44 protein-coding genes and 1 riboswitch (2 of these 45 cut by a window edge) are annotated in these 57,671 nt (G+C 65.6%); of the genes, 22 read left to right on the top strand and 22 right to left on the bottom strand.

What is annotated here, in order from left to right; all coding sequences use genetic code 11:
- Nucleotides 1–574, bottom strand: partial view of an adenosylmethionine--8-amino-7-oxononanoate transaminase gene (locus EET10_RS12895; RefSeq protein ID WP_063468605.1) — the 5' portion only. Its footprint begins 734 nt before the window's first position; 574 of the gene's 1,308 nt are visible here — the first part of the coding sequence; the start codon lies at nt 572–574; its stop codon lies beyond the left edge, outside the window.
- 84 nt (nt 575–658) lie between these two features.
- Between EET10_RS12895 and EET10_RS12890 the strand changes: the two genes are divergently transcribed.
- From EET10_RS12890 to treZ, 6 genes are all read left to right on the top strand, one after another.
- Nucleotides 659–1,075 carry a hypothetical protein gene (locus tag EET10_RS12890; protein ID WP_176586652.1) on the top strand — a complete coding sequence of 139 codons (417 nt, stop codon included), beginning with the start codon at nt 659–661 and terminating at the stop codon, nt 1,073–1,075.
- A gap of 334 nt (nt 1,076–1,409) precedes the next feature.
- Nucleotides 1,410–2,234: an NlpC/P60 family peptidoglycan-binding protein RipD gene (gene ripD, locus EET10_RS12885; protein ID WP_063468578.1), complete on the top strand. Its 825-nt coding sequence runs from the start codon at nt 1,410–1,412 to the stop codon at nt 2,232–2,234.
- 86 nt (nt 2,235–2,320) lie between these two features.
- Nucleotides 2,321–4,477: an acyltransferase family protein gene (locus EET10_RS12880; RefSeq protein ID WP_122502198.1), complete on the top strand. Its 2,157-nt coding sequence runs from the start codon at nt 2,321–2,323 to the stop codon at nt 4,475–4,477.
- An 89-nt stretch (nt 4,478–4,566) separates the two neighbouring features.
- Nucleotides 4,567–6,750 (top strand): glycogen debranching protein GlgX, encoded by a 2,184-nt coding sequence (gene glgX, locus EET10_RS12875; RefSeq protein WP_099188331.1) that lies wholly within the window; start codon nt 4,567–4,569, stop codon nt 6,748–6,750.
- Between the two features lie 3 nt (nt 6,751–6,753).
- Complete coding sequence (gene treY / locus EET10_RS12870; protein WP_122502197.1) at nt 6,754–9,063, top strand: malto-oligosyltrehalose synthase; 2,310 nt, start codon at nt 6,754–6,756, stop codon at nt 9,061–9,063.
- Nucleotides 9,056–10,780, top strand: a complete 1,725-nt coding sequence (treZ, locus tag EET10_RS12865) for a malto-oligosyltrehalose trehalohydrolase (RefSeq protein WP_063468574.1) — start codon at nt 9,056–9,058, stop codon at nt 10,778–10,780. The genes treY and treZ overlap by 8 nt, the downstream gene beginning before the upstream one ends.
- A gap of 75 nt (nt 10,781–10,855) precedes the next feature.
- Here treZ and EET10_RS12860 read toward each other — a convergent pair whose 3' ends face one another.
- Nucleotides 10,856–12,181 (bottom strand): aminotransferase class I/II-fold pyridoxal phosphate-dependent enzyme, encoded by a 1,326-nt coding sequence (locus tag EET10_RS12860; protein ID WP_122502783.1) that lies wholly within the window; start codon nt 12,179–12,181, stop codon nt 10,856–10,858.
- 48 nt (nt 12,182–12,229) lie between these two features.
- Between EET10_RS12860 and EET10_RS12855 the strand changes: the two genes are divergently transcribed.
- Nucleotides 12,230–12,889 (top strand): pyridoxamine 5'-phosphate oxidase family protein, encoded by a 660-nt coding sequence (locus EET10_RS12855; RefSeq protein WP_036400927.1) that lies wholly within the window; start codon nt 12,230–12,232, stop codon nt 12,887–12,889.
- 13 nt (nt 12,890–12,902) lie between these two features.
- Here the strand turns inward: EET10_RS12855 and EET10_RS12850 are convergent, their stop codons facing one another.
- The 3 genes from EET10_RS12850 to EET10_RS12840 form a co-directional block, all read right to left on the bottom strand.
- Complete coding sequence (locus EET10_RS12850) at nt 12,903–13,823, bottom strand: phosphatase PAP2 family protein (RefSeq protein ID WP_063468604.1); 921 nt, start codon at nt 13,821–13,823, stop codon at nt 12,903–12,905.
- A gap of 98 nt (nt 13,824–13,921) precedes the next feature.
- Entirely contained in the window at nt 13,922–15,214 is a 1,293-nt protein-coding gene (gene ilvA, locus EET10_RS12845; RefSeq protein ID WP_063468573.1) for a threonine ammonia-lyase, read from the bottom strand.
- Between the two features lie 33 nt (nt 15,215–15,247).
- A complete protein-coding gene (locus EET10_RS12840) occupies nt 15,248–15,685 on the bottom strand; it encodes a nitroreductase family deazaflavin-dependent oxidoreductase (RefSeq protein WP_036400930.1) in 438 nt (145 codons plus the stop codon).
- Between the two features lie 133 nt (nt 15,686–15,818).
- On the opposite strand from EET10_RS12840, the gene EET10_RS12835 reads away from it, so the two are divergent.
- On the top strand, nt 15,819–16,049 hold the full coding sequence (locus tag EET10_RS12835) for a hypothetical protein (protein WP_036400932.1): 231 nt from the start codon (nt 15,819–15,821) through the stop codon (nt 16,047–16,049).
- 6 nt (nt 16,050–16,055) lie between these two features.
- Here the strand turns inward: EET10_RS12835 and EET10_RS12830 are convergent, their stop codons facing one another.
- Nucleotides 16,056–17,939: a lysophospholipid acyltransferase gene (locus tag EET10_RS12830; RefSeq protein WP_099188329.1), complete on the bottom strand. Its 1,884-nt coding sequence runs from the start codon at nt 17,937–17,939 to the stop codon at nt 16,056–16,058.
- Entirely contained in the window at nt 17,936–19,780 is a 1,845-nt protein-coding gene (gene fadD11 / locus EET10_RS12825) for a fatty acid--CoA ligase FadD11 (RefSeq protein ID WP_122502196.1), read from the bottom strand. Before fadD11 ends, EET10_RS12830 begins: the two co-directional genes overlap by 4 nt.
- A 296-nt stretch (nt 19,781–20,076) precedes the next feature.
- Between fadD11 and EET10_RS12820 the strand changes: the two genes are divergently transcribed.
- Entirely contained in the window at nt 20,077–22,506 is a 2,430-nt protein-coding gene (locus tag EET10_RS12820) for a methyltransferase domain-containing protein (protein ID WP_136624732.1), read from the top strand.
- Between the two features lie 4 nt (nt 22,507–22,510).
- Here EET10_RS12820 and dnaE read toward each other — a convergent pair whose 3' ends face one another.
- Nucleotides 22,511–26,062: a DNA polymerase III subunit alpha gene (gene dnaE, locus EET10_RS12815; protein WP_099188323.1), complete on the bottom strand. Its 3,552-nt coding sequence runs from the start codon at nt 26,060–26,062 to the stop codon at nt 22,511–22,513.
- Between the two features lie 67 nt (nt 26,063–26,129).
- Nucleotides 26,130–26,561: a type II toxin-antitoxin system Rv0910 family toxin gene (locus EET10_RS12810; RefSeq protein ID WP_063468567.1), complete on the bottom strand. Its 432-nt coding sequence runs from the start codon at nt 26,559–26,561 to the stop codon at nt 26,130–26,132.
- A 426-nt stretch (nt 26,562–26,987) separates the two neighbouring features.
- Between EET10_RS12810 and istA the strand changes: the two genes are divergently transcribed.
- Both istA and istB read left to right on the top strand, forming a co-directional pair.
- Nucleotides 26,988–28,508: an IS21 family transposase gene (gene istA, locus EET10_RS12805; protein ID WP_122501925.1), complete on the top strand. Its 1,521-nt coding sequence runs from the start codon at nt 26,988–26,990 to the stop codon at nt 28,506–28,508.
- Entirely contained in the window at nt 28,505–29,317 is an 813-nt protein-coding gene (istB, locus tag EET10_RS12800; RefSeq protein ID WP_122501800.1) for an IS21-like element helper ATPase IstB, read from the top strand. Before istA ends, istB begins: the two co-directional genes overlap by 4 nt.
- Nucleotides 29,318–29,856: 539 nt before the next feature.
- Here the strand turns inward: istB and EET10_RS12795 are convergent.
- Together EET10_RS12795 and EET10_RS12790 are read right to left on the bottom strand one after the other, a co-directional pair.
- A complete protein-coding gene (locus tag EET10_RS12795) occupies nt 29,857–30,660 on the bottom strand; it encodes an SDR family NAD(P)-dependent oxidoreductase (protein ID WP_036395363.1) in 804 nt (267 codons plus the stop codon).
- Nucleotides 30,661–30,664: 4 nt separating this feature from the next.
- Nucleotides 30,665–31,681 (bottom strand): SDR family NAD(P)-dependent oxidoreductase, encoded by a 1,017-nt coding sequence (locus EET10_RS12790; RefSeq protein WP_122502194.1) that lies wholly within the window; start codon nt 31,679–31,681, stop codon nt 30,665–30,667.
- A 227-nt stretch (nt 31,682–31,908) separates the two neighbouring features.
- Between EET10_RS12790 and EET10_RS12785 the strand changes: the two genes are divergently transcribed.
- Complete coding sequence (locus EET10_RS12785) at nt 31,909–32,319, top strand: group I truncated hemoglobin (protein WP_036395366.1); 411 nt, start codon at nt 31,909–31,911, stop codon at nt 32,317–32,319.
- Between the two features lie 99 nt (nt 32,320–32,418).
- Here EET10_RS12785 and EET10_RS32290 read toward each other — a convergent pair whose 3' ends face one another.
- The 3 genes from EET10_RS32290 to lspA are packed head-to-tail and all read right to left on the bottom strand — an operon-like array spanning nt 32,419 to nt 34,435.
- Nucleotides 32,419–32,877 carry a hypothetical protein gene (locus tag EET10_RS32290; RefSeq protein WP_036395367.1) on the bottom strand — a complete coding sequence of 153 codons (459 nt, stop codon included), beginning with the start codon at nt 32,875–32,877 and terminating at the stop codon, nt 32,419–32,421.
- Nucleotides 32,874–33,800: an RluA family pseudouridine synthase gene (locus EET10_RS12775; protein WP_122502193.1), complete on the bottom strand. Its 927-nt coding sequence runs from the start codon at nt 33,798–33,800 to the stop codon at nt 32,874–32,876. Before EET10_RS12775 ends, EET10_RS32290 begins: the two co-directional genes overlap by 4 nt.
- Complete coding sequence (gene lspA, locus EET10_RS12770; RefSeq protein ID WP_036395370.1) at nt 33,800–34,435, bottom strand: signal peptidase II; 636 nt, start codon at nt 34,433–34,435, stop codon at nt 33,800–33,802. The genes EET10_RS12775 and lspA overlap by 1 nt, the downstream gene beginning before the upstream one ends.
- 42 nt (nt 34,436–34,477) lie before the next feature.
- Here lspA and EET10_RS12765 point away from each other — a divergent pair, with 42 nt between their 5' ends.
- Entirely contained in the window at nt 34,478–35,449 is a 972-nt protein-coding gene (locus tag EET10_RS12765) for an asparaginase (RefSeq protein WP_244601936.1), read from the top strand.
- Here the strand turns inward: EET10_RS12765 and EET10_RS12760 are convergent.
- Nucleotides 35,414–36,826, bottom strand: a complete 1,413-nt coding sequence (locus EET10_RS12760; RefSeq protein WP_483237946.1) for a DNA polymerase IV — start codon at nt 36,824–36,826, stop codon at nt 35,414–35,416. The genes EET10_RS12765 and EET10_RS12760 overlap by 36 nt on opposite strands.
- Before the next feature lie 56 nt (nt 36,827–36,882).
- On the opposite strand from EET10_RS12760, the gene EET10_RS12755 reads away from it, so the two are divergent.
- Together EET10_RS12755 and EET10_RS12750 are read left to right on the top strand one after the other, a co-directional pair.
- Entirely contained in the window at nt 36,883–37,455 is a 573-nt protein-coding gene (locus tag EET10_RS12755; RefSeq protein WP_036395372.1) for a class I SAM-dependent methyltransferase, read from the top strand.
- A gap of 92 nt (nt 37,456–37,547) precedes the next feature.
- A complete protein-coding gene (locus EET10_RS12750) occupies nt 37,548–39,836 on the top strand; it encodes an arylsulfatase (RefSeq protein WP_122502192.1) in 2,289 nt (762 codons plus the stop codon).
- Here EET10_RS12750 and ileS read toward each other — a convergent pair.
- The gene (gene ileS / locus EET10_RS12745) at nt 39,833–43,036 is read right to left on the bottom strand and encodes an isoleucine--tRNA ligase (RefSeq protein ID WP_036395374.1); all 3,204 of its coding nucleotides are present in this window, start codon (nt 43,034–43,036) and stop codon (nt 39,833–39,835) included. The genes EET10_RS12750 and ileS overlap by 4 nt on opposite strands.
- Nucleotides 43,037–43,741: 705 nt before the next feature.
- Between ileS and EET10_RS12735 the strand changes: the two genes are divergently transcribed.
- The 5 genes from EET10_RS12735 (at nt 43,742) to EET10_RS12715 (ending at nt 49,575) form a co-directional block, all read left to right on the top strand.
- Nucleotides 43,742–45,250 (top strand): condensation domain-containing protein, encoded by a 1,509-nt coding sequence (locus tag EET10_RS12735; protein WP_036395376.1) that lies wholly within the window; start codon nt 43,742–43,744, stop codon nt 45,248–45,250.
- A 42-nt stretch (nt 45,251–45,292) separates the two neighbouring features.
- The gene (locus EET10_RS12730; protein WP_244601932.1) at nt 45,293–46,648 is read left to right on the top strand and encodes a hypothetical protein; all 1,356 of its coding nucleotides are present in this window, start codon (nt 45,293–45,295) and stop codon (nt 46,646–46,648) included.
- Nucleotides 46,649–46,706: 58 nt separating this feature from the next.
- Nucleotides 46,707–47,975 (top strand): glycosyltransferase, encoded by a 1,269-nt coding sequence (locus tag EET10_RS12725; protein ID WP_036395378.1) that lies wholly within the window; start codon nt 46,707–46,709, stop codon nt 47,973–47,975.
- A gap of 157 nt (nt 47,976–48,132) precedes the next feature.
- Nucleotides 48,133–48,843, top strand: a complete 711-nt coding sequence (locus tag EET10_RS12720; protein WP_244601931.1) for a GAP family protein — start codon at nt 48,133–48,135, stop codon at nt 48,841–48,843.
- Nucleotides 48,844–48,873: 30 nt separating this feature from the next.
- Entirely contained in the window at nt 48,874–49,575 is a 702-nt protein-coding gene (locus EET10_RS12715; RefSeq protein WP_051490354.1) for a class I SAM-dependent methyltransferase, read from the top strand.
- A gap of 31 nt (nt 49,576–49,606) precedes the next feature.
- Here EET10_RS12715 and EET10_RS12710 read toward each other — a convergent pair whose 3' ends face one another.
- The 5 genes from EET10_RS12710 to EET10_RS12690 form a co-directional block, all read right to left on the bottom strand.
- Nucleotides 49,607–50,377 carry a glycosyltransferase family protein gene (locus tag EET10_RS12710; protein WP_036395414.1) on the bottom strand — a complete coding sequence of 257 codons (771 nt, stop codon included), beginning with the start codon at nt 50,375–50,377 and terminating at the stop codon, nt 49,607–49,609.
- Nucleotides 50,378–50,584: 207 nt separating this feature from the next.
- Nucleotides 50,585–51,472 carry a glycosyltransferase family 2 protein gene (locus EET10_RS12705; RefSeq protein ID WP_036395380.1) on the bottom strand — a complete coding sequence of 296 codons (888 nt, stop codon included), beginning with the start codon at nt 51,470–51,472 and terminating at the stop codon, nt 50,585–50,587.
- Nucleotides 51,473–51,724: 252 nt separating this feature from the next.
- Nucleotides 51,725–51,973: an Rv1535 family protein gene (locus EET10_RS12700; RefSeq protein WP_036395381.1), complete on the bottom strand. Its 249-nt coding sequence runs from the start codon at nt 51,971–51,973 to the stop codon at nt 51,725–51,727.
- 283 nt (nt 51,974–52,256) lie between these two features.
- Nucleotides 52,257–52,426: riboswitch (M-box (ykoK) riboswitch) on the bottom strand.
- Between the two features lie 132 nt (nt 52,427–52,558).
- A complete protein-coding gene (locus EET10_RS12695; RefSeq protein ID WP_051490355.1) occupies nt 52,559–53,251 on the bottom strand; it encodes a TetR/AcrR family transcriptional regulator in 693 nt (230 codons plus the stop codon).
- Nucleotides 53,248–54,375 (bottom strand): NAD(P)H-dependent flavin oxidoreductase, encoded by a 1,128-nt coding sequence (locus tag EET10_RS12690; protein WP_036395383.1) that lies wholly within the window; start codon nt 54,373–54,375, stop codon nt 53,248–53,250. Before EET10_RS12690 ends, EET10_RS12695 begins: the two co-directional genes overlap by 4 nt.
- A 59-nt stretch (nt 54,376–54,434) precedes the next feature.
- Here EET10_RS12690 and EET10_RS12685 point away from each other — a divergent pair, with 59 nt between their 5' ends.
- The gene (locus tag EET10_RS12685) at nt 54,435–54,869 is read left to right on the top strand and encodes a PaaI family thioesterase (protein WP_036395385.1); all 435 of its coding nucleotides are present in this window, start codon (nt 54,435–54,437) and stop codon (nt 54,867–54,869) included.
- A gap of 27 nt (nt 54,870–54,896) precedes the next feature.
- Here the strand turns inward: EET10_RS12685 and EET10_RS12680 are convergent, their stop codons facing one another.
- Nucleotides 54,897–55,460 carry a carboxymuconolactone decarboxylase family protein gene (locus tag EET10_RS12680; protein WP_099188319.1) on the bottom strand — a complete coding sequence of 188 codons (564 nt, stop codon included), beginning with the start codon at nt 55,458–55,460 and terminating at the stop codon, nt 54,897–54,899.
- A gap of 679 nt (nt 55,461–56,139) precedes the next feature.
- Here EET10_RS12680 and pks2 point away from each other — a divergent pair.
- Nucleotides 56,140–57,671, top strand: the beginning of a protein-coding gene (pks2, locus tag EET10_RS12675; RefSeq protein WP_174719688.1) for a sulfolipid-1 biosynthesis phthioceranic/hydroxyphthioceranic acid synthase. Its footprint extends 4,756 nt past the window's final position; the window shows 1,532 of its 6,288 coding nt (coding positions 1–1,532); it begins with the start codon at nt 56,140–56,142; the stop codon falls past the right edge of the window.

Raw genomic sequence — 57,671 nt, 5'->3', positions numbered from 1 at the left:
CCTGCGGAGCGAACACCTGCCGGGCCAAGATGTCGGTCCACAGCGAATGCATGCCGCCGTCGGGATCGCAAATGCTCATCGGCGTGAACGTGTCGCCGTGATAGCCGCCTCGCCAGGTCATCAGCCGGTGCTTGGCGGGCCGGCCGCGGCTGCGCCAATACTGCAGCGCCATCTTCACCGCCACCTCTACCGCCACGGAGCCCGAGTCGCTGAAGAAGACGGTGTCCAGGCCGGGCGGAGTCAGCTCGACCAGCAGCCGGCCCAGCCGGGCCGCCGGCTCATGCGTCAGGCCGCCGAACATCACGTGGTTCATCGTGGCCAGCTGAGTGGTTAATGCCGCGTCCAGAACGCGATGGCCGTGCCCGTGAATCGCGGTCCACCAGGAGCTCATCGCGTCGAGTGCCCGGATCGGGCGACCGTCGCGGATCAACGTGAGCCAGGCGCCATGTGCGGCGACCGCCACTACGGGCGGGACCGCCTCGGCGCCGATGGTGCTGTACGGGTGCCAGAGGTGGGCGGCGTCGATCGCGCTGATCTGCTCGGGCGTCAACCCGGGCGTTACCGCGGCAGCCATGGAGACCGAGAGTAATGCAGACGCCGCACGGCCCATCGCGGTCGCGGGTCGCGCAAACACCGGTCATCCGGGAGCATGCATGGCATGGCCGCGCCCGATCCCGAAGACCGTCCGAGCTCCGCTACCGCCGACCCTCAGGCTCCGCGCGTGCTCAAGCTGCGGATAGTCCCGTGGGATGTGGTCAGTACCGTCGCGGTGTCGGCGCTGCTGCTGTACCTGGTCACCGCAACCAGTTGGCCGTCGCGGCTGTTCGCTTTCACCGACAACGTGTGTCTAACCGAGGATTGCCCGCCCGTGCCGTACGGCGCCAACTACTACATCTATCCGGTGATGTGGGGCGGTATCGGCGCCGCCATTGCCGCCGCCGTCATCGGCCCGTTCGTGTCGATGGTCAAGGGCTGGTACATGTCCTTCTGGCCGATCATCGCGGTCGGCGTCATCACCATCACGTCCGTACTCGGGTACGCGCTGGCCGGCTTCAGCGAACGTTTTTGGCACTGATCGCCGCATCTGATTGAACACCTGGCCGCAGCCTCTTTGAGACCGAAATCACAACTGCCCGCAGAAGATTGGGACCAGTGCAGTCACTGTCCGGTCACGTTAAGACAAAAAATTCCGGTAAACCCTGGCGATCGTCGGTTTCGGTTGTCAAAGTGACTGTAGTGACTGGTGTGAATTAAGTGGTTTCGGCCGAATGATTCACACTTCCGAGTGCATGCAGCGCCGTGAGGTCTCGACGTAGCGGCCACCGCGGCGGTCATGCAACGGCGGCGGACGCGCGAAGTCACCGCGCTGACGCAAGAAGGGCCCGGCAGGGTCCAGGAGGTTGATCCCCATGAAACGCATCTACGCCTTCGCCATTGGTCTGGCGATGATGGTCAGCCCGATGGCGGCCGTCCCGAGCCTCGCGGCCGCCGACCCAGGCCTGAGGTCGACGGATTACCAGCAGGCCACCGACGCCGTCATCGCCCGCGGTCTTTCGCAACGCGGGGTGCCATTCTCCTGGGCCGGCGGCGGTGTCACCGGCCCCACCCGCGGCAAAGGTTCCGGCATCTACACCGTCGGATTCGACGCGTCGGGTCTGATCCAATACGCCTACGCCGGCGCCGGGATCAAGCTCCCGCGTTCCTCCGGCGAGATGTACAAAGTGGGCCAGAAGGTCCTACCGCAGCAGGCACGCAAGGGCGACCTGATCTTCTACGGTCCCGAAGGCACCCAAAGTGTCGCCATGTATCTCGGCAACGGCCAGATGCTGGAGGTCGGCGACGTCGTTCAGGTGTCGCCGGTACGAAGCAGCGGCATGACCCCCTACCTGGTCCGGATCCTCGGTATCCAGACCGCGCCCGGGCAGCAGCTGCCGGCGCAGACACCACTGCCGCAGGCACCGGTACAGCAGACACCGCTGCCGCAGACACCGTTGCAGCAGGCGCCCGCGACCCAGGCACCACTGCAGCAGTTGCCCGCGCAACAGGCACCACTGCAACAGCTGCCGGCCCAACAGGCACCACTACAGCAGGCGCCGTTGCAGCAGGCGCCCGCAACCCAGGCACCGCTGCAGCAGCTGCCGGCACAGCAGGCACCACTGCAGCACATGCCGGCGCAGCAAGCGCCCGTGCAGCCGGCCCCGGCGCAGCCTGCGCCGGCCGGCACCCCCCGGTAAGCGTCTCGACCTCCCAGCAACCCGCCACCGGTCCCCGCTGCTCAGCGCGGGGCCGGTGGCGGGTTTCGGTAAATTAGCGGTCGATCATGCAGACCCTGGCACCGCCTCCTACACCGACCGCGATGGGGTCGCGGGCGGCGGGCTTTTATCGGCATGACCTCGACGGCTTGCGGGGTGTCGCGATAGCGCTGGTCGCCGCGTTCCACGTGTGGTTCGGCCGCGTTTCCGGCGGAGTGGACGTGTTCCTGGCGCTGTCCGGCTTCTTCTTTGGCGGCAAAGTACTGCGGGCGGCCCTTGATCCAGGCGCGAAGCTCTCGCCGGTCACCGAGGTGGTCCGGCTGATCCGCCGCCTGCTTCCGGCGCTGGTCGTCGTTCTCGCCGGCTGCGCGTTGCTCACCGTGCTGGTGCAGCCACAGACCCGCTGGGAGACGTTCGCCGACCAGAGCCTGGCCAGCCTGGGCTATTACCAGAACTGGGAATTGGCCAACTCGCAGTCGGACTACCTGCGCGCCGGCGAAGCCGTCAGCCCGCTGCAGCACATCTGGTCCATGTCAGTGCAGGGCCAGTTCTATGTGGCATTCCTGTTCCTGGTTGCCGCGTGTGCATATGTATTCAGGCGTCCGCTGGGCCCCCGCCTGCGAACGCTGTTCGTCGTGCTGCTCAGCGCGCTCACGATCGCGTCGTTCGGCTACGCGATCGCCGCGCACCAGGCCAACCAGGCCAACGCGTATTACGACAGCTTCGCGCGGGCGTGGGAGCTGCTCCTAGGGGTGCTCGTCGGCGCGTCGGTGCCCTACATCCGGTGGCCGATGTGGCTGCGGACCATCGCCGCCGCCGCGGCGCTGGCGGCGATCTTGTCGTGCGGCGCCCTGATCGACGGCGTCAAGGAGTTCCCCGGACCCTGGGCGCTGGTGCCCGTCGGGGCAGCGATGCTGATGATCATGGCCGGAGCCAACCGGCAAGCCCATCCCGGTACCAGCCATCGACTGCCGCTGCCGAACCGGGTGCTGGCGATCGGGCCGCTGGTGACCTTGGGGGCGATGGCCTACTCGCTATATCTATGGCATTGGCCGCTGCTCATCTTCTGGCTCTCCTACACCGGCCACCGGCAGGCGAACTTCGTCGAGGGCGCAGCGGTGCTCCTGGTGTCGGGCTTGCTGGCCTACCTGACGCTTCGCCACGTCGAGGACCCCCTGCGGTACCGGGCGTCCACCACCACCGCCGTCGCCGCCGCGAAAGCAACTCCCGCCGCGGTGCGCTGGCAGCTGCGATTGCGCCGGCCGACCATCGCGCTGGGCTCGATAGTGGTGCTGCTGGGCGTGACTTTGACCGCGACGTCGTTCAGCTGGCGTGAGCATGTCATCGTCGCCCGCGCCTCCGGCAAGGAACTCAGCGGACTCAGCGCCAACGACTATCCCGGTGCCCGAGCCCTGACCAACCATGCCCGGGTGCCCACCCTGCGGATGCGTCCCACCGTCCTGGAAGTCAAAGAGGACCTGCCGGCGTCCACCCGCGATGGCTGCATCAGCGACTTCGTCAATCCTGCGCTGGTCAACTGCACCTACGGCGACGGGGACGCGCCCCGTACCTTAGCGCTGGCCGGCGGGTCACATGCCGAACACTGGCTGCCGGCGCTGGACCTGCTCGGGCGTTTGCACCACTTCAAAGTGGTGACGTACCTCAAGATGGGCTGTCCGCTGTCCACCGAGGAAGTCCCGTTGATCATGGGCAACAACGCCGCGTACCCACAGTGTCGCGAGTGGGTGCAGGCGACCATGGAAAAACTTGTCGCCGATCGTCCCGATTACGTGTTCACCACGTCTACCCGGCCGTGGAACATCAGGCCCGGCGACGTGATGCCGGCCACCTACATCGGGATCTGGCAAACGTTGTCGGACAACAACATTCCTATCCTCGCCATTCGAGACACCCCGTGGATGGTCAAGGACGGCCAACCATTCAAGCCGGCGGACTGCCTGGCCAAGGGCGGCAATGGGCAATCCTGCGGGATCAAGCGGTCCGACCTGCTCTCCGACTACAACTCCACCCTGGATTTCGTGGCGCAGTTTCCGCTGCTGAAGCCCATCGACATGTCGGATGCGATATGCCGCCAGGATTTCTGCCGCGCGGTCGAGGGGAATGTGCTGATCTACCGCGACTCTCACCACCTGACCCCGACGTATATGCGAACCATGGCACCCGAGCTGGGGCGACAGATCGCGGCGATCACCGGCTGGTGGTGATGGGGCGCCGTCCCGATGCGGCGCGAAACAGCCGGACACGAGCTCGAATCACCAAACGGCGCCATACCGAACGCGGATAAGGTCAAGCCATGTCGCCGAACAACACCGAACGCTCAGGCGAAATTCGGCCCACACTGCCCACGGTGTGGCCGGGCACCCCGTATCCGCTGGGAGCCACCTATGACGGCGCCGGCACCAACTTTTCGGTGTTTTCCGAAATCGCCGAAGAAGTCCAACTGTGCCTGATCGCCGACGACGGCAGCGAGACGCGGATCTCCCTGGACGAGGTCGACGGATACGTCTGGCACGCCTATCTGCCGAACATCATCCCGGGCCAGCGCTATGGGTTTCGGGTCCACGGGCCATTCGATCCCTCGGCCGGCCATCGCTGTGATTCCAGCAAATTGCTGCTCGACCCGTACGGGAAAGCCTTCGACGGCGATTTCACCTTCGGGCAGGCGCTGTTCTCCTACGACATGAGCGCAGTGGATCCAGAAGCCGATTCGGCCGACCCAGGCATCCCGCCCATGGTTGATTCCCTGGGCTCCACCATGACCAGCGTCGTGATCAACCCGTTTTTCGACTGGGGCTACGACCGGGCACCGGTCACCCCGTATAACGAGACGGTCATCTACGAGGCTCATGTCAAGGGGATGACGCAAACTCACCCCGGCATCCCCGAGCAACTACGCGGCAGCTACGCCGGCCTGGCGCACCCGGTGATCATCGACCACCTCAAGTCGCTGAACGTCACCGCGATCGAACTGATGCCGGTACACCAGTTCCTGCACGACTCCCGGCTACTCGACTTGGGCTTACGAAACTACTGGGGCTACAACACGTTTGGCTTTTTCGCCCCACACAACCAATATGCGTCCAACCGGCAACCCGGCGGCGCGGTGGCCGAGTTCAAATCGATGGTGCGCAGCCTGCATGAAGCCGACATCGAGGTGATCCTGGACGTGGTGTACAACCACACTGCCGAAGGCAACCACCTGGGTCCCACGATCAACTTCCGCGGCATCGACAACGCCGCATACTACCGGCTCGTCGACACGGACCTGCGGCTGTACAAGGACTACACCGGTACCGGTAACAGCCTCAACGCCCGCCACCCACACGTGCTGCAACTGATCATGGACTCGCTGCGCTACTGGGTGCTCGAGATGCACGTCGACGGATTCCGCTTCGACCTGGCCGCGACCCTGGCCCGAGAGCTGCACGACGTGGACCGGTTGAGCGCATTCTTCGATCTGGTACAGCAGGATCCGGTGGTCAGCCAGGTCAAGTTGATCGCCGAGCCCTGGGACGTCGGTGAGGGCGGCTACCAGGTCGGCAATTTTCCCGGTTTGTGGACGGAGTGGAACGGGAAGTATCGGGATACTGTGCGTGACTATTGGCGGGGCGAACCCGCAACCCTGGGCGAGTTCGCCTCCCGGCTGACCGGGTCGTCGGACCTCTACGAGGCGACCGGCCGCCGCCCCAGCGCCAGCATCAACTTCGTCACCGCCCACGACGGCTTCACCCTCAACGACCTGGTGTCTTACAACGAGAAGCACAACCAGGCCAACGGCGAGGCCAACCGCGACGGCGAAAGCCACAACCGGTCGTGGAACTGCGGCGTCGAAGGACCCACCGACGACCCCGACATCACGGCGCTGCGCCGCCGCCAGATGCGCAACTTCTGGGCCACCCTGATGCTCAGCCAAGGCACACCGATGATCTTGCACGGCGACGAGATCGGGCGCACCCAGGACGGAAACAACAACGTCTACTGCCAGGACTCCGAATTGTCGTGGATGGACTGGACTTTGGTGGACAAGAACTCGGATCTGCTGACCTTCGCGCGCAAGGTGACCACGTTGCGCAAGAACCATCCGGTGTTTCGTCGGCGCCGGTTCTTCGAAGGCGAACCGATCCGAAGCGGCGACGAAGTGCGCGATATCGCCTGGTTGACGCCGGACGGCCGGGAAATGACACACGAGGACTGGGGCAAGAGCTTTCACCAGTGCGTGGCGGTGTTTCTCAACGGCGACGCGATCACTGCACCCAATGCCCGAGGTGAGCGCGTCGTCGACAATTCATTCCTGTTGTGCTTCAACGCTCACGGCGAACCGGAGGACTTCGTGATGCCCCATGGCAGCTACGCGCAGGAGTGGACCGTCGAACTCGACACCAACGACCCGACCGGTGACACCGATCAGGTCCTCAACGCCGGAGAGCAGTTCTCACTGCCCGCCCGTTCACTGCTCGTACTGCGTAAGACGTTGTGACACATGGCTTTGCCTATCCTGTCCAGCTACCGGCTGCAACTGCGTGGTGTCTCCAGCGGATTCGGGTTCACCTTCGCCGACGCCGAAAACCTGCTGGACTACTTCGACGACCTCGGGGTGTCGCATCTGTACCTGTCCCCGATCATGACAGCGGCCGCGGGGTCGAGCCACGGCTACGACGTCACCGACCCGACCGCGGTGTCTCCCGAGCTTGGCGGCGCAGAAGGACTGGCCAGGTTATCCGAGGCGGCCCGAGCCCGCGGCATCGGTCTGGTCGTCGACATCGTGCCCAACCATGTGGGCATCGACAAGCCCGAGCAGAACGCCTGGTGGTGGGACGTCTTGCGGCACGGCCGTTCGTCGGCCTACGCCAGCTACTTCGACATCGACTGGGACCTCGACGGGGACGGCCGAATTGTGCTGCCGATTCTGGGTTCCGACGACGACGTCGCCGACTTGAAAGTCGACGGGGACCTGTTGCGGTTGGGCGGCCTGGCGCTGCCCATCGCGCCCGGCACCGCGGCGGGCACCGGCCCGGAGGTACATGACCGCCAGCACTACCGGCTGGTGGGCTGGCGCACCGGGCGGTGCGGCTATCGCCGGTTCTTCTCGATCACCTCGCTGGCCGGGCTGCGGCAGGAAGACCGGGCGGTGTTCGACGCCACCCACGCCGAAGTCGCCCGATGGTGTGCCGAGGGCCTCGTCGACGGCGTGCGCATCGACCATCCCGACGGCCTATCGGATCCGTGTGGATACCTCTCGTGGTTACGCGAACTGCTCGGCCCCGACGCATGGATCGTGATCGAAAAGATCCTGGCCGTCGACGAGGCGCTGGAGCCGACACTGCCGGTGGCCGGCACCACTGGCTACGACGTATTGCGGGACCTCGGCGGAGTCTTCGTCGATCCCAGCGGAGCCCAGGAGCTCACCGCCCTGGTCGAGTCCGCGGGAGTGAATTATTCGGCGATGCCGGAGATGTTGGCCGCGCTGAAGATCCGTTCGGCCACCGACACCCTGGCAAGCGAGTTGCGCAGGCTGCGCCGCGCCATCGTGTCCGCCGCCGGCGCCGATGATCCGTTGCTGTCCGAGGCGGTGGCCGCGCTGCTCACCCATATCGGCGTCTACCGCTGCGACTACCCGGGCCTGGCCGCGGTAATGCCCACCGCCTTGGCCGAAACCCAGGAGGCGGCACCGGAATTGGGGCCCGCACTGCAGGTCGTCGCCGCAGCACTGGCCGGTGGCGGCGAACCGGCCACCCGGCTGCAGCAGCTCTGCGGCGCGGTGACCGCCAAGTCGGTCGAGGACTGCTACTTCTACCGCGACTCCCGGCTGGTTTCACTCAACGAGGTGGGCGGCGAACCGCACCGTTTCGGAGTGGGGGCAGCGGAGTTTCACCACAGCGCCGCCACCCGGGCCCGGATGTGGCCGCGCGCGATGACGACACTGACCACCCACGACACCAAACGCGGTGAGGACGTGCGCGCCCGGATCGGGGTGCTCTCACAGGTTCCGTCGCTGTGGGCCGAGTTCGTTGCCCGTTGGGAGATCCAGGCCCCCTCCCCCGATCCGGCCACCGGACAATTCCTGTGGCAGAACATCTTCGGGGTGTGGCCCGTCAGTGGTGAGGTGACCGGCGAGCTACGCGACCGGCTGCACAACTACGCCGAGAAGGCCATCCGGGAAGCGGCCTGGCACAGCTCGTGGAACGATCCGGACATCGATTTCGAGGACGCGATACACCGCTGGCTAAATACCGTGCTCGATGGTCCGGTGGCCGAGCAGCTGACCGGGCTGGTGGCTCGGCTGCACCCGCATGCCGCAAGCGACGCGCTGGGTCAGAAGCTGCTCGCGCTGACCGTACCCGGGATACCCGATATCTACCAGGGCACCGAGCTGTGGGACGACAGCCTGGTCGACCCCGACAACCGCCGGCCCGTCGATTACGCCGTCCGCCGTAGCGCATTGAAAGCGTTGGCGCACCCTAAAATCCGGGTCATCACCACCGCACTTCGGCTACGGCGCTCCCGTCCGGACAGCTTCCTGTATGGCGGCTACGTTCCGGTGCTGGCCAACGGCGACGCCAGTGACCATGTAGTGGCGTTTCGCCGGGGCCGGGAAGGCCAGGACATCATTGTCGCGGTGACCCGCTGGACCGTGCGGCTGGAGGAAACCGGCTGGGGTAACACCGTGGTGCCGCTGCCCGACGGGTCCTGGACCGACACGCTTTCCGGTGCCACAGCAAGCGGGCCGACGTCGGCCGCCGAACTGTTCGCGGACCTGCCCGTGGTCCTGCTGGAGCGCAACCGTGACTGAATTTCGCGTCTGGGCACCCAAACCTGAGCTGGTACGCCTTGACGTCGACGGCCGGGTGCACGCGATGACTCGTTCGGATGACGGGTGGTGGCACGCGGACGTGGACACGGCACCGCACGCGCGCTACGGATATCTGCTCGACGAGGACCTCACGGTGCTGCCCGATCCCCGATCACCGCGGCAACCCGACGGGGTGCACGCGCGCTCGCAATTATGGAGCCCAGCCGATGCAACCTGGACCGACGGCGCTTGGCCGGGCCGTTCAATCGAAGGCGCGGTGATCTATGAACTGCACCTGGGCACCTTCACTGGCGCCGGCACGTTCGACTCCGCCATCGAAAAGCTGAACTATCTGGTCGATCTCGGGATCGATTTCGTCGAGCTGATGCCGGTCAACTCCTTTGCCGGCACCCACGGCTGGGGATACGACGGCGTGCTGTGGTACAGCGTGCACGAACCCTACGGCGGACCCGACGGGCTGGTCCGATTCGTCGACGCCTGTCACGCACGCGGTCTGGGAGTCTTGATCGACGCGGTGTTCAACCACCTCGGCCCGTCGGGGAATTACCTGCCGCGGTTCGGGCCCTACCTCTCGTCGGCGAGCAACCCATGGGGGGAGGGCATCAACATCGCCGACGCCGACTCCGACGAGGTGCGCCGCTACATCATCGGGTGTGCGCTGCGCTGGATGCGCGACTTTCACGCCGACGGGCTGCGGCTGGACGCGGTGCACGCGCTGGTGGACACCACCGCCATGGATATCCTCGAAGAGCTGGCCAGCGAAACCGATTGGCTGTCAACGCAGCTGGGGCGTCCGCTGTCGCTGATCGCCGAAAGCGACCGCAATGATCCGCGGGTGATCACTCCGCGCGACCGTGGCGGCTACGGGTTGACCGCGCAATGGTCCGACGACATCCATCACGCCATCCACACCGCGGTGTCCGGCGAGCGTCAAGGGTATTATGCGGATTTCGGCTCGCTGGCCACGCTGGCACACACCCTGCGGCACGGTTACTTTCACGCGGCCACCTATTCGTCGTTCCGGCGCCGCCGCCACGGCTGGCCGCTGGATACCGCGACCATCCCGGCTACCAGGTTGCTCGCCTATACATGTACCCATGACCAGGTCGGCAACCGTGCCCTCGGAGACCGCCCGTCGCAAAACCTGACGGGTGGCCAGCTTGCGATCAAGGCCGCACTGGCCCTCGGATCGCCTTATACAGCATTGCTTTTCATGGGCGAGGAGTGGGCGGCTTCGACGCCGTTTCAATTTTTCAGCTCGCATCCCGAACCGGAGCTGGCCCGGGCCACCGCCGAGGGACGCAAGGCCGAATTCGCCGAGCACGGCTGGGACGCCGAGGACATCCCCGACCCCCAAGACCCGCAGACGTTTCGGCGCTCCAAGCTGAAGTGGGATGAGGTCCATGCCGGCGAACACGCGCTCGTGCATCGCTTTTATCGCGATCTGATCGCGTTGCGGCGAAACGACCCCGATATGGCCGATCCCTGGCTGGAGCACCTGATCGTCGACTACGACGAAGACGGGCGTTGGATCATCGTGCGTCGCGGCCGGTTGCGCGTCGCCTGCAACCTGGGCGCCGAACCGGTGCCGGTGCCCGTCACCGGCCAAGTGGTGCTGGCTTGGGGTGAGCCGGCGGTCGATGCCGATCACACTGCGCTGGAAGGTCATTCGGTCGCCATTCTCCGCTGCGGATAAGGGCGCGAGCAGTCGCAGAATCGCACTGTTGTGGCCACAACAGTGCGATTCTGCGACTGCTCGCCACCCGGTAGCTCACACACTGCGATGGCCGGTGACGTGCATCGCCTCGGCAATCGAGTCGGCAAGGGGGTCGATCTCGGCCACGGTCAGATCGGCAATGGTGATGCGCATTCCGGGTGGGGTCGCAATCCGGAAGCGCGATCCCGGCGCCGCCGCCCAGCCGGTGTTGAGCAGCCGGGTGATCACCACCGTCTCATCGGGCACCGGAATCCACACGTTCAGCCCGGATCGGCCGTGTGCAACGACACCGCGGTCGGCCAGAGCAGCGCACAACCGCATGCGGGTATCGCCGTAACGCCGTTCGGCCTTGCGGACCAGGCGTGTGGCCGAGTCGTCCGACCACAGCGTGACGGTCAGATCCTGCAACAGGTGACTCACCCAGCCCGGCCCGAGCCGCAGCCGCCCCTGCACCCGTTCGACCGTCCGCCGGTCTCCGGCAACGATCGCCAAGCGCAGGTCGGGGCCATAGGCCTTCGATGCAGAACGCACGAAAGCCCAGTGGCCGGTAGAGCCGGCCAGGGTGTGCAACGGCACCCCCGCGATGCCGGCGCAGTGGTCGTCCTCGACGAGCAACACGTCGTCGGATCGGCCCGCCAACAGATTGCTCAGCGCGGCCGCACGATCGGCGGACAACGCCGCCCCGGTCGGGTTCTGCGCACGGGTGGTGACTACCAGGGCCCGCACACCGCGGCCCAGTGCCCGGGCAAGGTCGGCAACCAGCGGCCCGTCGTCGTCGACTCCTACCGGCTCCGCGTTAAGCCTCAGTGCCGCAAGCAAATCGAGCAGATTGGCCCAGCCCGGGTCCTCGACAGCCACCCGGTCACCAGGTCGCAGATGTGCGGTCAGCGCCCGCTCAATCCCGTCGAGCGCGCCGCTGGTCACCGCGAGGTGATGGGCCGGTACGCCATCCGTGGCCAGCGCGCTGCGAGCGTGGTGGACCAACTCGTCCGACATCGCCGGCTGTCCGTAGAGGACGGGCGGTCCGGGACGGGTCCGCAGTCGTGCGGCGGCGATGGGCAGCAAAGCGGGGTCCGGGTTTCCGGTAGACAAGTCTCGGGCGCCTTCGGGGACATCGAGGCCGAGTGCGGAGCGGGGTGTCGTGGCCGGGCGGTTCCGCACCCGGGTACCGCGCCGCCCCGCGGTCTCGACGGCCCCGCGATCACGAAGGATGCGGTAGGCGGCGGCCACCGTATTGGGATTCACGCCGAGTTGGCCCGCGACATCGCGGATCGGCGGCAGGGTGTCGCCGGGCGTGAGACTGCCCTGGGAGATGGCTTGTTCGACACTGGTGGCTATGGATTCGGCACCCGTCCCCGTTATCCTATATTGTGCTGGCACAGTCATAATTATGTACTAGTATGTACAAGTAGGGAAGCGGTGGATCATATGGCCCGTGGATACCAACCAACTCCTGGCACTACCCCCTCTCGCTACCGCGAGCGTGCACGTTACGACAGCGAGACCGTCCACCGCATCCTGGACGAGGCGTTGTTCTGCCATCTCGGCTATGTCCGCGACGGCAGGCCGGTGGTCTTGCCGACGATGCATGTTCGCCGCGGCGAGACGCTGTACTTTCACGGCTCCACCGGCAGCGGACCAATGCTTGGCGCCAAGCCAGCCGGCCTGCCGGTCTGCATCACCGCCACCGTCGTCGACGGGCTGGTGCTGGCTCGCTCGGCGATGCACCATTCCCTGAACTATCGCTCGGTGATCGTGATGGGCACCGCGCGTGTGGTTGACGACGACGCCGAGAAGTTGCCTGCCTTGCACGCGCTGCTCGATCACATCCGGCCGGGCCGCGCCGCCGACTGCCGGGCCCCCGACATCCGTGAGCTGGCCGCCACGGCGGTGCTCGCACTCCAACTCGTCGAGGTTTCGGCCAAGGTGCGCCATGGCGGGCCGGTCGACGACCCGGAAGATCGTGCGCTGCCACATTGGGCCGGGGTCATCCCGCTGACCGTGACCGCGGGGACACCGCAACCGGCTGACGATCTCGACCCTGCTACCCCGCTGCCGGACTACCTGACCGCCGAGCGCAGACGCTGAGATACCGCTGCGCTCACTGCATGCGGCCACTCGAACTCGGCTTGGCGGCGCTCGCACGCCAAGTGCTGTCCCACCAGGTCCCGACCAGCACGACGACGGCGCCCCAGGCCGTGCCCAAGAGCCAGCCGGCCAGCACATCGCTGATGTAGTGCACTCCCAGATAGATCCGTGAGAACCCGACCACGGCGGACCAGCCCATCGCCAATGTCCACACGATGATTCGCGCGGTCCACGAAATGATCAGCCAGCGGGTCACCAGCCACCCAGAGAGCAATGTGACCGCGGCGGTGCCCGCCGCGTGCCCGGAGGGAAAGGAGTATCCGCCTTCGGCGATCGTTGCGAAAGGCAGGGCGGGCCGATCCCGGACTACCAGCGCTTTCGCAACGAGAACCACCAGTGCAATACCACCACCACCGATCAGAACAAGTACCACCGGCAGCCACGACCTGCATCGACAAACGACGGCAGCGCAGGTCAGCGCGGTGAGCGCCGCCATCCCAACCGGACCGCCCGCAGCGGTGACCACCCGCAGCGTCGTGGTCAACCACAGGTCACGGTGGGCTGCCAGCCATTCGGCAGCCGGTTGGTCGATCCCTGCTATACCGTCACACTCGAGGACGTCATCGAGCACTTCGGTGAAACAGACCGCCAATGCCGTGACCACCGCAGCGCCGACGAGCAGCGCGACACCGGCGACCTCGGACACCGCCAGTCGGCGAGTCAGCGCGCCTCCCCCGGCACCGGCCCGCTCGCGTAGCCACGCCACCGCGCGGCCGATCACGGCGACGTTGCACGCCCGCGCCCAGAGTCTGCAGATCGGCGTCTCGTTCCGAGCGATCCACGCCGCCACGGCCACCAGTGCCGCCAGACACGCCACGGTCGCTGCGCTGACCAGACCGAAACCGGGCGTACCGGGTCCAGATGGCTGGCTCATGTTCTCACCCAACGTGCAAGGAAACGCAGCGGCGGTCCGGGCGTCGACCACGTTATCAAGCCATCGGCCCCGGCCGATGTGAGCCGTAAGGATCCTGGTTACAGCAAGTAGCGGTAGGCCGGCGACCCGGGCTCGAGGGCTTCGATGTGAAGGTCGGTAGCCCGCATCCGGGCTAACAGTCCGTCCAAGTCCGCGGCCGACCCGAGCTCGATACCTACCAGGGCTTCGCCGGTCTCCCGGTTGTTGCGCTTGACGTATTCGAACAACGTGATGTCGTCGGTGGGGCCGAGCACCCCGTCGAGGAACCGGCGCAGCGCACCAGGCTCCTGCGGGAAGTCCACCAGGAAATAGTGCTTGAGGCCCAGGTGAACCAGCGAGCGCTCCAGAACCTCGCCATAGCGCGACACGTCGTTGTTGCCACCCGAGATCAGACAGACCACGGTGGACCCGGGCTCGATGTCGGCTTCCAGCAAGCCGGCCACCGAGAGGGCGCCCGCCGGTTCGGCGATGATGCCCTCGTTCTGATAGAGATCGAGCATCGCGGTACACACCGCGCCCTCGTCGACAGTGGTGATCGACACCATGTCCCCGGCGGCTGCCAGCGCCGAATACGTCAGCGTCCCGGCCCGGCTGACCGCAGCGCCGTCGACGAACTGGTCCACGTGGTCCAACGTCACCGGCTCGCCCGCGGCCAGCGCGGCCATCATCGCGGCGGCCCCGGCCGGCTCGATACCCAGCACCGCGGTGGTGGTCGTTCGCTCCGCCAGGTACGTCGTAATGCCGGCGATGCAGCCGCCGCCGCCGACCGGCACCACCACCAGGTCGGGCTCTTGGACTATCGGGCCGAGCTCGGCAAGGATTTCGACGGCGATGGTGCCCTGGCCGGCAATGGTGCGCAGGTCGTCGTAGGGATGTACCAACGTGGCGCCGGTGCGGCGAACGTCTTCCAGCGCCGCCGCGGCAGCCAGGTCATAGGTCGCCCCGCCCACGATCAACTCGATGAACTCCCCGCCGTGGTAGCGGATTCGGTCTCGCTTTTGTTTGGGAGTTTTGGCCGGGACATAGACGCGGCCGTGCACCCGCAGTGCCCGGCAGGCGAAAGCGAAGCCCTGCGCGTGGTTACCCGCCGAGCAGCACACGACACCGGCGGCCAGCTCCTCATCGGTCAGTTGCACCAGCAGGTTGTAGGCCCCCCGCAGCTTGTAAGAGCGCACCACCTGCAGGTCTTCGCGTTTCAGATAGACCGTCGCACCGGTGATCGCCGACAACCTGTCACTCAGCTGCAACGGCGTCGGTGTGATGACCGGGGCGATCCGCTTCGCCGCACTATCGATGTCAGCCGCGGACAGCAGCGGTAAGCCGCTCGGGCTCGGGCTCAGTTCAGCGGACACCGATCAATGGTGCCATGCCACCCGCCGGGCGACTCAGCTCACCGGCGTCAGCACGAACACCGGTATCTGGCGGTCGGTCTTGTTCTGGTATTCGGCGTAGTCCGGCCAGGCTTGCACGGCCCTGTCCCACCACGTGGCTTTCTCGTCGCCGAATACCTCGCGGGCCTCGTAGTCGCGCGTGACGGTGCCGTCCTGAAGTTCGACCCGCGGGTTCTTCTTGACGTTGTGGTACCACACCGGGTGCTGCGGAGCCCCGCCCAGCGAGGCGACGATTGCGTACTCGCCGTCATGCTCCACTCGCATCAGCGGCGTCTTGCGCAGTTTGCCGGTTTTGGCCCCGACGGTGGTCAGCAGAACGACGGGTTTGCCCTTCAATTCTGTGCCTTCGGTTCCACCGGATTCCGAGTACTTGTCGGCCTGTTCACGCGACCAGTCGAGGGGGCTGGGCGCGTATTCACCTTCTAGCGGCATAACCACCACTCTAGAGAGGCATGCTCAAGCCGCCGTGCGGCGTCCGGGGCTCGCGAGGGGACCCGTCCGCTGCTGCCGCCGCGGACCCCAAACTTCGGTGATCCGAAACCAAAGTGACCGGTATGCTGAATTCATGACCACAGCCGAACGATTGCGCTCGTTCGCTCCCCCGAATAACGCGGAGGTGCTGGTCGCGGGAGTCCCCTGGCCGCGGCACAAGTTGTTCGCGGTGATCGCCGGGTTCGCCGCGCTGGCCCTGCTCGGGGTGGTGACGATGAGTGCAGCCGCGTCTGTGCTAGGCGCCACCGGGGTCGGAATCGTGGTCGGTGTCGTAGTGAAGATCCTGACACCGGCGCAGCGCTGAGGGCCGTCACCGCGTTCTGGCCAGCTCGGCGATCGCGTTGACCCGCCGTATGGCCGTGGCGATCTCGTCGGCGAATTCACGCCGCCGTTCGGCGATGTCCCGGGAGTCGGAGTCGCCGGCCTCGTCCACGAGCTCACGATGACGAGCCAGTCGAAGTGCGGTCTTGAAAAGCTCCATCGACCGCGACTCGGCGTTGGCAATTCTGCGCTGTAATTCCCACTGCTTGCCCACCTGCAGACACTCGGCAAGAAACGCCTGCTCGTCGAACGCGTCATCTTCGCAGGCGGCCAGCCGGTCGGCAACGATGTGGTAGGCGTCTAGGAACGGCCGCAATACCAGGTGCGCGAGCAGCAGATCGGCCGACTCCAGCAGGTGCCGCACCTGCTCGGCGGTGGCGGCCTTGGTGGTGTCTTCCACCGGCCCGATCAGCCGTACTTCGTCGGCGAGATCCTTCTCGAACTGTGCACGCGCCGAGAACAGGAACTCGAACTTCAGCAGCTCGCGAAGCCGCAGCGCCTCGTCGCGCACGGTGGCCGGTAACACGGAACCATTCGCGGAACGTTCGGAGATCTCCGCGGCCGCCAGCAACGCCATCTCCGCGATGGCACGATCGACAAAGATGTGGATTGCAGTGTTGCGATAGAACGCGGCGACGAGGTGCTGGTCCTCGCCGATGCCCCAGACCGCTTCGGTGCCGGCCTCGTAGACAAGAACCACCCCCGAGGCCGCCATTTGGTGCAGGGCCCATCGGATGGTGGAGCGGTTCGTCAGATCCGCCGCGCCGGCCACCGACCAGTGGCGCGCCGCGATGTAGCTGGCCAGCGGTTGCACTGTGGCCAGCACCTCGCTGATGGACAGCGAGCGGTCGGCACCCAGCAGCGCCAGACTGACCACCGCGGTGGGCGTCACCGGCGTGGCGCGGTTGATGCGGTGCTCCACGTCCAGGGCAATGCGTTCGATCTCGGTTCCGCTGCCCGATTCGTCGGCCCGCAACTCCTCGAGACGTTTGCGCAGCGGCAGCGGCTCGCCGAAGTCCAGGTAGGCGCGGCCGAGCCGTTCACCCTGCTGGCGCGCGAGCCGGATCAGGAAGCGCAAGTCTTCCGGTGGTTTTACCGCACCATAGGCCTCGGTGGTCATGGCCTCCACCTCGTGCAGCTGGTCGTACACGATGGATGTCGGCACCAAATACACCTCCGGACCGTCGATTTCGTCGACGGCGTCGGCGATGTAGCGCAAGATCCCGAACACCGGAGGGCGTAGTTTGCCGGTCCGGGTCCGGCCTCCCTCGATCGACCAGGTTAGGTTGGCATGGTTTTGCACCAGCTGCGCGGCGTAGGCCCGCAGCACGAACCGGTAAATGGGAATGTCTTTGGTCTGGCGGCGGATGAAGATGGCCCCGGTGCGCTTGGCCCAGGCGCCCATCGGGAAGAAGTTCAAGTTTGCGCCACCGAAGGTCAGCGCCGGCGACAGCCGATTGGCCAGGATCACCTCGGGCAGCAGTAAGCCGTCCAAGTACGAGCGATGCGAGAAGGCGAACGCCAGGGTGGCTCTGCGGTCCAGCTTGCGCAGCGCGGCGATCTGGTCCTCGTCGACCAGCACGTCGTAGGCCCGCATGAGCCAGCGGCTGAAACCCCGCCACGCCTCCACGGCCCGCTCGTCGAGCGAGGCCGCCATTTCCCGCAGGTAGCCCGCGGCCTCGGCGCGCACGCTGTCCGGATCACGCCCGAGCTCGTTGGCCAGCCTGACCAACCGGTCGTCATACCACGGGGTGCCCAGCAGCTGGACAACCTCGGCCGGGTCGGTGGACAACGGCGTGATCGATTCGTCGATAATTCCGGTGCGCTGCAGCAGCTTTCGCAACGCAACCCGTCCCGCTTCGCGCGCCGTCATCGCCGCTCCCCCAGTGATGCCGGTTGTGCGGTCGCCGCGGCGGCGGGTTCGTGGACGTCGGGTCCGGGCTCGGCCGCGTAGAGTTCCTCGATCTCGGCGGCGTACTTGGCGAGAATCGGGCGGCGCTTGAGCTTCATGGTCAGCGTGATCTCGTCACCGCCGGGCTCCCACAAGGTGGGCAGCACCCGGAAGCGCTTGATCTGCTCGACGCGGGAGAGTTTGGCGTTTCCCTCGGCCACGCCGGCTGCGATCCGGGCGATCACCTCGGGGTCGGCGGCCAGGGCCGCGGGCGAGGCGTCGGACAGCCCGTGCTGGGCGGCGTACGGACCGACCGAGTCGGCGTCGAAGACCATCAGCGCGGTGTTGTACGGGCGCCCGTCGCCGACGGCCATCATCACGCCGATCATCGGGCAGGCGGCCAGGATGGTGTTCTCAATGTTGGCCGGCGACATGTTCTTTCCGGCAGCATTGATGATCAACTCCTTCTTCCGGTCGACCACCCGCAGATAACCCTGCTCGTCGACGTCGACAATGTCGCCGGTGTGTAGCCAACCGTCGGGATCAATCGCGGCCGCGGTCATCTCCGGTTCTTTGCGATAACCCTTCATCACCAGCGGGCCGCGGACCAGATATTCACCGTCCTCGGCGATCTTGCCCTCCAGTCCGGGCAGCAGCTTGCCGACGGTGCCCAGCCTCGCGCCGCGGGGGTGGCACGCGGTAGCCGCGCAGCTCAGCTCGGACATTCCCCAAATCTCGGCGATCGGGATGCCGATGCCGGCAAAGAAACCCAGCGTCTCCTTGGGGATGGGCGCGGCTCCGGAGATCGCCCACCGAAGCTCACCGAAGCCGAGCCGCTCGCGAAGCTTCGACAACACCAGCTCGTCGGCCCTGGCCCATTCGGCGGCCAACTCATCGGGGATCGGCATACCGGCGAGCACCGCTTCGGCGCGTCTGGCGGCCACCGACATCGCCCACTGCAATGCCTGCCGCTTCGTCTCGTCGCTCTCGTGGCTGACCGTGAATTCGATTCCGGCCTTGAGCTTTTCCCATACCCGGGGCACCGCGCCCCACACGGTCGGCCGCACGTCGGGCAACGCCGCCGCGATAGCGCGACCGTCGGAAACCACCGTGACCTGGGTGCCGAACATCTCCTGAAGGTACAGACCGGTCATCCGGTCGGCGATATGCGCCGACGGCAGAAACGACGTCACCCGGTCACCGAACTCGATTCCGAGCACCTCGTCGATCGCATAGCCCTCGAACAGCAGGTTGGTGTGAGTCATCTCCACGCCCTTGGGGTTTCCGGTGGTTCCGGAGGTGTAGATGAGGGTGACGACGTCGTCGGGGCGGACCGCGCGCCACGCCGCCTCGAAGTCGAAGTCGACGGGCGCGGCCGCATAGAGTTCGGCGACCGAGATGGTGCCCTCTGGCGCGCCGTCAATGCAGACAATGTGGTCGATGGGGACACCGCTGGCGCGGATACGGTCGACGTATTGCTCCTCGCAGAGCACCACCTTGGTGCCGGCGTTGTCGAATACGTAGGTCAGCTGCTCGGCGGGCAACGTGTTGTAGACCGAAAACGACGTGGCGCCAACATGTTGGGAGCCCACTTCCAGCGGATAGAACTCGATGCGGTTGGCCATCATCAGCGAAACCGTGTCGCCGCGCCCCACCCCCAGCCCCGCAAGGCCGGCAGCAACGTGACGCACCTGGACCGCGTATTCGCGCCAGGTCAGCGTCTGGGCGCCACCCGGGGTCCGCAGTGCCACCGCATCTGGGTCGACGGCCGCGGTTCGCTGAAATGCCTGGCACATGGTGGCCGGACGCTCGTTCGTGGTCATCTGTCCCTCTCCTTCGCGGCCTCGTCGTGTGCGAATCAGCGCTGCCCGCTCACATCGGTGAGCGTACGTCGGCGATCGCCGGGCATGGAAGCCCGCGCCTGGCGCGCGCACCCGAGGTTGAGCTGTGCGCAGATCGGATTCGGTTGGCCACCAAGGCATCTGGTAGTCCCAAAGTGGGTGTGACTGGCCGTCCCCGGATCGAGCGCCCCAGCGCCGCGGATGCAGCTGCTGCGTGAGGCCTGCCCCGGCCGCACATATCCGCAACCCGACGCGCGATCGCTGGGTACGATTTTGCCGTGTCCGACCCAGGGGCAGAGCGCTCGAAGCCGCCAGCGATCTGCCTCAACATGATCGTGCGAAACGAGGCACACATCGTCGCCGGGGCGCTCGACTCGGTGGCGCCCTACATCAGCTCGTGGGTGATCGTGGACACCGGCTCCGACGACGGGACTCAGAACCTCATTCGCGGCCAGATGGCCCGTCTGGGTATCGGCGGACAGCTATACGAACGCCCGTGGCGCAACTTCGGCGACAACCGCACCGAGGCGCTGACCCTCGCCCAGGGTCATGGCGACTACGTCTGGGTGGTCGACGCCGACGACGTGCTGGTGGGCACACCCGATTTCGCGGCCCTGGGTGCCGACGTCTACTGGGTGCGCTACCTGTGCAATTCCCACGGCTACTATCGCTCGCAGTTGTTCCGCGACGGGGTGCGGGTGCGGTGGGTGGGCGTCACTCACGAGGCCCCGATGTGGGATTTCGACTCCTGCGTGGAGGCACGCCTGGAGGGCGACTACCACGTCGAAGATCGTCAACGCGGTGCGCGCAACCTGTCCGGGCAGAAGTATGAGCGCGACCGTGACCTACTGCTGGCCGAGGTAGAACGCAATCCTGGGGACGCGCGGTCGGTCTTCTATCTGGCCCAGAGCTACTACGACCTTGGTGATTTCGCCAACGCGCGCACGTGGTATGCGCGCCGAGCCGAGATGGGCGGCTGGGAGGAGGAGACCTACTACGCCTTGTGGCGGGTCGCGGTGTCGATGGGCGAGCTCAACGAACCGTGGCCTGACGTGCGCGACGCCTACCTGCGGGCCTGGGAGTTTCGGCCGACCCGAGCCGAGCCGTTGTTTGCCATCGCCGCCCGGTACCGCACCGATGGCTCTTACCCGCTCGGCTACGAGTTCGCCAATCGTGCCGCCGAGATCCCGTTCCCCGACCAGGACATGTTGTTTGTCCGCGCGGAAATCTACAGCTGGCGCATCACCGATGAGCTGGCGGTTTGCGCGTCCTGGATCGGCAAGCACGCCGAGGCGGTCACGCTGTGGCGGCGTCTGCTGGCCCGATCCGACCTCCCGGAGAACGAGCGCCAACGGATCGCGGAAAACCGCGACATCTGCGCGCCGACGATGATCGAAGCAGCGTCCACATACCCCGAGCCGGAGCTGCTGGCGTCCCTGCCGCGCCAGGGCCGACACGACGCCGAGGTGGTCGTCAGCCTGATCGCCGGGCCGGATCGTGGTGCCGCCGAGCAAACGCTGAACTCGTTCCTGCGCTGCTGCACCGACGTCTGGCGGATCGGACGCTTCCTGATCGTCGACGCCGGCCTGGCCGGCCCGGATCGCGAAACACTATGTCAGCGATACGAATTCCTCGAAGTTGTTCGCATCGGCGCTCAGCTCGGGCAAATCCGCGCCCAGATCGACGCACGGTTCTGGCTTCACCTGGGCCAGGGCTGGCGATTCTTCGCACCCGAAAACCTGATCACCCGCCTCACGGCCGTGCTCGAAGCCGAACCGCGGGTGTATCAGGTGGGCGTCAACCTCGCCGATGCGGTCAAGCTGACCGGCGTCAGCGCGCCCGAGCAGGCGGTGCGCCGAACACCCGAAGCCGGCCGATACCTGCGCACCCAGGAGATTGCGCGCGGCCCGGCGATGTTCGACACCACACGACTGGATCGAGCGGGCGGAGTGGACGGCATGGACCCGGATCCGATCGCCGAACTTGGGCGGCGGGCGAGCGCGGCCAGGCTGCACACTGCCACCCTCGACGAGGTGCTCTGCATCGCCGGCGGAGGCAACGAAACCACCCTCTACACACCGGCGTTCTACGACGGGCAGGCGGCGGGATCAGCCGCGTCGGCGGCGGTGATGGTGCCGATGTTCGCTGCGCTGACCCGGCCCGATTCTGTGCTCGACGTTGGCTGTGGGGTCGGCGGCTGGGTCGCGACCTGGCTCGACAGCGGCGTCGACGCCGTCGGCGTGGACGGCGATCACGTCCCGCGCGACCAGCTGCGCATTCCCGATAGCCGCTTCATCGACCACGACCTGACCGCCTCACTGGACCTGGGTCGTCGATTCGACCTGGTCACGTGCCTTGAAGTGGCTGAGCACCTGCCGCCGGAGGCTGCCGAGACGCTCGTCGAGAGCCTCTGTCGGCACGGCCGCGTGATCGTCTTCTCGGCGGCAATCCCCGGCCAGGGAGGGACCGGGCATGTCAACGAGAGGTGGCCGAGCTTCTGGGCGGCGCTGTTTGCCACCCACGGCTACCGGCCCTACGACCTTCTGCGCGGCAAGTTGTGGTACGACACTCGATGCGAGTGGTGGTACCGGCAGAACGTGCTCGTCTACGCCACCGACGACGTCGCCCACGAGCACGGATGGCCCGCCATGACGGGACCGCTGGACATGGTCCACCCGGAACTGTTCGCGCTTCGATGTGGCGGGTGACCGCCTAGCCGCCCAGGCACCCCGGACCGAGCAGCTCCTTGAGGTCCCCCATCAATGCCGGCGAGGGCGTCACCCGCAGCGATTGATCGAGTTCCAGCGTGGTGATCCGGTCCCCGCTAATGAGCCGCAAGTGCACCTGTGAGGTGCCGGGATGGCGCGCCAGCACCTGCTTGAGCGCACTCACCTTGTCGAAGGTGCACTGCCGGGTAGGCAGGCTGACGGCCAGCGGCCGCTGCGCCTGTGCGTTGGAAAAGTCCGGCACCACAAGCTCATTGGCGATTAGGGTAGTGCGGTCGTCACGAATCGCGACTTTTGCGTTGACCAGCACCACGGCGTCGTCGGCGATGTCGGCGCCGTAGCTGGAATAGGTGTGCGGGAAGAACATCACCTCGATTCCACCGGTGAGGTCTTCCAATTGGGCTGAGGCCCAAGGCATTCCGTTCTTATTGACCCGTCGGTTGACCGACGCCAGAATGCCGCCCACCCGCACCTGGGCGTCGTTGGGGACATCACCGTCCAGGATCGCCGGAATCGCGGTATCGACCTGGCCGGCCAGCAGGTGTGCCACCCCGTTGAGCGGATGCCCGGATACGTACAGGCCCAGCATCTCCCGTTCCAGGGCCAGCTTGTGCTTGTCGTCCCACTCGTCGTCGGGGACCTTGATGGTGAACACGGGGTCCGCGGCGCCGGTCCCGTCATCATTGCCGCCGAACAGGTCGAACTGCCCCATCGCCTCGGCCTTCTTGGTGCCCAGCACCGAGTCCACCGCGTCGGTGTGGACCAGGAAGAGGCCTTTACGAGCATGGCCCAGCGAGTCGAACGCGCCCGCTTTGATCAACGACTCGGTGACCTTCTTGTTGCATGCCGAGATGTCGATCTTGTTCAGATAGTCCGAGAAGTCGGTGAATTTGCCTTTGTCGTTGCGGGTTTGGATCAGCGAGCCAACGACGTTGGCGCCGACGTTGCGTACTGCGCCCAGGCCGTAGCGGATGTCCTCGCCCACCGACGCGAAGTTCAGCCCGGACTCGTTGACGTCCGGCGGCAAGACGGTGATGCCCAGTTTGCGGCAGTCGGCCAGGTAGACGGCGGCCTTGTCCTTGTCGTCGCCCACCGACGTCAGCAGGCCGGCCATGTACTCGGCGGGATAGTTGGCCTTGAGGTAGGCCGTCCAGTACGAGACCAGCCCGTAGCCGGCGGCGTGCGACTTGTTGAACGCGTAGTCGGCGAACGGCAGGATGGTGTCCCACAGCGCCTTGATCGCGCCCGGGGGGAATCCGTTGGCCTGCATCCCCTGCGAGAAGCCTTCGTACTCCTTGTCGAGCACTTCGCGCTTCTTCTTGCCCATGGCCTTGCGCAGAATGTCGGCTCGGGCCAGCGAATAGCCGGCCACTTTCTGCGCGATGCGCATGATCTGCTCTTGGTAGACGATCAGGCCGTAGGTCTCGGCCAGGATCTCCTCGAGGGGTTCGGCCAGCTCGGGGTGGATCGGCTTGATCGCCTGGCGCCCATTCTTGCGGTCGGCGTAGTCGTTGTGGGCGTTCTGGCCCATCGGGCCGGGCCGGTACAGGGCGAGCACCGCGACGATGTCTTCGAACCCGGTGGGCTGCATGCGGCGCAGCAGGTCGCGCATCGGCCCGCCGTCGAGCTGGAACACCCCCAGGGTGTCGCCGCGGCCCAGCAGTTCATAGGTGGGGTTGTCGTCCAGCGGCACCGATTCCAGATCGAGGTCAATTCCCCTGTTGGCTTTGATGTTGTCGATCGCGTCGCCGATGATCGTCAGGTTGCGCAGGCCCAGGAAGTCCATCTTCAGCAGGCCGATCGCCTCACACGACGGGTAGTCCCAGCCGGTGATGATGGCCCCGTCCTGCGGCCGCTTCCACAGCGGGATGGCCTCGGTGAGCGGCTCGCTGCTCATGATGACCGCACAGGCGTGCACGCCGGCGTTGCGGATCAGGCCTTCCAGGCCGAGTGCGGTCTGGTAGATGGTGCGCACGTCCGGATCGGTTTCGATCAGGCCGCGAACCTCGGCGGCTTCCTTGTATCGCTCGTGAGCGGGATCGGTGATGCCCGACAGCGGAATGTCCTTGGCCATGATGGCCGGCGGCAGCGCCTTGGTGATCCGGTCGGCAATCGCGAAGCCGGGTTGGCCGTAGTGGATTCTGGCCGAGTCCTTCAGTGCCGCTTTGGTTTTGATGGTGCCGAAGGTGATGACCTGGGCTACCCGATCGTGGCCCCACTTGTCGGCGGCGTAGCGCACCATCTCACCGCGTCGGCGGTCGTCGAAGTCGATATCGATGTCGGGCATCGACGTGCGTTCGGGGTTGAGGAACCGCTCGAACAGCAGACCATGAGGTATCGGATCGATATCGGTGATACCCAGGGCGTAGGCGACCAGGGAGCCGGCGGCGGAGCCGCGGCCCGGTCCGACGCGGATGCCCACCGACTTCGCGTAGCCGATCAAGTCGGCGACGATCAAGAAGTAGGACGGAAAACCCTTGGCGCAGATCACATCGATCTCATAGTCCGCGCGGGTGACGTAGCTGTCGGGCGGTCCGTCGGGGAACCGCCGGCCCAGCCCCGCGGCCACCTCGTGGCGCAGCCAGGACGCCGGGTCGTGGCCGTCGGGAACCGGGAAGACCGGCATCCGGTCACGCGGCGTCCACACGTCGGCGTAGGACTGCACGCGCTCGGCGATCAGCAGAGTGGAGTCGCAGGCGCCGGGGACCTCGTCGTCCCAGATCTGGCGCATTTCGGCGGCGGACTTGAGGTAGTAGCCGTCGCCGTCGAACTTGAAGCGATTGGGGTCCGACAGGGTCTTGCCGGTTTGGACGCACAGCAGCGCCTCGTGGTTGTGGGCCGCGTCGCGGGTCACGTAGTGGCAGTCGTTGGTGGCCAGCGGTGGAATGTTGAGGGTGCGGCCGATGTGGAGCAGTCCCTCGCGGACCCGCCGTTCGATGGTCAGCCCGTGATCCATCAGCTCGAGGAAGTAGTTGTCCGGCCCGACGATCTCGCGCCATCGGGCCGCTGCTTCCAGCGCCTCACGCTCCTGGCCGAGGCGAAGGCGGGTCTGCACCTCACCCGAGGGACAGCCGGTGGTGATGATGATTCCCTCGGCGTGCTCGGCGATGAGCTCGGCATCCATGCGCGACCACTTGCTCAGCTGGCCCTCGAAGGATGCCAGCGACGACAGCTTGAACAGGTTGCGCAGGCCGGTGGCGTTCTCGGCCATCATCGTCAAGTGGGTGTAGGAGCCGCTTCCCGAGATGTCGTCGGCCTTCTGGCTCGGGTCGCCCCAGAAGATGCGCCGGGTATCAAAACGAGAAGCCGGCGCGATATACGCCTCGACGCCGATGATCGGTTTGATCCCGGCCTGTGTCGCCGAGTTGTAGAACTCGCTGGCGCCGAACATGTTTCCGTGATCGGTCATGCCGATCGCCGGCATCTGCAGCCGCTCGACCTCGGCCAGCATGGGGTTGATCTTCGCGGCACCGTCCAGCATCGAGTACTCGGTGTGGTTATGCAGGTGCACGAAGGACCGCGAAGACGAACCGCTCATAGGGACGCCAGTCTATGACCGAGCACCGACGGCTTTCGGGCGTGTCGCGGAGTGTGTCTTGTGGTCGCTATGCATACAGCTCCACGAACTGCTGCAACGACTTTTCCACGTCGCCCTTGACGGCTCGGGCAGCCGCCGAACCCACCGGCCCGAACAACGCGCGACCGCCCAGCTCGAGGCGCAGGCCGAGGCTGGACCCGTCCTTGGTCGGCGTGACCGTGAGGGTAACGCCGTACTTGGCGCCACCCTTGCCGGAGCCGGACAGCGCGACCTCGTGCGGCGGGTCCCATTTGGTCACCGTCCACGTGACCCGGTTGCGCATGCCCTTGGCCCGAGCCACCCCCACGATTTCGACGCCCTCGCTCAGTTCGTCCGGCAGCTCGCTGCGCCATCCCTCGTGGATCACCAGCCAATCGCCCAACTCTGAAAGATTGGAGACGTGCTCCCAGGTGTCGTGAGGGGTTATCGGAACGTCGGCGGTCATCTCAACGGAAGCCATCGGATGAGCCTAACCGTGGCGCCGATGCGGGCCGTGCTGCCTCGGGTGTGCGCTGATGGCGCCGAGCGTGCGCTCATGGCGCGGAGTGTGCACTGAGGGCGCCGATGTGCGTTGAGGGCGCCGAGTGTGCACTGATGGCGTCGAGCGTGCCGTCAGGGTGGCCCGTTCGCGGATGTACCACCCTACGTTGACGCTCGAAGCCGCCACCGCACACTCAAAGGCGTCATCGCACACTCGATACGCGGAATGCCAGCCGACCTGATGTCCGTGGCCATGAAAAAGTACCCACTGGTGGCCAAGTCGAGGTATCCGTTTTTGGCCAGATAAAAGTATCCACCCCGTGTTCGTCGTGTCGATCAGGAACTGCGGGCCCCGATGGTGACGGTGAAGGCGCCAACCACTCAGCGCCACCACCGGGGAGTTCCATTGAAATCTGCGAAGGACCGAATGGACATCATTTCCGCCTACCAACAGCTCGGGTCGTATAGGGCTGCCGCCGAGCACTGCGGCACCACCCACCGCACCGTCAAGAAGATCGTGGACAAGTTCGAGGCCGACCAGGCCGGCGTCCCGCCACCACCGCGGGCCGAACGGGCCCACAACTACGACGCGGTCGCCGATCTGGTCGCCGAACGCGTGGAGAAATCGAAGGGTCGGATCTCGGCCAAGCGGCTGCTCCCGAAGGCCCGTGCGGCGGGCTACACGGGTTCTGATCGTAACTTCCGCCGCCTCGTCGCGGAGGCGAAAGCGTTGTGGCGCAGCACCAATCACCGAGGCCGTCGTCCAGCCGTGTGGGAACCCGGTGAGTACCTGGTCATCGACTGGGCTCAAGTCGGACCGGGGTTGTTCCTGTTCTGTGCGGTGCTGGCGTTCTCGAGGTGGCGCTTCGTGCGCTTCGCCACCAACGAGCGTGCCTCGACCACGTTGGCATTGATCGCCGAAGCCCTGGCCGCCGCGGGTGGGGTCCCGGCGCGGGTGCTGGCCGACCGGATGGCCTGCCTCAAGGGCGGGGTCGTGGCCAACGTCGTCGTCCCGACTCCGGACTACGTCCGGCTGGCCGGTCACTACGGCTTCGCTCCCGATTTCTGTCATGCGAGTGACCCGCAGTCCAAGGGCATCGTGGAGAACCTGTGCGGCTACGCCCAGGACGATCTTGCCGTCCCGCTGTTGACCGAGGCCGCCGTCACCGGAACACCGGTCGATCTGCGTATCGCCAATGCCGCGGCGGAGGTGTGGTGCGCGGAAGTGAACGCCGCGACCCATTCGGAGATCTGCGCGGTTCCCGATGAACGGTTGATCGTCGAACATGAACTGCTGCAACCACTCCCATCCCTGCGACTGCAGATCGGGGCACCATCGGTGCTGCGCAAGGTCGACCGCCTGTCCTGCATCCGGTACGGGTCGGCGCGCTACTCGGTGCCGATGCGGTTGATCGGCACCACGGTGGCCGTGGTCGTCGACCACGGCGCCATCTGTCTGCTGGAGCCCGGCACCGGGGTGATCGTGGCCGAACACGAACTCGTCGCACCCGGCGGCACCTCGATCCTCGATGAGCACTACGACGGACCCCGGCTAGCACCCAGTCGCGGCCCGCGCCCGAAGACCATGGTCGAGAAGCAGTTCTGCGACCTCGGCGCCGATGCGCAGGCGTTCCTGGTCGGCGCCGCGGCGATCGGCAACACCCGGCTGGCCTCGGAGTTGGAGATCCTGCTCGCCCTCGGCGCGGCCCACGGCACCGACGCCCTGGTCTCCGCGCTGCACCGGGCGGTGGCGTTCCGCCGGTTCCGAGCCGCCGACGTGCGTTCCATCCTGGCCGCGGGCACCGGGGCGCCGCAGCCCCGACCCGCTGGCGACGTGCTCATCCTCGACCTGCCCGTGGCCCCGACCCGCTCCCTGGACGCCTACAGGATCACCCCCGCCGTGGCCGATGGCGAGGTGATCCCATGAGCAGGACGCCACCCATCACCGACGCTGAACCCGTTGCACCGAAATCGATTCCACCCCTCGCCGCCGATCTGGATGCCGGGTTGCGACGGTTGAAACTGGCCGCGGTGCGGCGCACCGCACCCGAAGTCCTGATCACCGCCAAGACCCAACGCTGGACTCCCGAGGAGGTTCTGCGCACGCTGGTCGAGACCGAACTGGCGGCCCGCGACGCCTCGAACGTCGTCAACCGCCTCAAAGCCGCGGCGTTCCCCGTGCCCAAGACGTTGGAGAGCTTCGACGTGGCCGCCTCCTCCATCCCGCCGAAGACCTTCGACTACCTGTCGAGTCTGGAATGGATTCGCGCGCAACAGAATCTGGCGATCATCGGCCCCGCCGGCACCGGCAAGTCCCACACCCTGATCGGGTTGGGAACCGCCGCGATCCACGCCGGACACAAGGTCCGCTATTTCACCGCCGCCGACCTCGTCGAAACCCTCTACCGCGGCCTGGCCGACAACACCGTCGGCAAGATCATCGAATCGCTGCTGCGGGTCGACCTGATCATCCTCGACGAACTCGGGTTCGCCCCCCTCGACGACACCGGCACCCAGTTGCTGTTCCGGCTCGTCGCCGGCGCCTACGAACGCCGCTCGCTGGCCATCGGATCGCACTGGCCCTTCGAGCAGTGGGGCCGCTTCCTGCCCGAACAGACCACCGCGGTCAGCATCCTCGACCGCCTCCTGCACCACGCCACCGTCGTCATCACCGACGGTGACTCCTACCGCATGAAAGACGCCAAACACCGGAAGGAGACGCCCACACCAACCTAGGAACTACCGCACGGGGTGGATACTTCTATCTGGCCACCAGCGGATACTTCAACCTGGCCATTGACACCTGATGAACGCGTAAATCTTCTGCGTCCTCACCGAACACGTCATTGCAAGAGGTTTGAGCGAAGCTGCGCGTATCACCGCCGAATACAGCCGCCAAAGCGAGCGTGGGATCCACGGCTGCGCTCGTCGACGTGCTGATCAAGTCGACGCAGCATCCTGGAAGCATCCTGGAAGCCGTCGTCAGTCGGCGCGATCACATCGGACCGGTAACCGTCACCCCACAACCGCCCTCGAAGCACCACCCCCCGCCGGCATCGCCTAGCCCGACACGTGCTTCAGCGCCCGCGTCCCACCCATCTCCGGCGGACCCAACAGTCGCCCCACCCATCCATCGCACCAGCGGACAAGCCACCGGCCAGTCTCGTGGTCACTTTGAATTCTCACGTTGGGGTGGGCAAATCGCGGGCCTCCCGGCACCGGCCCAACGGCGATCCAGACACTACTGAGACAGATGCGACGTGAGGTGACACGCTTTAGCGACCGGGTCCCCCGCGCAGTCGGTTGCCGATCCTGATCGCGGGCAGCAACACGGTACGCGGTAGGAATCTTCCGCCAGTGCTGACCACCTTGGGCACCATGCCCGGCACCACGGTGCGTTTGCCGGCAAGCATCCCGGCGACTGCGGCTTCGGCGACATCCCGCGGCGAAACCTGCGCGATGGGAATGCTGAACCGCTCGGCACTGGCGATCTCCGCCCACTCGGTCGGCACCGGGCCCGGGCACAGCGCCGTGACGGACACACCGGTTCCGTGCAACTCCTCTTGGACGGCTTCGGAGAAGGTCAGCACAAATGCCTTGGAGGCCGAATACACCGCCATGAAAGGAATCGGCTGGAACCCGGCGATCGATGCGATGTTGAGCACCGCTCCCGCGCCGCGCTCCACCATGCCGGGCAGTGCTGCGCGGGTGAGTTCCATGAGGGCCAACGCGTTGAGTGTGACCTGTTCACTTTCGCGTTCCGGGGACAGCTCGTAGAAACGGCCGCTGGTGCCGAAGCCCGCGCTATTGCACAAGCCGGCGATCTCGTCGGTACCCAGGCGATCGGCCAGCTGCGCCCTGGCTTGCGCATCGGCCAGATCGAGCGGCAAAACCTCGACACCTACCGAGAACTCCGCGCGCAATTGATCGGCGAGCTCCTCGAGGCGCTCGCGGCGCCGCGCGACCAGCATCAGCGGAAAGCCGCGGCGGGCCAGACCGCGAGCCAGTTCGACTCCGATGCCGGAAGAAGCACCGGTGATGACCACGGTGGCCTGCTTGTTCGGTTTGGGAAGACTCATGATTTCACCAATGTATCCCTCGGGTCGCCTGGACGAACGTTTCGCTTCTCTTGTCGAGTTCTGATGTGTCCGTTGGAGATTCGCCGCCTTTGGCAGCGGCGGAATCCCGGAACATGCTGAACGCCCGGTTGCGTACCCGATCCATGACGGCCGGGTTGACGGCGTCGGCCACAGCCGCGAACTGCCCGAATGGAGAGCTTGCCCGTCGCGGCCGGTGCACGATCGCATCGGTGATCACACCGGCCGCCTGATCCGGGGTCAACGTGGGGAATTTGTCGTAGATCGTGGTCGGACTGATCATCGGCGTCCGCACCAGTGCCATGTGCACGGTGGTGAACCGGACGTCGTCGTTTACCGTCTCGGCTTGCAGCGCGTCGCACAGGCTGTCCAAAGCGGCCTTGCTGGCGATGTAGGCGCCGAAACGCGGTGCTCGAGTCTGCACCCCGACCGAGGAGACGTTGATGATCTGCCCGAACTTGCGTTCCCGCATACCGGGAATGAACTTGAGAATGAGCTGGACCGCACCCAGATAGTTCAGTTGCATGGTCCGCTGGTAGTCGTGGATCCGGTCATAGGACAGCTCCAGCGAGCGCCGAATTGACCTCCCCGCGTTATTGATCAGGATGTCGACCCGTCCCAGATCGGCGAGTACCTGGTCGGCCATGGTGGCGATGGCGTCCATGTCGGACAGATCGCACGGGTACACGTGCGCAGCCCCGCCATTGCCGCGGATATCGTCGGCAACCTTTTCCAGGTTCTCGCGCGTCCGCGCGACCAGCACCACCTCGCCCCCGGCTTCGGCGATCTTCTTGGCGGCCGCTTCGCCGATGCCCGACGACCCGCCGGTGATGAGGACGATCTTGCCCTCAACCGCGTCGCGCAGTGTCCGGCCCTGCACCGCGTCGAGCAGATTCCTCAGATAGAAGGGCCGATATCGCCCGGCGGAGTTCGGCGTGTTGACGATGTTGGACACCGTCGCGAACGGCTTCTCAACGAGGTTCGCTAAGTCACCAAGATTCATCGGTTGTCGCTCCTGATGGCGGTGTGGTGGATGTGGCACTGGTCATGAAGCAAACCTAGGGCATCGGTCAATGACCGGGACCAACCTGTCGGCACGCGAGTCCGCCAGGTGCCTGGCCGGACCGCGGGACGCGTCAGCGTTCTACAGCAATCGACCTGTTACAGCTGATAATCCGGGCGTGATCGGTCCCTAACGGCCAGGCAACGCCGACGTGTTCCCCTGACCGGATGGGACTACTGTCACAATTCCGCAAGCGCGCGCCGATCACTATCTACGACCAGATCGGCGGGTACCAGGCGATCGAGGTCGTCGTCGAGGATTTCTACGCCAGGGTGCTCGCCGATGACCAGCTCGCCGGCTTCTTCACCGGAACGAATATGAGCCGTCTCAAAGGCAAACAGACGGAATTCTTTGCCGCGGCTTTGGGCGGGCCGGAGCCGTATACCGGTGCGCCGATGAAGCAGGTGCATCAGGGCCGTGGCATCACCATGCACCACTTCACCCTGGTGGCCGGGCATTTGGGCGACGCGTTGGCCGCGGCCGGCGTGCCCGCTGAGACGATCACCGAAATCCTGAAAACGATCTCGCCACTGGCCGCCGACGTCGCGTCGGACGACAGCACCACCGTCAACGTCTGAGCCGGACCGGAACGTTTGGCAACCCACCGATGAGGGGTCAGCGCCGCACCACCGCCGCAAGTCGTCGCTGCAGGTATGTGACGACGCCGGCGTCGGTGCTCAGGTCGATGGCTGCGCGATAGGCCCTGGCCGCCGCTGCGGGACGACCGGCTGTGACCAGCAGATGGGCTCGGGCCGCCCAGGCAGCGCCTCGGCGGACAGGCATTCAATCGGTTCACCGCATGATTCCACCTGCCAGTCGATGGCAACCGCGCCGTAGACCGCCTCCAGAACCGCGGGCAGCCGCTCGTCGAGGTCGGCGCGGGCCGGCGCTACGAAGGGAATGCGCGCGTCGCGGATCCGGCGCTTGGCTCGGACCAGTCGCTGCGCCATGGTTGCGGCCGGAAGCGAGAACGCGCTGAGCCCGATCTCGCCGCCCTCCTGATAGGGCATGAGTAGGCAGTACTGCATGATGATCTCCTCTTCCGACTCGATGGTGTCACCGCTATGACGATCGGGGTGGCACCAGATCGACGCGGGACGGAGGCCCGGAAGCCGGTCGACTGAGCCGGCCGTCACCCCTCGGCTCGCAACACATCCAGCGCGTGCTGAAGATCCGGCGGGTACGGGCTGACGATCTCCATCCGGCGGCCGTCGGCCGGATGAGCGAAGGCCAGCGACCGGGCGTGCAACCATTGCCGTTCCAGGCCGAGTCTTTTCGCCAGCTTGGGGTCGGCTCCGTACACCAAGTCGCCGCAGCACGGATGGCGCAGCGCGGCGAAATGCACCCGTATCTGGTGAGTGCGTCCGGTCTCCAGCTCGACGTCGAGCAGGCTGGCGGCGACGAAAGCCTCGATGGTGTCGTAGTGGGTCACGCTGTGGCGGCCGTTCGTGGTGACCGCGAACTTCCATTCGGGGCCGGGGTGGCGACCGATCGGTGCGTCGATCGTCCCGCTGGATGGATCGGGGTGTCCCTGCACCAGAGCGTGATAACGCTTCTCGACGGTGCGGTGCTTGAATGCCCGCTTCAGCACGGTGTATGCCCGCTCCGACAGTGCCACCACCATCACCCCGGAGGTGCCGACGTCGAGGCGATGCACGATGCCTTGCCGCTCGTGCACGCCGGATGTGGTGATGTGGTAACCCGCCGCGGCAAGACCGCCGAGCACCGTGGGGCCGGTCCAACCCACCGATGCGTGTGCGGCGACAGCCGCCGGTTTGTCGACGGCGACGATGTCGTCGTCGGAATACAAAATCGTCATGCCTTCGATATCGACGGGTGTGTTTTCCAGCGGTGGCGGCGCCTCGGGCAGCCGAACCTGCAGCCATGCCCCCGTCGTCAGGCGGTCGGACTTGCCCGCCGGCAGACCGTCCAGGTGCACGCCGCCGCCCTCGGCGATGGCCGCCACGGCGCTGCGGGAAAGTCCGAGCAGTCGGGCCAGCCCGGCATCGACGCGCAGGCCCGCCAATCCCTCCGGGACGGGCATCGAGCGGTCGGTCATCAGTGCTGATCGGCCTTGCGCCGGCCGGTGTCCCCGTCGGCCTCGCGCCGACCCGGCGTGGCAGGGTCGGGTCTGCGCCGGCCTACCGAGTCGAAATCGAAGCCCAGGATCGACAGGACCACCAGCAGGATCGCACCACCGACCACCGACGGGTCGGCGACGTTGAACACCGGCCACCAGCCGACCGACAAGAAGTCGACGACATGTCCCCGAAGCGGCCCCGGGGCGCGAAAGAAGCGATCAACCAGATTGCCCATCGCGCCGCCCAGAATCATCCCCAGCCCCAGCGCCCACCAGGGTGACACCAGCCGTCGCCCCATCCAGAAGATGCCCACGACGACGCCCGTCGCGATCAGTGTCAGTACCCAGGTATAGCCGGTCGCCATGGAGAATGCGGCACCGGAATTGCGCACCAATGTCCACGTCACCGTGTCGCCGATAATCGGAACCGGCTGGCCGGGCGGCAGCAGCTTAACGGCCAGCACCTTGGTGAGGATGTCCAGTGCCAGCACGATCGCCGCAACCGACAGCAGCAGTCGCAGCCGCCTCGGAGGCGGCGGCGCGGAAGCCTCAGGTTCCTCGGTATCCCCCGCCGTGGTAGGCGGATCGGCCTTTCCTGTTGGTTCGTCAGGCACCCCACCATCATCCCCTAGTCCAGTGACACCGCCCACATGCGGATGGCGGTGCCCGGCATGCGGGATGATCCCAGCATGGGCCGCCTCAGCGTGATCACCACCGGAGGGACTATCGCCACCAGCACCGGCGCCGACGGAGTGCGCCGTCCGTCGCGCAGCGGGGCAGAACTGACCGCGGCGGCCGGCGCAGACCTAGACATCGATGTCGTGGACCTGATGGCACTCGACAGTTCGCTGTTGACCCCGGCCGATTGGGACCGCATCCGGGCCGCGGTCCAAGCCGCCGTCGATGGCGGTGCAGTCGGTGTCGTCATCACGCACGGCACCGACACCCTCGAAGAAACCGCGCTCTGGCTGGACCTCACCTATTCCGGCGACACCCCGGTGGTCGTCACCGGCGCGATGCGCAGCGCCGACGCCGCCGACGCGGACGGTCCGGTCAATCTGCGCGCCGCGCTGACCCTGGCAGCCGACGCGACAGCCCGCGACTACGGCGTGCTGGTGTGTTTCGCCGGCCGGGTGCTGCAACCGCTGGGCCTGCGCAAGGTGGCCACCGACGACGTGAGCGGGTTCGCCGGCGAACTGCTTGGCGCCGTCTCCGAAACGGTGACGATGACAGGCCCCAAGCCACGCCCGTACCTCGGTGAACTGCGAGCCGGCGAGGCACCGCGGGTCGATATCGTCGCGGTGTATCCGGGAAGTGACGCCGTTGCGTTGGACGCCTGTGTGGCCGCCGGCGCCCGGGCGGTCGTGCTGGAGGCATTGGGTTCGGGAAACGCCGGATCCGCGGTGATCGACGCGGTGCGCCGGCACAGCGGCGACGGGGTGGTGGTCGCGGTCTCAACCCGGGTTTCCGGCGCCCGGGTGGGCGCTGGCTATGGTCCCGGACACGACCTGGTGGACGCCGGCGCGGTGATGGTGCCACGGCTGCCACCGTCGCAGGCCCGGGTGTTGTTGATGGCCGCGCTGGCGGCCCGGCTACCGGTCGCCCAGGTCGTCGACCGTTGGGGTTGAGAGCCCGGCCGGCTCGTCGACCCGCAGCCGGCCGACATAATCCGGCCAGTCCAGGCTGTCGACCGGGTTGGCGATGGCGAGGTCGCCGCTATCGATGGGAAAGGTCCGCGCCGGGCCCGGACCTGATCGACGAGTCTCGAACCGGACGGTGACCACGCCGTGGCCGGCCCCCTGCACCCAGCCGTGCCCGAGTTCCGGGTGGGCTACGTCGTCGCCGATGCGCCATCCGGCGCCGTCCGGTCCGCCGAATTGCGCGGCCCGCAGCGTCGGGAAGTCGTGCTGGGCTTCCTCGGCCGTATCCGGTGACAGGTCCAAGTCGGAGAACAGCGACTCCTGCTGCACCTCGCTGAGCCCCGAAAAACCAACGCCGAGAAGGCGAATCGGCCCGATCTCAACGGGGTCCAGCAGCAGCCGCCGGGCCACTGCGATCAGCGCCCCCGCCTCGGTGGTCGCGTAGGGCACTGTCGCCGAACGGGTCAGAGTGCTCATGTCGGCCTTCTTCAGCTTCACGGTGACGGTGCGAGCTCCGCGGCCGTCGCGCAGCAGGCGTTGAAACGCGTGTTCGGCGATGGGGTCGATAGCCTCACGCAGCTGGTCAAGGGTGGTCAGGTCGGTGGCGAAAGTGGACTCGGCGCTGATCTGCTTGGCTTCGGCTCGCTCGGCAACGGGCCGGTCGTCGATACCGCGGGCCAGCCGGTGCAGTGCGGGCCCGACGGTCGCGCCCAGGATGTGGGCCACCTCGACGTCGGTCAACGCGGCCAGCTGCCCCACGGTCTCGATGCCGAGTCGATGTAGCTTCTCCTCGGCAACCGGGCCGATTCCCCATATCCGCCGCACCGGCAAGCCGTGGAGCAGCCGCTGTTCTTCCTCCCGGCGGACCACTCGAATGCCGTCGGGCTTGGCCAGACCGGACGCGATCTTGGCGATCTGCTTGCCTGAGCCCGCCCCGACCGAGGCCACCAGGCCGGTCTCCTCACGCACCCGTCGCCGCAAGGATTCGCAGAACGCCTCGACGTGTTCGGCCGCCGCGGCGCCCAGTTGGGGCGGTTCGGCGAAGGCCTCGTCGAAAGACAGCTGCTCGACGACCGGAACCAGGCTGCGCACGGTGTCGAACACCCGGCGGCTGGCCACCCCGTACACCACACCGCGCGGCGGCAACACGACCGCCGTGACGCCGATCAGCCGGCGGGCCTGGTGCATCGGCATGGCCGAGCGGGCGCCGAAAACTCGCGCCTCGTAGCTGGCACCGGCGACCACACCGCGCCCGCCGAGGCCACCCACCAATACGGGCCGGCCCCGGAGCGTAGGACGGGTGAGTTGTTCGACCGAGGCAAAGAACGCGTCCATGTCCAGGTGCAGCACCCAACGGGACTCCACAACGGACAATGCTATTCGCGGTTACCGGAGGCGTCCGTGGACTAACGTCGGTCGGTATGGCGATGAATCTGGTTCACCGGTTGTGCTGTAACTCCGGCCGCTGGGCCAGACAAGTTGAAAGCCAGGTCTTGCCATGGGTGCTCGCCGATGTGGACCTGGGCGACAACACGCTCGAGATCGGACCCGGATACGGCGCATTTCTTCGGGTCCTGGTCGACAAGACGCCGAACCTGACCGCTGTCGAGATCGACGCCCCGATGGCGCAGCGGCTGCAGGAACTGTACGGAGACCGGGCACGCATCATCATCGGCGACGGCTCCGCCACCAGACTGCCTGCCGACGAGTTCAGCTCCGTGGTGTCGTTCACCATGCTGCACCACGTGCCGACCGTTAACCTGCAAAACCGGCTGTTCGCTGAGGCCTTCCGGGTGCTGCGCCCGGGCGGCGTATTCGCCGGCAGCGACAGCGTGCCGTCTCTGGTGTTCAGCTTGTTGCACCTGCGCGACACCTGCAACCCGATCCCGCCGGAAACCTTGCCGGATCGCTTGCGCGCAGCTGGTTTTCGCGATGTCGATGTTGAGGTTCGCGACCGTCGGCAACGCTGGCGGGCGATCAAACCCGCGGCTTGACGTCAGTAACCAAGCGCCCTAGATCGTTCGGCGGCCGTTGTCGTTACCGGGCCTACAGCACCAGCCAATCCCAACCCGAGTGGAGGTAACCCGTGACGCACGACCCGACCAGCACCGTCGATCGGACCCGGCTGCCGTTGCCGGACACACCGACGGGGGGAAAAGCCGGGCGAACGGTTTCCGAGTCGACGATGCCGACCATCGCTCCCATCCGCCCACCACAGGACGCGCCGAATGTGGTGATCGTCCTGCTCGACGACGTCGGATTCGGGGCCACCGCAACCTTCGGCGGGCCGGTGCCGACGCCAACGGGCGACGCGCTGGCGCGGGAAGGACTGCGGTACAACCGGTTTCACACGACCGCCTTGTGCTCCCCGACTCGTGCCGCACTGTTGACCGGCCGGAACCATCACGCGGTCAACACGGGCAACATCACCGAATGGGCCACCGGGTACGACGGCTACAACAGCATCATCCCGAAATCTGCCGCCACCATCGCCGAGACGCTTCGCCAAAACGGTTACAGCACAGCAGCTTTCGGCAAATGGCACAACACCCCGGTATGGGAAGTGAGTCCGGCCGGCCCCTTCGACAGGTGGCCAACCGGGATGGGTTTCGAGGAGTTCTACGGCTTCATGGGCGGTGAAGCCCACCAATACAATCCCGGTCTGTATCACGGCACAGCGCCGGTAGAACGGCCCGAAGGCGTTGAAAACTACCACCTTACGACGGATCTCGCGGATCGGATGATCGAATGGGTACACCGGCAGCAGGCCATGTCGCCCGATCGACCGTTTTTCGTCTACTGGGCGCCCGGCGCCACTCACGCGCCGCACCACGTGTCCCCGGAATGGAGCGAACCTTTTCGTGGCCGGTTCGACGGCGGCTGGGACAAGCTGCGTGAGGAAATCTATGCGCGGCAGCAGGAATTGGGCGTGATCCCGGCAGAGGCCGCGTTGACTCCGCGCCACGAATCGATACCCGCCTGGGACGCGATGTCAGAGGAGCAGCAGCGCATCGCGTCGCGGCTCATGGAGGTCTACGCGGGATTCCTTGCCCACACCGATCACGAGATCGGTCGGATAGTCACCGCACTCAAGGACATGAGCGTCTGGGACAACACGATGTTCGTCTACATCATCGGCGACAACGGCGCAGCCGCCGCCGGCGGGATCACCGGTGTCTTCAATGAGATGGTGACGTTGAACGGCCTCCAAGAAGACCCCGAGATCGTCCTGTCGAGGATCGACGATTTCGGCGGGCCCAAGGCCAGCAACGAATATCCGGTCGGCTTCGCCTGGGCGATGTGCACGCCGTTCCAGTTCACCAAGCAGTTCGCCAGTCATTTCGGTGGCACTCGCAATCCGATGATTGTGACCTGGCCACAACGCATCAACGACGGCGGCGGGCTGCGTTCGCAGTTTCACCATGTCATCGATATCGCCCCGACCATCTTGGAAGCCGCCGGCATCCCCGCACCGGTTGTTGTCAACGGCGTGCCACAGCAGCCCTACGACGGCATCAGCCTGGCGTATACATTCGACGACGCGGCCGCCCAGGACCGGCGTCGCACCCAGTATTTCGAGATCAAGGGCATCCGCGGGATCTATCGCGATGACTGGATGGCCTGCACCTATCACGGCAAGATCCAGTGGCAACCGGGCTCGAAGATGCCCGCCTTCTCCGATGACCGCTGGGAACTCTACGACCTGTCGCGGGACTACAGTCAAGCCGTTGATCTTTCCGCCCAGCACCCCGATCGGCTTGCCGAGTTGAAGGCACTATTCGACGCTGAAGGCGAGAAAAACCACGTCTTTCCGCTCGACGACCGCGGCCCCGCGCGGGCGATCGGTGCGCGGCCGACGGTTCTGGGCCAGCGAACCTCGATTTCGTTCGGGCAAGGATCAATCCGAATGCCTGAGGACATCATTCGGTGCGCCTTTAACCGGTCCTACTCGATAACCGCAGACCTGGAGACTCCCCGTGGCGACACGGTCGACGGCGTTCTCCTGGCCGCCGGCGGCTACTTCGCAGGCCTGGCTCTCTACGTGCAGAACGGACTGGCCAAGTTCACCTACAACTATTTCGGGTCCAAGTACACGACCATCGCGGCTGCAACGCCCCTGCCCGCGGGAAACTCGACCGTTGCGGTCGACTTCGAGTATGACGGTGGAGGCTTAGGCAAAGGCGGCGTCGCGCGACTCCTGGTAAACGGATGCCCGGCGGCCGAATCTCGCATCGAGCGGACGGTTCCGCTGGGGTTCAGCGCCGACGAAGGGCTCGATATCGGGCTCGACGGCGGCACCCCGGCCGCCGACACCTACGAGGGCACATTCCCGTTCAACGCCACCATCAAAGAGGTGACGATCCAGCTGCGCTAAGGCGCAGCCGGCCGCCCCCAACCGGCTTTCGTGATCGCCACCCGCACCCCGTCGCCGATGTCGACGCCGCCGGCCGCGTCGCCGAATTCGAAACTGGTGGCCAGGATTTCGCCGGCAATGAGATCGCGGTGGGTCTGCGCCCAGGCTTGACGCTCGGCGGGCACCGATATCACCACGCTGATCCGGTCGGACACGTCCAGCCCGGTCGACTTGCGCAGCTCTTGCAGTTCCCGGATGCGGTCTTTGGCCCAGCCCTCGGCCTCCAATTCCGGGGTCACCGTGCCGTCGAGCACCACCAGACCTGCGCCGCCGGGCAGTGCCGCGGTGGACTCCGGGTCGGCGGCCACCAGCCGTGAGCTGTATTCCTCCGGTTGCAGCTCCGCGGGCCCTGCCGTCAAGGTGCCGTCGGGATTGACGACGCCGTCGCCGGCCTTGACCGCCTTGATCGCCGCTTGCACGTCTTTGCCCAGTCGCGGCCCGGCCACCCGGGCGTTGACGGTCAGCTCGAACCGCCCGTAGGTGGCGATGTCGTCGGTGAGTTCGACCTGTTTGACGTTGAGCTCATCGGCGATCAGCTCGATGAATGGCTTTAGTAGTTCCGGATCAGCAACTGCCACAGTCAGTTTCGGCAACGGCAGGCGCACCCGCAGCTTTTTGGCCTTGCGCAGGGACGACGCGGCCGAGCACACTTCGCGAACCTGATCCATCGCCGCCACCAGGCCGGCGTCGGCGGGCACCGCATCGGCCCGCGGCCAGTCCGTCAGATGAACCGAGCGCTCACCGGTCACAGCGCGCCAGATCACCTCGGTCATCAACGGCAGCAACGGCGCAGCCAGTCTGGCGGTGACCTCCAGCACCGTGTGCAGGGTGTCGATGGCATCGCCGTCTTCTTCCCAGAAGCGCAAACGCGACCGTCGCACATACCAATTCGTCAGCGCCTCGGTGAACTGCCGCAGCTGTTCGCAGGCCCCGGAGATGTCGCACACCTCCATCGACCGGGTGAGGTCTTCGCGCAGCGCCGCCAGCTTGGCCAGGATGTAGCGGTCCAGCACATGGGGCGAATCCGTGCGCCAGGTACCCACTTTCGGCGTATACAAGGCCAAGAAGCTGTAGGCATTCCACAACGGCCGTAAGACCTGCCGTACCCCGTCCCGGATCCCCTGCTCGGTGACGATCAGGTTGCCGCCGCGCAGGATCGGCGAGGCCATCAAGAACCAGCGCATGGCGTCGGAGCCGTCCCGGTGAAACACCTCGTTGACGTCGGGGTAGTTGCGCAGCGACTTGCTCATTTTCTGGCCGTCGGAGCCCAGCACGATCCCGTGCGCCACACAGGTTTTGAACGCGGGCCGGTCGAACAGCGCGGTCGCCAGCACGTGCAGGGTGTAGAACCAGCCACGGGTCTGCCCGATGTACTCGACGATGAAGTCCCCGGGATAGTGGGCGTCGACCCGTTGGTCCGGATCGGCGCAATCGACCCCGTCGAACCAGTCACGGTTTTCGAATGGGTAGTGCACCTGGGCGTAGGGCATGGAGCCCGAGTCGAACCACACGTCGAGCACATCAGGGATGCGCCGCATCGTGCTTTCCCCGGTGGGATCGTCGGGGTTGGGCCGGGTGAGCTCGTCGATGTAGGGCCGGTGCAAGTTGTCCGGCCGGACCCCGAAATCGCGATCCAGCTCGTCCAAGCTGCCGTACACATCGATTCTGGGGTAGGCGGGATCATCCGACTTCCACACCGGGATCGGGGTGCCCCAGTAGCGGTTTCGTGAGATGGACCAATCGCGGGCACCCTGCAGCCACTTTCCGAACTGGCCGTCCTTGACGTGCTCGGGATACCAGGTGATCTGCTGGTTGAGTTCGACCATGCGGTCCCGGAATTCCGTCACTGTGACAAACCAGGACGACACCGCACGGTAGATCAACGGGTTACGACAGCGCCAGCAATGTGGGTAAGGGTGTTCGTAGGATTCGTGACGGATCAACACCGCGCCGTTCGCCGCCGCCGGACCACTTTGTTTCTTCAGGTCATGGATGATCTGGGCGTTGGCGTCGAACACGTGCTGTCCCTGGTAATCGGGAACAGTGGCGTCGAAACGGCCCTTGGCATCGACCGGGGTTACCGGCGCGATGCCGGCAGCCTCCGCGACAGCCATGTCGTCTTCGCCGTATGCCGGTGCCATGTGCACGATTCCAGTACCCTCTTCAGTGGTAACGAAATCGCCTGACAGTACGCGAAACGCGTTAGGTGAATCCTCAAAATATGTAAACGGCGGCTGGTACTGCATATCTAGTAGGTCGGCGCCGCGATAGGTCCCGAGAACTTCAGGATCTTCCCCGAACTCTCGAGCGTAGGCAGGCACCCTTGCCTCAGCTAGCACGAAGCGGCGATCGCCGGCTTTGATCTCTACATATGTCGTCTCGGGGTGGACCGCGACGGCCAGGTTCGACGGCAGCGTCCACGGTGTCGTGGTCCACACCAACAGGAATGCGCCGGCTAGCTCTCTAAGTGGTTGGCCTCCCGGCACTTTGAATCCCACCGTGATCGCGGGGTCCTGACGGCTCTGGTAGACGTCGTCGTCCATCCGGAGTTCGTGATTGGACAGCGGGGTTTCGTCGCGCCAGCAATAGGGCAGCACCCGGTAGCCCTCATATGCCAGGCCCTTGTCCCAGAGCTGTTTGAACGCCCAGATCACCGATTCCATATACGACAGATCGAGTGTCTTGTAGTCGTTGTCGAAATCGACCCAGCGAGCCTGCCGGGTCACATATGCCTGCCACTCGTCGGTGTAACGCAACACCGAAGCCCGGCAGGCATCGTTGAACGCGGCGATCCCCATGGCGTCGATCTGCGATTTGTCGGTGATGCCCAGCTGACGCTCGACCTCGAGTTCGGCGGGCAACCCGTGGGTGTCCCAACCGAAGCGGCGTTCCACCTTATAACCGCGCATGGTTCGGTACCGCGGCACGATGTCCTTGACATAGCCGGTCAGTAGATGCCCGTAGTGCGGCAAGCCGTTGGCGAACGGGGGCCCGTCGTAGAACACGTATTCCGGGGCGCCGTGGCGGCGCGCGACGCTGGCGCGGAAGGTGTCGTCGTGGGCCCAATACTCGAGGACCTGGGCTTCCATCGCGGGAAAGTCCGGAGAGCCACCACGTTGGTCGGCGCCCAGGTCGCTGCGCGGGTAGGCGCTGTCGGTCATGCCGTCTCCTGTGTCGTCTGTCACAAGACACGGGGACGACAACGCGCCGGAAGCGCGAACACCGCGGTACCACCCCGCTTGCCGCACCTACGCACGGCCGCTCGTTGCAGGCTGTGACGGGCCCACCCGTTCGGTTCTACTGGGCTTTTGCGCTGTTCTTCCGAAGGCTTACCGGTGATAGCCGGATCAACGCCGTTGCGGCCGATCCTACCCGGCGCAGGAGTGCGAGCCCCGCCCAGCCAACAAACTGCAACCCCTCAACCGTGGGTTTAAACCCAATGCAGCGAAAACCGGAATTTATGCACCAACCATCAACTAGGCTCAGCTCACCAACGCGAGAAACCTAAATACCCGGATGAACGGTCGTCACAACGTCGGGCATGGGGCAGCTCACACCGACGGTAATATGGTCGTGCCTTCGGGGAGGCACGACAAATTGATGAGGGGGCATGTGAACACCACGATACCCGGCCTACCAAGTGCCGTCACGACCGCAGTCCGTTGGCCGGCCAGGGGCACCGACCCGTCCAACGTGTCCCGTGACGTGCGGTGGACCGGCACCGGTGGCGCAACCCGAAATCGCTACGGCCACGACCTCGAACCCGGTTCACCGGGGTCCCTACAAATGTCATCACCGTGCCAGGTTCTGTGGACCACCCTTGGCTCTCCGGTGCATCGCAACCTGCTGGGCGACTGGGAGGAAGAATGGTCAGAGTAGGGAAAGTAGAGGCCGGGACAATCCGCGAATGGGCTCCCGAGCCGGGCATGTTGGTGTCGTGGCAACCGTCGCCGCCGTCACTCGCCAAGGCGAAGCAGGCACCGATCAGCACGGTACCGCCCAGCTATATGCAAGCCCACCACCTGCGTAACTTTCGGTCCTACGCCAGCCGCGGCCTGGAGATGTCGCGATTGCTGATTTCCGCCTGGGATATTCCCGGTCGATGCGACATCCGCACCATGACGCACGTCATCAATGCGCACCTGCGCCGCCACGACACCTACCGAAGCTGGTTCGAGCACACCGATGGCGAGCACTTCGTGCGGCGAACCATCAACAAAGCCAACGACATTCAGTTCGTCGCCACCCAGCACGGTGAGCTGACAACGCAAAGCCAATGGCGGGACCACCTGTTGGCCACCCCGAGTCCGCTGGAGTGGGACTGCTTCCGCTTCTCGATCATTCAGCGCGCAGACCATTTCACCTTCTGTGTGGCCATTGACCATCTTCACTGCGACGCCATGTTCGTCGGCGTCGCGTTCGCCGAGATCCACCTGATGTATGTCGCACTGGTCGGGGGCGGAGCGCCGTTGCGGCTGGCCGAGACGGGCAGCTATCACGATTACTGCACGCGGCAGCAGGAGCACCTGGCCGGGCTCACCTTGGACTCCCCGGTTATCCGCGCATGGGCCGAATTCTTCCAGAGCAACGACGGCTCCCTTCCCAAGTTCCCACTGCCACTGGGGGACACATCTGCGCCGTGCGAGATGATGGGCGTACGGCTGTTGGACGAGCGGCAGACACTCGCGTTCGAATCCGCGTGCTTGTCGGCGGGAGCCCGGTTCTGCGGCGGCGTACTCGCTATGTCAGCAGTGGCCGAACACGAATTGACCGGAACCGACGAGTTCCACGCCATCGTCCCCATCGACATTCGCCGCACCCAGACGGATTTCATGACGACGGGTTGGTTCACGGGCTTCGTGCCGATCACCGTCCCCACCACCGGATCGTCGTTCGGTGAAATCGTCAAGGCGGCTCAGGAATGCTTTGATTCAGGCCGGGAATTGGCCGAAGTGCCGTTGGACCGCGTGCTGGAACTGGTTCCGTGGCTGCGGAAAGGCCAATGGGGAGCACCGTTGCTTTTCTACCTCGACGCCGGCATTCCGCCGCTGTCGGCGCTGGCCAACTGCCACGTGGAAGGCTTGCACGCCCGGCTCTGCCACGACGGCGGAATGATGGGGCAAATCGACATCCGGGTTAACAGGTTCGAGAAAGAGACCCAGTTGACGGTGTTGTTCCCGAACAACCCGATCGCCCGCGAGTCGGTCACCCGCTACGCAGAAACGCTGAAGGCCGCCTATGTCCGCGTAGCCGAGGGACGCGAGGTGATGCCGGCCCGGCGCCACAACGGCAGTCAACTGCACCTCGCCTACAGTCGGCGCGCTTACGAACCCGCGACCGCGGTCCCCCCCTTGACCACATGGCGCACCGGCTAGGCCGGCTAGGCCGGAAATCCGGGTTTTTCAAGGAGTTTCGAATTGGCACGTTCTTCGGCCATGACGGACAACAGGATCGCCTTTCTCGACCACGTAGCTTTTCTTCGGTTGCGCGCAACCGGTGTTGACACCGTCGGCCAAGTGACCTGGATCTACGATCGTCCGGTTGACTTGGAGGGGTTGTGCCGGTTCAACCGCAACCTCGGCCGTGGCTGGCTCGGGCGCCGGATAGAGCGTTCCCCGTTACCCTTTGGTCGTCCCCGCTGGGTCGAATACCACGACGCACCGGAAATCGACGTGGCTCGGTCACCCCGATCTCGCGCTGAAATCATGGACTGGCTGGATGAGCGTGCGCAGATTCGAGTCGACCCCGAATGCGGACCTTGCTGGCATCTGGGGGTCCTCCCGCTCCACGACGGTGGGACGGCGGTAACCCTTATCACGTCGCACTCAGTGGTGGACGGCGTCGCGCTGCATCTCGCCATTCACGAGGCCGTCAACGGCATCACCCGAGATTTCGGCTATCCAGCCCCACGATCGCGCAGTCGTGGACGAGCACTGCTTGGCGACGCGTGGGACGCCGTTCGCGGATTGCCCGAGGTTTTTCGGGCACTGATCGCCTGCATCATGCTGGTCATCAAACGCGACCCCAGTGCGAAGACACGAACAGGCACATCACCGGCTACGTCGAGCCGCGGCGACGAACCAATTGTTTTGCCTGCTGTCACATTTTCCTGCGATTTGACTTCGTGGGACAGCCGGGTACTCGAACTCGGTGGGTCCAGTAATTCGCTTTTCGTTGCTTTCGCGACCAGGCTCGCGCAACGCATGGGACGGCTGAGCCCGGCTGATGGCGCTGTCACGATAACAATGCCGGTCAATGAACGCACCGCAGGTGATTTACGAGCGAATGCGCTGACGGCCATTACCTTCCGGGTCGACCCGGAGCGGGTGACAACGGATTTGCAACTCATCCGCAACGAGATGAAACAGAGCCTGGCCGCACTCCACGAAACCCCAAACGAGCTGCTCAAGCCGCTGCCGCTGGTTCCTTACACGCCGCGGTGGCTGGCCAGGAAGATGGCGGCACTGGCCCTGGGTAGTTCGGAGTTTCCGGTTTGCTGTTCGAATGTCAGCAACCTTAGTCCAGACTTGAATTGTATAGACGGTACCGATGCCGACTATTTCTCGGCACGCCTGTTCAATCAAGGTGCGACCAGACAGAACATCGAGCGGCAACGCGGCCAGCTGTACCTTTTCTCCGGGCGTCTGAATGGAAAAGCTTTCATCAGCGTATCCTCTTATCAACTTGGCGCAGAGAATTCGAACCGGCAGCTGCGCGGATTGATAGAACAAACGCTTGCAGATTATCGGCTGACCGCCGAGGTATTCGGATAGGTCGCAGTCACAGGACTGAGGTTGCCCGGGGGCGGGACGCAAAAGGTAGGGGACGCTGATGAAGTTCGCACTGGCGATCAACGGCACCCGCGGCGATGTCGAACCCTGCACGGCTCTCGGTCGGGAGCTGCTACGCCGGGGCCACGAGGTTCGCCTCGCGGTGCCACCCAACCTGATCGGTTTGGCCGAAGCGGCCGGACTGGATGCGGTCAGCTACGGGCCGGACACTCAGGCGCTGCTGGACAACGAAGACAATTTGCACGAATTCTGGAAGCCGCAGACGTCCATCAAGTTGGTGCGCGAGGGTATCGCGGACTTGCGTCAGGCCTGGGCCGATATGGCGGCGACCCTGAGATCGTTGGCAACCGGCGTGGATCTGGTGTTGACCGGCATGATCCACCAGGGCATCGCCGCCAACATCGCGGAGTATTACGACATTCGGCTGGCGACGATGCACTTCATGCCCGCGCGGGTCAATGGCCAGCTCCTGCCGATCTTGCCGGCGCGGTTGAATCGCGCGCTGGTTTCGGCGCTGTGGTGGGTTCAGTGGCGCATCACGAAGAGTCCTGAAGACGCCCAGCGGCGAGAACTGGGCCTGCCAAAGACATCCGCGTCCTCGTCGTCGCGCATTCTGGGCAGCCGGGCACTCGAGATCCAGGCCTATGACGAGCTGTGCTTTCCCGGTCTGGTTACCGAGTGGGCGAAATGGGCTGACAGGCGGCCGTTCGTCGGAGCCCTGACCCTGGAACTGCCGACGGATTATGACGACGAGGTGTTGTCGTGGATTGCTGCCGGCAAGCCGCCGATCTACTTCGGCTTCGGCAGCATGCCAGTGGATTCGCCCGCCGACACCATCGCCATGATCAGCGCCGCCTGTGCGGAATTGGGCGAACGCGCGTTGATCTGCACCGGCCAGAACGACGTCAGCAATCTCGTGTGCGCGGACCACGCCAAACTAGTGTCCGGGGTAAGCCACGCCGCCGTATTTCCGGCCTGCCGCGCGGTTGTACACCACGGTGGCGCGGGAACGACCGCGGCGGGCATGCGAGCCGGCATCCCGACCCTGATCCTCTGGATCTGGATCGAGCAACCGATTTGGTTAGCCCAGATCAAGCGGCTCAAGGTCGGCTCTGGGCGCCGGCTCGCGGCCACCACGAAGGAGACGCTGGTCAGCGACCTCCGGGCAATTCTGGCTCCCGAGTACGTCAACCGGGCGCGTGAGGTTGCAAATCAGATGACCAAACCTGGCGAAAGCGCCACGCGGGCAGCCGATCTTCTGGAAAATGAGGTGAGCCGGAATCAGTCCAGCGCGCAATTTCGTGACTGACCCCGGTGCGCACTGCCCACTCGAACAGGACGACATGACCGCGAAACGCTTCTTGAACGACAGAGCCCCGGGCGGTCGCGACCGCTTCCTATGCGTTGACGCAGTGTCGGTCAGCTGAAAGACGGCGAACGGGAGGAGGGGGCAGATGTGGACCACAGTGCTGATCCTCGCGCTGATCACAGCGACTGAGCCGGTGCGTCTGGGCGTTGCCCTCTTCTTGATCTCGAAGCCGCGGCCAATGGTCAACCTGCTCGCTTTCTGGTTCGGCGGAATGGCGACGGGCGCAGCCGTCGCTCTGGGCGTTTTACTTTTGCTGCGCGATTTCGCGCATGCCCTCGCCGACAATGTGACGTCCCTGGCGGCAAGTTCCACTGTCGGGCACATCCAAGTCGCGCTTGGTGTCGTGGCATTAGTGGTGGCGGCGCTGATCGCTGCCGGAGTTTCGGTCCGTTCGCCCGCGCTGGTGTCCACGGGCGAATCCTCGGCGGTGCTGGTGCAGGAGCAGCCCTCCCGATTCTCGCGGCTGATGGCAAACGCCCAGGGTGCACTCGAGGGGGGGTTTCCCTGGGTGGCGTTTGTGGCCGGCCTGAGTTCGGCGGGACCACCGCCGGTGGAGTACCTGGTGGTACTCACCGCTATCGGCGCTTCGGGTGCGGCGTTCGGCACTCAGCTCAGCGCGACCGTCGCCTACCTTCTCGTGATGCTCGCGATCGTCGAGATCCCGCTTGTCAGCCATCTGGTCAACCCTGACAAAACCGAAGCCACGATGTTGCGGCTGCGCAACTGGCTACGGACCCATCGGCGCCAGATCCTCTCCGTCGCCTTCGCCGCGGCGGGGGTCGCCCTGCTGGCAAGCGGCGTGAACTGAACGCAGCACGCGGGGTTGCCAGCTGAGCCGATGACACAAGAACCCGGCCGCCTCGCGCGGTACTACCGCCAAGCAGCGGCAGAGACGTTGCGGCTCATACCCACCGACGCACAACGGGTCCTCGATCTCGGCTGCGCGGATGGGTCGTTCGGCATCACGGTCAAAGACCCAACCGGCGCCGAAATCTGGGGCATCGTGTCCGATGAGCAAGCCACCCGGCCTGACTGCGCCGTCATCGATCGCATCCTCACCGAAGACCTGGAGCGGGAGATCGCCCAAATACCCGACGGCTACTTCGACGCGGTGATCTGCGTGGACATATTGGAACGGCTGGTGGAACCGGCCGCGACGCTACGAAAGCTGCGCACCAAGCTCAAGCCCGATGGCGTCGTCGTCGCCGCGGTTCCGAATTTCCGCTTTCTTCCCGCGCTGGGCCAGGTGCTGTTCCGAAAGGACTTCCCGCAAGAGGACTTTGGCCCCTTCGACCGCACCTACATACGTTTCTTCACCCGCAGGAGCATTGTGCGGATTTTCAAGAAAGCGGGCTTGCGGATACAGCGGGTCGAGGGAATCAACGCTTGGCCCGGCCCACTTGGCGTGGCGATTGCCGTAGCCAGTTTGGGGTTCTTCGCCGACGGCCGATATCTCCACTATGTCTGCGTCGGGTCGCCGGCCACGCCGAGGCCGCGGCTGCTGAGCGCGTTCAAAGCGGGTGCCCGCCAAGCTTCGTGAAGCGCGTTGCACCGCTTTGAAAGCGGATCGGTCAGTCCTCGAGCGGGTGCGTCGTGTACGCCGTCGCCGCCTCGCCCCACAGCGGCCGTGACAATGTCCCCGGTGGGAATTGCTTGCGCCATGTGCGGCCATGGGTTTTGCGCATCGCCAGCTCCATGGTCAGGTTTGCGCCCAGCAAATATCGCCAACTGCCGAAATGGGTGTTGGCAGTCCTGCGTCCGAAGTGGTTGATGTACGCCATCTCTGTCGTGTACAGGCCGTATCCGGCTTTCCGGGCACGTAGCTCGAGATCGAAGTCGACCCCCCACCCGTAGCGACCAAAGGTGCGCAGATCCATTCCGCCGACCTCTTTCCAGCATTCGCAAGACAGCGTCAGCGCCGTTCCCTCCACGACGTTTACGCACCGATATCGCGGTCGGGGAACATAATCCGCGGCGTCCGGCTTCTCGTCGTCTTCTGCGCACGGGAAGCCGCGGTCGAACATTGGCCCAACGATCCCGGCATCAGCGGGTAGCCGCGGGTCGAGCAGGGCTTCGACGAATCCCTTGGAGATGCGGGTGTCGTTGTTGAGTGTCATCGCATGGGAATAGCCCTCGGAGAACGCGATCCGGAATCCGAGGTCGCTGCCGCCGGCCCAACCGAGGTTCTCACCGGGGGTGATGACACGTTCGTTGCTGACCCTGGGATAGTCGCCCCGGTTGTCGACGATCAGATAGTCGGCGCCTTCGCGGTCCAAGTCGCTCACGAGGTCATGCGTGTACTCATGCTGGCCGAAGACCGGGACCGTGATCAGTACGGACATTTCGGACATGAGGTGACGGTACACTGCCGTCGGCGTCGGGAAGGGCACTCCGGAAACAACGGTGCCGAATGCGCGTGGGCAGCGGCGCCGGCACCGCTCCGCGGACGCCAACTATCGTCGGCAGACGGCGGCTCACGACCCCACCGGGACCGCCATATTTAGCTCCCAGCAAATGCGAAAAAAGCAATACTCACAACAAATGGTGGGCTAGGAGTCCGAGACCGGCTCACCGGCTCGCAGATCCGGTCTGCGCGCCAACAGTTTCTTCCTGTCGAATTCTTTGGGTTCTCCGAGAATTTGCAGCTGGTGAATGCCCTGTTTGACCGAGTCCTTCAGTCCCAGCCCGTGCGAGTGATGAACCGTCAAGGCAGGCTCTTGAATAATGTGGTAGCCGCTTTTCAGCATCGACTTTCCCAGAGCCGTATCCTCACCACCGGCCTGATAGCGATCATCGAAACCGCCCAATTCCTGCCACGCCGACTTGGAGATCATCGCGCCGGTCGCGCTCAGCAGTCCCGGCCCGGTACGCCTCGCCGGTCGCGCCGGGCGTGCCAGCCACTGATTCATTCCCGTCAGCGCACCGAAGCGTTCCACGAACGATGCGCCCTCGTTCGGTAGCACCACGCCATACGCACCGGCCACATCCTTGTTCTTGCTGAAGTGCCGGGCGCCGGCGTGCAGGTTATGACGGCTGCTCAACCGGACGTGGGCCACCGTTACGAACACCACGGCGTGGCTCGCGGCCTGAACACCCAGGTTCAACGACTTCGGATACGTGAAGTCGCGTTGGGCTAGTCGCACCAACTCCGCGCCGTAATGTTTGGCCACCTCGGGGCTCCGGTCGCTTGAGCCGTTGTCGACAACCACAACCTCGATTTCGCTACTGAATTGCTGATTATCGATATCTTCGAACAATTTCTCCAATTTGGCCGCCTCATTGAATACACGTACGACCACGCTCAGCCGCGGATCTCTAGCCGGATCGTCGATCAAGGTTTCCTCGATGCGCCGATTGAGTAGCCTGGTGGTGAGCGAACCACCGAAGGGAATCAAACCAATGAGATCCGGGTGCAGCAAATAGCGGTCCTCGGTCATGGGCAACTGTACCTCTGCGGGTGAAGTCGTGGCTTGCGCAACACTTCAGCAACAGTAGTACGCGGGAGCGCCGCGCGTGGTCCATCGCCGACGGCTGATGACGCGCGCTCGCCCGACACCAAAACGGCCCCGAAGGGTGGCCGAGCCGCAGAACCACTTCCGCAGCCGGGCCGCCCTTCGGAGCCGTCAACCGGATGCCCGCCGAGTCATACGGCAGGTCGAATGCTCGCTATCCATCGGGCTAGGCCTGGGCTAGGCCCGGACTTCGAGCACGCCGATCCGCCATAGCGCGGCGTAGACGTGCCGAATCGGAATGGTCAGCATGCGGGCGGCCCCGTCCACGAGCGGGTCCCCACCGACGCCGAACGGCGGGTTGGCGGCGCGCCGCGCCACCTGCGCCTTCGCGGGCGTGGGCGTCTCGACGGGGGCTCCCTCGCGCACCACGCGCAGCCGGGGAGCGGGGGTTGCGGTTACTACTTCGTCGTACAGAACAGCGGTCATGATCAGCTCCTAGGGGGGAGACAAAGCTATGGACTGATTGGACTGACTGGAGACCTGTAGTCCCGTCCCGAAGCGATTCCGATCCAGCAGGGCTGATCTAGGTTTGACGACTCAACACAGTACGTCGCGCCGGCGATCGGATCGGGACGAAACAGAGCCCGGATATCGGTCCGGACTGTCACCGGAACTCATGGGTCCCTCACCTCCTCGCGGTCGCGGCACGCGCGGCTATCCGCACGTTCTACGTGCACACAGGAGTATCGGAACGCCGACGATCGTCGGATCCGCACCCCTCTCGTCAGAGCTTTGGCACCACACGACGTGTCCGGTAGTCCGGAAGCCACCTGGGCTCAACCCTTAAGCCGGGAGGAGCTGTCCTGACCCGGGGCGTCTTTCGACGTTCGGGGTCAGTGGCCTGTGTTCGTGTAGCCGCCTCACCTAACGAGGTGCTTACCCGACAGATGATGCACCACCGATGCGAGTCGGTCAAACGAACCTGGGGCCCGTGTCCGAATCTTTACGCATTCACCATGGGCGTTGACAGCAATTCAGCAGGTTTACCCACTCTGAACTGGGGTTATGCGCTCAAAGCCGGCGTCTGTGACTTAGGTATGAATCGATCGGGGCGACATGTCCGTCCGGCTCCCGGCGCGGGCGCAGCCCGTCGAGCACCAGGGACACGACGAAGTCCGCCACCTGCGCCGCGGTGACCCCGTCGTCGGTGCTCAGGCGCCGGTGCGCCAATTGGCCCACCAGCGCGGCCAGCGTGTAGGCGACCATCCGGGGCGGCGCGGCCACCACTTCACCTCGTTCCTGAGCAGCGGCGATAAAGGTTTCGATGTCGTCGATGAACCGTTCGTAGATCCCGCCGAGGTGCTTTTCGAACCGGTCGCCGAGCGCATGGGCGTCCCGGAACAAGAGTTTGACGGTGGCCTTGTCGGCTTCGAAGAACTCGAACGTGGCCTGCACGCCGGTCCGAAACAACACCTCTCCCCCGATGCTGTCGGCCGAACCGCCCGCCGCGACCAGCGCGTCTGCGAGATGCGCGCGCAGCGCATCCTCTTCGGCCGCCATCAAGGAGTGGAACAGGTCGTCCTTGGACTCGAAATACCAGTAGATCAAGCCGTACGCCAGACCGGCCTGCCTGGCGATGTCCGCGATTGTAGTGGCGTGAAAACCGTTGCGGGCGAAGACTTCTTTGGCCGCGGCCATGATCTGGTCACGTCGTTGCGACTTGTCCTCGTCACTGACCGCCCGGCGCCGCCGGGTGGTACTCACTTGTCGACCAGCCCCTCGAGCCGACCGATCGTGTCGATGAATTCCTCGACCATCTCGAGCACCACCGCGCGGGTCGGCCGCACCCGGTTGAGCGAGCCGACGACCTGACCGACGAAGTAGGTCGCCAGCTCCCCGGCCCGGGTGCCGGGCTGCCCGGCCGCTTGGTTGATGCGCAGCTGCGCCTCACCGATCAGGGCGGTCTGCAGTGGCATTCCGAGCGGGTCGGGATTTTCCGGCCGGGCCCACTCGTCGGTCCAGGCGGTGCGCAACATCCGCGCCGGTTTGCCGGTCATCGACCTGGATCGCACGGTATCCGTGGAGCCGGCGGCCAGGAACTTCTCCTTGACCACCGGTGGTGTCTCGGCTTCCTCGGTGGTCAGCCACACCGATCCGCACCACACGCCCTCGGCGCCCAGGGCCAGGGCCGCAGCTATCTGGCGGCCGCGGGCGATCCCGCCGGCGGCCAATACCGGAAGCGGATCGACGGCATCGACTATCTCGGGGACCAGCACCATGGTCGCTACCTCGCCGGTGTGACCGCCGGCCTCGGTGCCCTGAGCGACGATCAGGTCGACGCCCGCCGCGGCGTGCCGGCGCGCGTGTTGCGTGGTGCCGGCCAGCGCCGCCACCACGACGTTATGGCCGTGAGCCCGCTCCACGAGGTCTACGGGCGGCGGTCCCAGCGCGCTGGCGATCAGCCGGATGTCGTGGGCGAAAGCCACCTCGAGCAGCGGCTCATAACCCTTGGGCGAGATGTTGAGCCCTCCCCCGGGTGTCCGGGCTTGCTGCCCCGCAGGCTGGGCGATGCCGTAGCGGACCAGCAGGTCGTCGACGAAAGCGCGATGCTCGGCCGGCAGCAGCTCGGCGACCTGCTGCCGGTCGATCCCGCCCCGCTCGGCGCCGACATACTTGGGCGGCAGCAGCAGGTCGACTCCATATGGCTTGCCGCCGGTCTGCTGCTCGATCCAGGTCAGCTCGCTGTGCAGCCGCTTGGGGCTGTGTGCAACGGCGCCGAGGACCCCGAAACCGCCGGCGTTGGTCACCGCGGCAACGACATCGCGGCAATGGCTGAAGGCGCAGATGGGAAACTCGACACCGAGCATTTCGGCGACTCTGGTCCGCATTTTTGTGACGCTATGAGCTATTGATTGATATGTCAATCGAATGCGGTAGCCTAGCCGCCATGGCCGAGCCGTTGACCGCTGAACAGCAACACCAGCGCCGCCAGGCGGTGCGCGACCTGATGCCGAACACACCGTTCATGGGCGGGCTGGGCATCGTGTTCGAACGCTACGAGCCCGACGACGTCACGATCCGCCTGCCGTTCCGCGACGACCTCACCAACGACGGCATCTACTTTCACGGCGGGGTGATCGCGTCGGTGATCGACACCGCCGGCGCGGCGGCCGCTTGGTCCAACCACGACTTCGACAAGGGCATGCGCGCGGCCACGGTCGCGTTGAGCATCCAGTACACCGGCGCCGCCAAGCGCAGCGACCTGCTGTGCCATGCCCGCACCACCCGGCGCCGCAAGGAACTCACCTTCACCGAGATCACCGCCACCGATGCCGACGGCTGCGTCGTCGCCCACGCGATCCAGACCTACCGGATCGTCTGATCCTCGACCATCTCGATTACGGTGCGCCTACGGCGAGACGCCGTCGGGCGGCCAGCTCGACACCCCGTCCTCCAACGGGACTTCGAGGCTGTGCAGGATCGAAGCGACCATCCGCCACGCCCCGATGGCCGTGACGAGTTCAATGAGAACAGTTGTGTCGCCGTGCAATTCGCGTTCGCAGGCGGCCCAGCTGTCGGCACTTATCGCGCCGTCGCGCACGACGTCGTCGGTGGCCGCCAGCACGGCCCGCTCGGCCGGCCCGAACCCGTCGTGGCTCTGCCAATCCCGTACGCCCAGCAGATCCTCGGCCGACACGCCCAATCCCGAGGCGACGCGCCAATGCCGGGTCCACTCGTAGTCGCATGCGGTCAGCCAGCCGATCCGCATGATTGCCAACTCCCGCAGCCTCGAGTCCAGGGCGCCGTGCCAGAGCATGGTGGCCAGCAGGTCGTTGAAGGTGCGCGCCAGTCGCGGGTGGTTCAGCAACACCTGAAAGATGCTGAGCTCGGCCATGTAGTCGGGCACGCCGGCTTCATCGGCGGCCGCCTTGGCCTCGTCGACCGGCAACTGGGGTACCCGGGCTGGCTTCAAGGGTGGGGTCATGGTGTGAGCACTCCGTGTCCTTCAGGGATGCCATCGCGTTTGCCGGCCATGGTAGCCAGCAGTTCCTCAACCTCGCCGCGGCGCGCGCAATAGCGTGGCGGCCACCGGTGCCGGCAACGACCGCGACGGGCCGTGACCGGCTCGCCGAGCTGCCCCCGGGCCCCACACCACGTCGGCATCTGCCGAGTTGGCGCTGAACCTGTTATCCCCCAAGGCATTTCAGCGCTGTGCGGGTTGATCGGAAGAGCCACTTGCTCGCCGTGGTGACGAAGCACCGGCGGCAAGGGGTTGCGCGGCTTCGATGCCCGTGATACCCGTGCCCGCGCAACCGCGCTGTCCGACATACCAGCACACTATGGACGGCTGACAGGCCGGTCAATAGCGGGCAATCACATGCCCCGAGCGGGCCGTGCCGGGCGAACTCGTTGTGGCACAACGCCGAAATTCGCAGCCGCGCACCCGGGGGTCAACAGCCCGCGCGGCGACGCAATCGGGACCCCCGAAAAGCTACCGGGGCTGCGGCGTTCGCCGTCGATCGACGCCGGTGAATTCGCAAAAACGTCCAACCGGACGCGGTGTGGCAGGTCTTCGAAGGCCCGGCAACCGGATACGCTGCGGTCACCTGAAGAGATGGCGATCGGGGGTCTCACTGGGGAGGTGGCTGACCGTGGACGACACGTGTGCGAACCCGGTTGCGGTGATTGGCATGGCGTGCCGGCTACCGAACGGCGTCGATTCGCCTGAAGCGTTGTGGACGGCGCTGCTGCGCGGCGACGACTTGATTTCCGAAGTTCCCGCTGACCGTTGGGACGTCGACGAATACTACGACCCGGAACCGGGGGTACCCGGCCGGTCCGTCTCGCGCTGGGGCGGTTTCCTCGACGACGTCGCCGGCTTCGATTCCGAGTTCTTCGGAATCGGCGAGCGCGAAGCGACCGCGATGGATCCCCAGCAGCGCCTGCTGCTGGAGACCTCGTGGGAGGCGGTGGAACACGCCGGTTTGCCGCCGACATCGCTGGCGGGCACGCTGACCGGCGTGTTCGTCGGAATCGCCCACAGCGACTACGCACACGTCACCGCGGAATCAGGTGCCCTGGAAGACGCTTACGGGTTCACCGGAATTCCGTTCAGCATGGCCTCCGGACGAGTTGCCTACGCCCTGGGGCTGCGCGGGCCCGCGGTCAGCGTCGACACCGCATGTTCGTCGAGTTTGTTTGCGGTGCATATGGCGTGCCGCAGTCTGAACGACGGCGAGAGCGACCTGGCCCTGGCGGGTGGTTGCATGGTGATGTTGGAGCCGAGAATCGGCGCTTCCGCGTCGGCGCTGGGCATGCTGTCGCCGACCGGCCGCTGCCGCGCATTCGATGTGTCGGCAGACGGCTTCGTCCGTTCCGAGGGCTGCGCCGTAGTGCTGCTCAAGCGGCTTCGCGACGCCCTGCGCGACGGCGACCGAATCCTTGCGGTGCTGCGCGGCACAGCAACCAACCAGGACGGCCGCACCGAAAACATTTCGATTCCGTCCGCGCAGGCGCAGGCGCAGGCATATCGAGCGGCTTTGCGGGCGGCCGGCGTGGACCCCGCCACCGTCGGGATGGTCGAGGCGCACGGCACCGGCACCCCCGTCGGCGACCCGGTCGAATTCACCAGCCTGGCAAGAGTTTACGGCATCGAACGCTCCTGTGCAGTCGGGTCGGCCAAGAGCAATCTGGGCCACACCGAGGCCGCCTCCGGCGCGGTGGGGCTCGTCAAAGCGATCTTGTCGCTGCAGCACGGCGCGGTGCCGCCGATGCTGCACTTCACCCGGTTGCCTGCCGAGGCAGCCGGGTTGAACACCAAACTGTTTGTACCGCAAGAAATTACACCCTGGCCCGAACAAGATGACGCGCTGCCGAGGCGGGCAGCGGTGTCGTCGTATGGGATGTCGGGCACCAACGTGCACGCCGTCGTGGAACAGGCTCCGGCCACCGCGACGTGCCACGACGCGGCGGACACGGCGGCGCCGTTGATGTTTGCGCTGTCGGCCACGTCGGCCGAGGCGTTGCGCGGCAGTTCGCGCCGGCTGGCCGAGTGGCTGGCCGGACGCCAGGACCAGGACGCGGTGATGTTGTCGAATCTGGCCTACACGTTGGCCCGTCGGCGCGGCCACCGACCGGTCCGTACCGGGGTGTTCGCCCACACCCGGGCCGAGCTGATCGAGCG

This window comes from Mycobacterium pseudokansasii (genome assembly GCF_900566075.1).
In the GTDB taxonomy this organism is placed as follows: domain Bacteria; phylum Actinomycetota; class Actinomycetes; order Mycobacteriales; family Mycobacteriaceae; genus Mycobacterium; species Mycobacterium pseudokansasii.
Note: the sequence above shows the minus strand (reverse complement) of the source record. Positions and strands in the feature narration are given on the sequence as shown.

What these genes read in the sequence shown, in the direction of transcription:
- EET10_RS12850 (WP_063468604.1), bottom strand. Translation starts at nt 13,823, where the DNA reads ATGAGCCAGCCATCTGGACCCGGTACGCCCGGTTTCGGTCTGGTCAGC.
- EET10_RS12755 (WP_036395372.1), top strand. Translation starts at nt 36,883, where the DNA reads ATGGCGATGAATCTGGTTCACCGGTTGTGCTGTAACTCCGGCCGCTGG.
- dnaE (WP_099188323.1), bottom strand. Translation starts at nt 26,062, where the DNA reads ATGAGCGGTTCGTCTTCGCGGTCCTTCGTGCACCTGCATAACCACACC.
- EET10_RS12840 (WP_036400930.1), bottom strand. Translation starts at nt 15,685, where the DNA reads ATGCCGCTAGAAGGTGAATACGCGCCCAGCCCCCTCGACTGGTCGCGT.
- EET10_RS12710 (WP_036395414.1), bottom strand. Translation starts at nt 50,377, where the DNA reads ATGTCCGTACTGATCACGGTCCCGGTCTTCGGCCAGCATGAGTACACG.
- EET10_RS12735 (WP_036395376.1), top strand. Translation starts at nt 43,742, where the DNA reads ATGGTCAGAGTAGGGAAAGTAGAGGCCGGGACAATCCGCGAATGGGCT.
- EET10_RS12705 (WP_036395380.1), bottom strand. Translation starts at nt 51,472, where the DNA reads ATGACCGAGGACCGCTATTTGCTGCACCCGGATCTCATTGGTTTGATT.
- treY (WP_122502197.1), top strand. Translation starts at nt 6,754, where the DNA reads ATGGCTTTGCCTATCCTGTCCAGCTACCGGCTGCAACTGCGTGGTGTC.
- ileS (WP_036395374.1), bottom strand. Translation starts at nt 43,036, where the DNA reads ATGACCGACAGCGCCTACCCGCGCAGCGACCTGGGCGCCGACCAACGT.
- EET10_RS12685 (WP_036395385.1), top strand. Translation starts at nt 54,435, where the DNA reads ATGGCCGAGCCGTTGACCGCTGAACAGCAACACCAGCGCCGCCAGGCG.
- EET10_RS12795 (WP_036395363.1), bottom strand. Translation starts at nt 30,660, where the DNA reads ATGAGTCTTCCCAAACCGAACAAGCAGGCCACCGTGGTCATCACCGGT.
- EET10_RS12790 (WP_122502194.1), bottom strand. Translation starts at nt 31,681, where the DNA reads ATGAATCTTGGTGACTTAGCGAACCTCGTTGAGAAGCCGTTCGCGACG.
- EET10_RS12690 (WP_036395383.1), bottom strand. Translation starts at nt 54,375, where the DNA reads ATGCGGACCAGAGTCGCCGAAATGCTCGGTGTCGAGTTTCCCATCTGC.
- fadD11 (WP_122502196.1), bottom strand. Translation starts at nt 19,780, where the DNA reads ATGACCACGAACGAGCGTCCGGCCACCATGTGCCAGGCATTTCAGCGA.
- istB (WP_122501800.1), top strand. Translation starts at nt 28,505, where the DNA reads ATGAGCAGGACGCCACCCATCACCGACGCTGAACCCGTTGCACCGAAA.
- EET10_RS12830 (WP_099188329.1), bottom strand. Translation starts at nt 17,939, where the DNA reads ATGACGGCGCGCGAAGCGGGACGGGTTGCGTTGCGAAAGCTGCTGCAG.
- EET10_RS12880 (WP_122502198.1), top strand. Translation starts at nt 2,321, where the DNA reads ATGCAGACCCTGGCACCGCCTCCTACACCGACCGCGATGGGGTCGCGG.
- EET10_RS12785 (WP_036395366.1), top strand. Translation starts at nt 31,909, where the DNA reads ATGGGACTACTGTCACAATTCCGCAAGCGCGCGCCGATCACTATCTAC.
- ripD (WP_063468578.1), top strand. Translation starts at nt 1,410, where the DNA reads ATGAAACGCATCTACGCCTTCGCCATTGGTCTGGCGATGATGGTCAGC.
- EET10_RS12715 (WP_051490354.1), top strand. Translation starts at nt 48,874, where the DNA reads ATGACACAAGAACCCGGCCGCCTCGCGCGGTACTACCGCCAAGCAGCG.
- EET10_RS12835 (WP_036400932.1), top strand. Translation starts at nt 15,819, where the DNA reads ATGACCACAGCCGAACGATTGCGCTCGTTCGCTCCCCCGAATAACGCG.
- EET10_RS12700 (WP_036395381.1), bottom strand. Translation starts at nt 51,973, where the DNA reads ATGACCGCTGTTCTGTACGACGAAGTAGTAACCGCAACCCCCGCTCCC.
- EET10_RS12725 (WP_036395378.1), top strand. Translation starts at nt 46,707, where the DNA reads ATGAAGTTCGCACTGGCGATCAACGGCACCCGCGGCGATGTCGAACCC.
- EET10_RS12775 (WP_122502193.1), bottom strand. Translation starts at nt 33,800, where the DNA reads ATGACCGACCGCTCGATGCCCGTCCCGGAGGGATTGGCGGGCCTGCGC.
- EET10_RS12855 (WP_036400927.1), top strand. Translation starts at nt 12,230, where the DNA reads ATGGCCCGTGGATACCAACCAACTCCTGGCACTACCCCCTCTCGCTAC.
- EET10_RS12765 (WP_244601936.1), top strand. Translation starts at nt 34,478, where the DNA reads ATGGCGGTGCCCGGCATGCGGGATGATCCCAGCATGGGCCGCCTCAGC.
- EET10_RS12890 (WP_176586652.1), top strand. Translation starts at nt 659, where the DNA reads ATGGCCGCGCCCGATCCCGAAGACCGTCCGAGCTCCGCTACCGCCGAC.
- EET10_RS12810 (WP_063468567.1), bottom strand. Translation starts at nt 26,561, where the DNA reads ATGGCTTCCGTTGAGATGACCGCCGACGTTCCGATAACCCCTCACGAC.
- glgX (WP_099188331.1), top strand. Translation starts at nt 4,567, where the DNA reads ATGTCGCCGAACAACACCGAACGCTCAGGCGAAATTCGGCCCACACTG.